This is a genomic window from Microbulbifer flavimaris (assembly GCF_001641755.2).
In the GTDB taxonomy this organism is placed as follows: domain Bacteria; phylum Pseudomonadota; class Gammaproteobacteria; order Pseudomonadales; family Cellvibrionaceae; genus Microbulbifer; species Microbulbifer flavimaris.
On sequence record NZ_LRFG02000002.1, the window covers coordinates 461,371 to 519,041 of the forward strand.

General features: G+C 61.2%; 47 protein-coding genes (1 of these 47 running past the window's edge). 16 read left to right on the top strand and 31 right to left on the bottom strand.

Annotated features, from left to right (window positions below):
* Positions 1-340 carry the end of a PhoX family protein gene (locus AWR36_RS06865; protein WP_067083032.1) on the top strand. The gene continues 1,583 nt to the left of window position 1, outside the view, so only the last 340 of its 1,923 coding nucleotides appear in the window; its start codon lies off the left edge, out of view; it ends in the stop codon at positions 338-340.
* 117 nt (positions 341-457) lie between these two features.
* Here the strand turns inward: AWR36_RS06865 and AWR36_RS06870 are convergent, their stop codons facing one another.
* On the bottom strand, positions 458-1,066 hold the full coding sequence (locus tag AWR36_RS06870) for a MarC family protein (protein WP_067083034.1): 609 nt from the start codon (positions 1,064-1,066) through the stop codon (positions 458-460).
* A 96-nt stretch (positions 1,067-1,162) separates the two neighbouring features.
* On the opposite strand from AWR36_RS06870, the gene aceK reads away from it, so the two are divergent.
* Together aceK and AWR36_RS06880 are read left to right on the top strand one after the other, a co-directional pair.
* Positions 1,163-2,914: a bifunctional isocitrate dehydrogenase kinase/phosphatase gene (gene aceK / locus AWR36_RS06875; protein WP_067083037.1), complete on the top strand. Its 1,752-nt coding sequence runs from the start codon at positions 1,163-1,165 to the stop codon at positions 2,912-2,914.
* 47 nt (positions 2,915-2,961) lie between these two features.
* Complete coding sequence (locus tag AWR36_RS06880; RefSeq protein ID WP_141398485.1) at positions 2,962-3,456, top strand: hypothetical protein; 495 nt, start codon at positions 2,962-2,964, stop codon at positions 3,454-3,456.
* Between the two features lie 117 nt (positions 3,457-3,573).
* Here AWR36_RS06880 and ppk1 read toward each other — a convergent pair whose 3' ends face one another.
* Positions 3,574-5,649, bottom strand: a complete 2,076-nt coding sequence (gene ppk1 / locus AWR36_RS06885; RefSeq protein ID WP_067083041.1) for a polyphosphate kinase 1 — start codon at positions 5,647-5,649, stop codon at positions 3,574-3,576.
* Between the two features lie 123 nt (positions 5,650-5,772).
* On the opposite strand from ppk1, the gene AWR36_RS06890 reads away from it, so the two are divergent.
* The 3 genes from AWR36_RS06890 (at position 5,773) to AWR36_RS06900 (ending at position 9,283) form a co-directional block, all read left to right on the top strand.
* Positions 5,773-7,239, top strand: coding sequence for a Ppx/GppA phosphatase family protein (locus AWR36_RS06890; protein ID WP_067083043.1), 1,467 nt, complete (start codon positions 5,773-5,775; stop codon positions 7,237-7,239).
* 53 nt (positions 7,240-7,292) lie between these two features.
* Positions 7,293-8,759 carry a protein adenylyltransferase SelO gene (locus tag AWR36_RS06895; protein ID WP_067083044.1) on the top strand — a complete coding sequence of 489 codons (1,467 nt, stop codon included), beginning with the start codon at positions 7,293-7,295 and terminating at the stop codon, positions 8,757-8,759.
* Between the two features lie 104 nt (positions 8,760-8,863).
* Positions 8,864-9,283, top strand: coding sequence for a DUF2147 domain-containing protein (locus tag AWR36_RS06900; protein ID WP_067083046.1), 420 nt, complete (start codon positions 8,864-8,866; stop codon positions 9,281-9,283).
* 34 nt (positions 9,284-9,317) lie between these two features.
* On the opposite strand, the gene AWR36_RS06905 is transcribed toward AWR36_RS06900, so the two are convergent.
* The 12 genes from AWR36_RS06905 to parC form a co-directional block, all read right to left on the bottom strand.
* A complete protein-coding gene (locus AWR36_RS06905) occupies positions 9,318-10,847 on the bottom strand; it encodes a DHA2 family efflux MFS transporter permease subunit (protein ID WP_067083048.1) in 1,530 nt (509 codons plus the stop codon).
* Positions 10,847-11,935: an HlyD family secretion protein gene (locus AWR36_RS06910; protein ID WP_082679453.1), complete on the bottom strand. Its 1,089-nt coding sequence runs from the start codon at positions 11,933-11,935 to the stop codon at positions 10,847-10,849. Before AWR36_RS06910 ends, AWR36_RS06905 begins: the two co-directional genes overlap by 1 nt.
* Before the next feature lie 20 nt (positions 11,936-11,955).
* A complete protein-coding gene (locus tag AWR36_RS06915) occupies positions 11,956-12,429 on the bottom strand; it encodes a MarR family winged helix-turn-helix transcriptional regulator (protein WP_067083052.1) in 474 nt (157 codons plus the stop codon).
* A gap of 212 nt (positions 12,430-12,641) precedes the next feature.
* Positions 12,642-13,067: a hypothetical protein gene (locus AWR36_RS06920; protein WP_141398486.1), complete on the bottom strand. Its 426-nt coding sequence runs from the start codon at positions 13,065-13,067 to the stop codon at positions 12,642-12,644.
* Between the two features lie 172 nt (positions 13,068-13,239).
* Positions 13,240-13,995, bottom strand: coding sequence for a class I SAM-dependent methyltransferase (locus AWR36_RS06925; protein WP_067083056.1), 756 nt, complete (start codon positions 13,993-13,995; stop codon positions 13,240-13,242).
* A 491-nt stretch (positions 13,996-14,486) separates the two neighbouring features.
* Complete coding sequence (locus AWR36_RS06930; RefSeq protein WP_176491108.1) at positions 14,487-14,876, bottom strand: c-type cytochrome; 390 nt, start codon at positions 14,874-14,876, stop codon at positions 14,487-14,489.
* Between the two features lie 519 nt (positions 14,877-15,395).
* Complete coding sequence (locus AWR36_RS06940) at positions 15,396-15,971, bottom strand: tetratricopeptide repeat protein (protein WP_141398488.1); 576 nt, start codon at positions 15,969-15,971, stop codon at positions 15,396-15,398.
* Between the two features lie 150 nt (positions 15,972-16,121).
* Entirely contained in the window at positions 16,122-16,400 is a 279-nt protein-coding gene (locus AWR36_RS06945; RefSeq protein WP_082679455.1) for a GNAT family N-acetyltransferase, read from the bottom strand.
* Between the two features lie 275 nt (positions 16,401-16,675).
* Positions 16,676-17,035: a hypothetical protein gene (locus tag AWR36_RS06950; protein WP_067083063.1), complete on the bottom strand. Its 360-nt coding sequence runs from the start codon at positions 17,033-17,035 to the stop codon at positions 16,676-16,678.
* A 194-nt stretch (positions 17,036-17,229) separates the two neighbouring features.
* Entirely contained in the window at positions 17,230-18,786 is a 1,557-nt protein-coding gene (locus AWR36_RS06955) for a transposase (protein WP_067083066.1), read from the bottom strand.
* Positions 18,787-18,969: 183 nt separating this feature from the next.
* Positions 18,970-19,515 (bottom strand): PIN domain-containing protein, encoded by a 546-nt coding sequence (locus tag AWR36_RS06960; protein WP_067083069.1) that lies wholly within the window; start codon positions 19,513-19,515, stop codon positions 18,970-18,972.
* 394 nt (positions 19,516-19,909) lie between these two features.
* The gene (gene parC, locus AWR36_RS06965; protein WP_067083071.1) at positions 19,910-22,159 is read right to left on the bottom strand and encodes a DNA topoisomerase IV subunit A; all 2,250 of its coding nucleotides are present in this window, start codon (positions 22,157-22,159) and stop codon (positions 19,910-19,912) included.
* Between the two features lie 140 nt (positions 22,160-22,299).
* Here parC and AWR36_RS06970 point away from each other — a divergent pair, with 140 nt between their 5' ends.
* Positions 22,300-22,929 carry an ABC transporter ATP-binding protein gene (locus tag AWR36_RS06970; RefSeq protein WP_067083073.1) on the top strand — a complete coding sequence of 210 codons (630 nt, stop codon included), beginning with the start codon at positions 22,300-22,302 and terminating at the stop codon, positions 22,927-22,929.
* Positions 22,929-23,726 (top strand): ABC transporter permease, encoded by a 798-nt coding sequence (locus AWR36_RS06975; RefSeq protein ID WP_067083076.1) that lies wholly within the window; start codon positions 22,929-22,931, stop codon positions 23,724-23,726. Before AWR36_RS06970 ends, AWR36_RS06975 begins: the two co-directional genes overlap by 1 nt.
* 17 nt (positions 23,727-23,743) lie before the next feature.
* On the opposite strand, the gene AWR36_RS06980 is transcribed toward AWR36_RS06975, so the two are convergent.
* On the bottom strand, positions 23,744-25,693 hold the full coding sequence (locus tag AWR36_RS06980; RefSeq protein ID WP_067083078.1) for an aconitate hydratase: 1,950 nt from the start codon (positions 25,691-25,693) through the stop codon (positions 23,744-23,746).
* Between the two features lie 40 nt (positions 25,694-25,733).
* Complete coding sequence (locus AWR36_RS06985) at positions 25,734-31,001, bottom strand: DUF748 domain-containing protein (protein ID WP_067083081.1); 5,268 nt, start codon at positions 30,999-31,001, stop codon at positions 25,734-25,736.
* 228 nt (positions 31,002-31,229) lie between these two features.
* Here AWR36_RS06985 and selD point away from each other — a divergent pair, with 228 nt between their 5' ends.
* From selD to cobB, 3 genes are all read left to right on the top strand, one after another.
* Positions 31,230-33,488, top strand: a complete 2,259-nt coding sequence (gene selD, locus AWR36_RS06990) for a selenide, water dikinase SelD (protein ID WP_067083085.1) — start codon at positions 31,230-31,232, stop codon at positions 33,486-33,488.
* Between the two features lie 192 nt (positions 33,489-33,680).
* Positions 33,681-34,988: an NAD(P)/FAD-dependent oxidoreductase gene (locus AWR36_RS06995; RefSeq protein ID WP_067083088.1), complete on the top strand. Its 1,308-nt coding sequence runs from the start codon at positions 33,681-33,683 to the stop codon at positions 34,986-34,988.
* A gap of 40 nt (positions 34,989-35,028) precedes the next feature.
* Positions 35,029-35,733, top strand: coding sequence for a Sir2 family NAD+-dependent deacetylase (gene cobB / locus AWR36_RS07000; protein WP_067083090.1), 705 nt, complete (start codon positions 35,029-35,031; stop codon positions 35,731-35,733).
* A gap of 22 nt (positions 35,734-35,755) precedes the next feature.
* Here cobB and AWR36_RS07005 read toward each other — a convergent pair whose 3' ends face one another.
* Positions 35,756-36,280, bottom strand: coding sequence for a SixA phosphatase family protein (locus tag AWR36_RS07005; RefSeq protein WP_231745272.1), 525 nt, complete (start codon positions 36,278-36,280; stop codon positions 35,756-35,758).
* A gap of 224 nt (positions 36,281-36,504) precedes the next feature.
* Entirely contained in the window at positions 36,505-36,975 is a 471-nt protein-coding gene (locus AWR36_RS07010) for a hypothetical protein (RefSeq protein WP_067083095.1), read from the bottom strand.
* Positions 36,976-37,462: 487 nt separating this feature from the next.
* Here AWR36_RS07010 and AWR36_RS07015 point away from each other — a divergent pair, with 487 nt between their 5' ends.
* Positions 37,463-37,909 carry a CBS domain-containing protein gene (locus AWR36_RS07015; RefSeq protein ID WP_231745273.1) on the top strand — a complete coding sequence of 149 codons (447 nt, stop codon included), beginning with the start codon at positions 37,463-37,465 and terminating at the stop codon, positions 37,907-37,909.
* An 81-nt stretch (positions 37,910-37,990) separates the two neighbouring features.
* On the opposite strand, the gene AWR36_RS07020 is transcribed toward AWR36_RS07015, so the two are convergent.
* Entirely contained in the window at positions 37,991-39,955 is a 1,965-nt protein-coding gene (locus AWR36_RS07020; RefSeq protein WP_067083098.1) for an SLC13 family permease, read from the bottom strand.
* 86 nt (positions 39,956-40,041) lie between these two features.
* Between AWR36_RS07020 and mnmH the strand changes: the two genes are divergently transcribed.
* Entirely contained in the window at positions 40,042-41,136 is a 1,095-nt protein-coding gene (mnmH, locus tag AWR36_RS07025) for a tRNA 2-selenouridine(34) synthase MnmH (RefSeq protein ID WP_197409244.1), read from the top strand.
* Positions 41,137-41,154: 18 nt separating this feature from the next.
* Here the strand turns inward: mnmH and AWR36_RS07030 are convergent, their stop codons facing one another.
* The 9 genes from AWR36_RS07030 to AWR36_RS07070 all read right to left on the bottom strand — a co-directional run bounded on the left by AWR36_RS07030 (position 41,155) and on the right by AWR36_RS07070 (position 48,013).
* Positions 41,155-42,084, bottom strand: a complete 930-nt coding sequence (locus tag AWR36_RS07030) for an SDR family oxidoreductase (protein WP_082679457.1) — start codon at positions 42,082-42,084, stop codon at positions 41,155-41,157.
* 18 nt (positions 42,085-42,102) lie between these two features.
* On the bottom strand, positions 42,103-42,474 hold the full coding sequence (locus AWR36_RS07035) for a VOC family protein (RefSeq protein WP_067083100.1): 372 nt from the start codon (positions 42,472-42,474) through the stop codon (positions 42,103-42,105).
* Between the two features lie 240 nt (positions 42,475-42,714).
* Positions 42,715-43,083: a DUF2750 domain-containing protein gene (locus tag AWR36_RS07040; protein WP_067083102.1), complete on the bottom strand. Its 369-nt coding sequence runs from the start codon at positions 43,081-43,083 to the stop codon at positions 42,715-42,717.
* Between the two features lie 106 nt (positions 43,084-43,189).
* Complete coding sequence (gene rlmD, locus AWR36_RS07045; protein WP_067083105.1) at positions 43,190-44,575, bottom strand: 23S rRNA (uracil(1939)-C(5))-methyltransferase RlmD; 1,386 nt, start codon at positions 44,573-44,575, stop codon at positions 43,190-43,192.
* Positions 44,576-44,643: 68 nt separating this feature from the next.
* Positions 44,644-45,351, bottom strand: coding sequence for a M48 family metallopeptidase (locus AWR36_RS07050; protein ID WP_067083107.1), 708 nt, complete (start codon positions 45,349-45,351; stop codon positions 44,644-44,646).
* Positions 45,351-45,776 carry a hotdog fold thioesterase gene (locus tag AWR36_RS07055; protein WP_067083110.1) on the bottom strand — a complete coding sequence of 142 codons (426 nt, stop codon included), beginning with the start codon at positions 45,774-45,776 and terminating at the stop codon, positions 45,351-45,353. Before AWR36_RS07055 ends, AWR36_RS07050 begins: the two co-directional genes overlap by 1 nt.
* A 38-nt stretch (positions 45,777-45,814) precedes the next feature.
* A complete protein-coding gene (locus AWR36_RS07060; RefSeq protein WP_067083112.1) occupies positions 45,815-46,402 on the bottom strand; it encodes a DUF2799 domain-containing protein in 588 nt (195 codons plus the stop codon).
* Between the two features lie 4 nt (positions 46,403-46,406).
* The gene (locus AWR36_RS07065) at positions 46,407-47,057 is read right to left on the bottom strand and encodes an MBL fold metallo-hydrolase (protein WP_067083115.1); all 651 of its coding nucleotides are present in this window, start codon (positions 47,055-47,057) and stop codon (positions 46,407-46,409) included.
* 32 nt (positions 47,058-47,089) lie between these two features.
* Entirely contained in the window at positions 47,090-48,013 is a 924-nt protein-coding gene (locus AWR36_RS07070) for a hypothetical protein (RefSeq protein ID WP_231745274.1), read from the bottom strand.
* Between the two features lie 224 nt (positions 48,014-48,237).
* Between AWR36_RS07070 and malT the strand changes: the two genes are divergently transcribed.
* Both malT and AWR36_RS07080 read left to right on the top strand, forming a co-directional pair.
* The gene (gene malT, locus AWR36_RS07075) at positions 48,238-50,964 is read left to right on the top strand and encodes an HTH-type transcriptional regulator MalT (protein ID WP_067083120.1); all 2,727 of its coding nucleotides are present in this window, start codon (positions 48,238-48,240) and stop codon (positions 50,962-50,964) included.
* 102 nt (positions 50,965-51,066) lie between these two features.
* Positions 51,067-52,719: an alpha-amylase family glycosyl hydrolase gene (locus AWR36_RS07080; RefSeq protein ID WP_067083122.1), complete on the top strand. Its 1,653-nt coding sequence runs from the start codon at positions 51,067-51,069 to the stop codon at positions 52,717-52,719.
* Positions 52,720-52,940: 221 nt separating this feature from the next.
* Here AWR36_RS07080 and AWR36_RS16195 read toward each other — a convergent pair whose 3' ends face one another.
* Complete coding sequence (locus AWR36_RS16195) at positions 52,941-53,111, bottom strand: hypothetical protein (protein WP_176491110.1); 171 nt, start codon at positions 53,109-53,111, stop codon at positions 52,941-52,943.
* A gap of 613 nt (positions 53,112-53,724) precedes the next feature.
* On the opposite strand from AWR36_RS16195, the gene AWR36_RS07085 reads away from it, so the two are divergent.
* Positions 53,725-54,381, top strand: coding sequence for a L,D-transpeptidase family protein (locus AWR36_RS07085; RefSeq protein ID WP_231745275.1), 657 nt, complete (start codon positions 53,725-53,727; stop codon positions 54,379-54,381).
* Between the two features lie 71 nt (positions 54,382-54,452).
* On the opposite strand, the gene AWR36_RS07090 is transcribed toward AWR36_RS07085, so the two are convergent.
* Both AWR36_RS07090 and AWR36_RS07095 read right to left on the bottom strand, forming a co-directional pair.
* Positions 54,453-55,856, bottom strand: a complete 1,404-nt coding sequence (locus AWR36_RS07090; RefSeq protein WP_067083124.1) for an alanine/glycine:cation symporter family protein — start codon at positions 55,854-55,856, stop codon at positions 54,453-54,455.
* A 189-nt stretch (positions 55,857-56,045) separates the two neighbouring features.
* A complete protein-coding gene (locus tag AWR36_RS07095; protein WP_067083126.1) occupies positions 56,046-57,566 on the bottom strand; it encodes an MFS transporter in 1,521 nt (506 codons plus the stop codon).
* Between the last annotated feature and the right edge of the window lie 105 nt (positions 57,567-57,671).

Consider the following 57,671-nt stretch of genomic DNA (forward strand, 5'->3'; position numbering starts at 1 on the left):
GGACAATGTCGCGTTCGATCCCCGCGGCAATATGTGGATCGCCACCGACGGCTGTGAAGATTTTGGATTCCACGACGGGCTCTGGGCCATGGCCACCGAAGGCGATTTGCGCGCCGCGCCCAGGCACTTTTTCGGCTGCCCCGAGGGGGCCGAAGTCTGCGGGCCGGAATTTACTCCGGATGGCTCGACGCTGTTCGTGGCCGTGCAGCATCCGGCGGATGGCGGCCGCTCCACCTTTGACAATCCCATGCACCGCTGGCCGGACAATGACCCGAAGCTGCCGCCACGCCCGTCCGTTCTGGCGATCCATCGTCCCGATGGCAAACCGGTGGGCAGTTGATGGGAAAGGTACTTGCAAGCGAGGGAGCCATATCCAGCGAGAGCCCCGGTTAAGCGGAGAGACCTCCCATAACGAAGCGGAAGGCATTCATTTAAAAAAGCTAAACGCTCAGGACTCTCAAATCGAGAAAAACTGCTGGATGCCCAGCAGCACATTGGTGGTCGCCACCGAGGCAAGAATCAGGCCCATCACCCGACTGACAATGCTGGCGCCGGCCTCGCCGATAAAGCGGAAAATCCACTGGGCAGTGAGCAGTATTGCCAGCACGATACCCAGCACGGCGAACATGGCCGTGGCGGTGCGGAACTGGTGAATCGGGTCGAAGCGGTAGTTATCGGTCAACACCACCGCCGCCAGCATGGCGCCGGGGGAGGCGATTGAGGGCACCGCCAGGGGAAAGATCGCCGTCTCATGACCACTTTTAACGATCCCCACCTCCTGCTCCGGCTTGCCCTCGCCAAAGATCATGGTCAGGGCAAACAGGAACAACACTACACCGCCGGCGACCTGGAATGCCGATAACGGCACGCCGATCGTCTCCAGCAGGTACTGCCCGGCCATCAGGAAAAACAGCAGGATCGCCGCCGCAACCAACACCGCCAGCAGCGCGATCTTGCGTTTCTGCCACTCCGCATGGCGGGCAGTGACGGCAATAAACACCGGCAGGGTACCCACCGGGTCGATCACAGCAAAGAAAAAGACAAAGCTGCTGATCCAATCGTTCAAGGGAGGCTCCGGCGCACCGTGCTACTATCGGCTTGATTCCTGCTCGCTTCGGGCTGCAGGAATTCCTACAAGGGACCTGAAACTGAAGTCTAGTGCATGACCAATCACTCACCGACCGCGCGCCGCATCGCCAAGACCATTCTCAACGGCTTCGATGCCTACTTTGCCGATTACCAGAACATCACCCTGGGGGCCAAGGCACGCTTCGAAACCGCCTCCTGGCAGGCGGTGCACCAGGCCAACAAGGAGCGTATCGACCTCTACAAGACCAAGGTGATGCAGGTCCTCAAGCTGGTGCACGCGGTGACCAGCAAGGACACCACAGACCTGGCGATCTGGCGTGAGGCCCGAGCCACTTTTGCCCAGCTCATTGCCAACCACAGTAACTACGAAATCGCCGAGACCTTTTTCAACTCGGTATTCTGCAACCAGTACAAGCACGCCCATATCCACGACAGCAACATTTTCGTCAAGCCGTCCCGGCCACCGGACGAGAAGCCGCTGCGGGATTACAGCATCTATATCAGCTACAGCGGCCGGGACGGCCTCGAATACATGATCGAGGACATCCTCAATGACTACGGCTTCTCCGTGCCGTGGGAAGACCTGCAGCGGGATGTGGACAATATCTGCCGCGCCCTGCGCGAGGGCCCACTGACGGGGCTGGAGAACGAGAAGCAGCTGCGGGTGGATATGCTGGAGTCAGTGTTTTACCGCAACAAGGCCGCCTACCTGGTCGGGCGCATGATGTTTGGCGGCCAGGTAATCCCCCTGCTGTTGCCCTGCCTGAACAACGGCCGCGGTGGTGTATTCGTTGACACCGTGCTCTACAGCAACGATTCCGCCAGCATCATCTTCAGTTTTACCCGTTCCTATTTCATGGTGGACGCGCCCATTCCGTCACGCTTCGTGCGCTTCCTCTCCACCATCATGCCGCTCAAGGAGCGCTCGGAGCTGTACAACTCCATCGGCTTCCACAAGCATGGCAAGACCGAGTTCTACCGCCATATCCTCGCCCATATGAAGGTGAGCAACGACAAGTTCATCATCGCCCCGGGCATCAAGGGCATGGTCATGAGCGTATTCACGCTGCCTTCCTACCCGGTGGTATTCAAGGTCATCAAGGACAAGTTCGACCGCCCCAAAACGGTGACCGAGGAGATCGTGCGGGAGAAGTACAAGTTCGTATCCCGCTCCGACCGGGTCGGCCGCATGGCGGATACCCAGGAGTACACCAACTTTATTTTCTACCGCAACCGCTTCAGCGAGGAGCTGCTGGCGGAGCTGCAGGAAGTCGCGCCCTCCAAGCTGGTGATGGACGACAAGTGGATCATCATCAAGCACCTGTACGTGGAGCGCCGCATGGAGCCGCTCAACCTCTATCTGCAGCACGCCAGTGACGAGGAGACCCGCGAGGCAATGGAGGAGTATGGCAATGCCATCAAACAGCTGGCGGCGGCGAATATCTTCCCCGGCGACATGCTGCTGAAGAACTTTGGCGTCACCCGCCATGGTCGCGTGGTATTTTACGACTACGACGAGCTATGCCCGCTGACGGACTGCCACTTCCGCAAGATCCCGGAGGCGCGCACCGCCGAGCAGGAACTGTCCGACCAGCCCTGGTATACGGTGGATGAAGCCGATGTCTTCCCGGAAGAGTTCCGGCTGTTCTTCTCCGGCAATCCCGTCGCCCGCAAGGCCTTCGAGGACCAGCACAGCGACCTGTATGACTACCGTTACTGGCAGCGCCTGCAGGAACGAATCCGCGCCGGCCATATTGAGAGCGCCTTCCCCTACCGTCGCAAGTGGCGCTTCAAGCGTCGCTCCCACCGCAAGCCCAAGGGCTAAGTTAGCGACTATAGTGAGATGAAGGGCCCTGAGGTAAGGAGATGGTGGTGCGGTTCAGCAGTCTTACAGCGATCGTCGGAATTCTGGCTCTGGCGCTAACCAGTGGCTGCGGCTACCTGCCCAGTGAAGACACGGTCCGCACCGCAGGCAAGCCCGGCGCTCATGCACGAGTCACAGTGAAAACACAAACCGTCAGTTGCGGTACCCCGGCCCGGGGTTTTCGCACGATGGGCTTCAAGGAAATCTTCACCTTCAACCGCAGCGACAACCCGGCCTTCAGCGAATCCGGCAAGTTACCGGCGCAGTTTGATGTCTACGCCTATGTCTGGGGTCATCAGGACTGTCGCAAGACAAACTCCTGCGGCAAGGGAGACTACTACTGGCTGATCGAGCGCGGCCCCGGGAATGACTTCAGCACCTGGGTGGTCACGCCCCAGCACCCCCATTTCACCATCCAGTCCAGTTGCCGCGGCCAGCTCAAAGTGGGCGAGCGCTATCGCTTCTCCTTCAGTCGCGGCAAGCTGGTCGGTTTCAGTCGCTAGCCCGGATATGTCACCGGCAGCTTCATATTCAACGTTACTCTATGTTTTCGTTGATGTTATAGCCCCCCTGGGGACAAACTTTCACCGGGCATCGCGGCCCAGGGCGACATATCCGGGCTAGGCCCGCTCGGTCTCTTCCGTCTCGACTGGCGCCAGCTCCGCTGCGCGTCGCTTGAGGTAGCGGTAGATCGCATCCTGGGCCCGGCAGTCCCGATCGCAGAAATCCGCGATGCGGGTATTGCTCTGGTCCGCGTCCAGTACCCGCGCTTTGTGGTTATCGCACCACTGCAGCTCCATGATCTTCCTCACCGTCTGCCGGTGCCGCTCGTCCATGATGGGGAAAGTCACCTCAACCCGGTGATCCAGGTTGCGCGTCATCAGGTCGGCCGAAGAGAGCCAGATCTGTTCATCGCCACCGTTGTGGAAAATATACACCCGCGCGTGCTCAAGGAATTTGTCCACCAGGCTGATCACCTGGATGTTCTCGCAGCAATCAGGGACCAGCGAACACATGCTGCGCACGATAATACGCACCTGCACACCGGCGGCGCCCGCGCGACAGAGCCGCTCGATCACCTCCTCGTCCACCAGGTTATTGCACTTGAAGAACAGCTCCGCCCGCTGCCCCGCCTGTGCGGCCTCAATCTCCCGGTCGATGGCCTGTAATAGGGCCGGCCGGGTGGTATAGGGGGAGACAGCGATATTCTGGTAATCCGGGCGCAGGTGGGGCTGCTGCAGAAATTCGAACACATGAAAGGCATCGCGGCCGAGCCCCTGGTCACTGGTCAGCAGGCTGAAGTCACAGTAAACCCGCGCGGTGCTCTCATTGAAGTTGCCGGTGCCAAAGTGGGTGTAGTAGCGCGGCTCGCCCTCCTCATCGCGCAGGATAGAAATCAGCTTGCAATGCACTTTCAGGCCCGGCACGCCGTAGATTACCTCGACACCGGCATCCTGCAGCTCGTTGGACCAGTGAATATTGGCCTGCTCATCGAAGCGCGCCTGCAGCTCCACTACCGCCACTACTTTCTTGTTGTTGCGCACGGCATTGACCAGCGCCGCTACCACACGGGAGTTCTTTGCCACCCGATAAAGGTTGATGCGGATCTCGCGCACCGCGGGGTCGATGGCGGCCGAAATCAGGAAGTTGGTGATCGCGCGGAAGTCGTGATAGGGGTAATAGAGCAGCTGGTCAGCGGCGCGCAACTGGTTGAAGATGCTCTCACTCTCCGGCAAGGTGGGGATCGGCTTCAGCGGCTTGTAGCGGTGCCTGGCCGAGTCCGCCGGAAAGGTCATGAAATCTTTGGAGTTATGATACCGGCCGCCGGGCGTATAGCTGTCATAGCGGCCCATTTTCAGCTTCTTTTTCACCAGGTTGAGCAGCACCTCCGGCATGGCGGCATCGTGGGCCATGCGTACCGGGTCGGCCTTCTTGCGCTTTTTCAGCGACTTCGCCACCCGGTCGACAATATTCTGCGTAATCCCCTCACCCAGCTCCAGTTCCGCATCGCGGCTGATCTTGAACATATAGGCTTCCGCCCGCCGGATCGGCAGCACATTGCGGAACACTTCGGCCAGGCAGGCCCGGATGATATTGTCGAGAACGATATAGACCTTTTCCTGCTTGCCTTCTCTCGGCGGAATCACCACGAAACGCGGCAGGGTCTCGGTGGGGATTTCCATGGCCGCAAAGCGCTCGCGGCCGTCGTCCAACTGCAAGTAGATCGCGAAGTAAATGCTCGCCTCGTTCAGCAGCGGCATGGTCTCACGGTCATCAATGAAAAAAGGTTCCAGCTCTGGCAGGACCTCATCGTGAAAATAATTCTCCACGAACTTGCGCTGGCGCGGCGTCAGCTGGGTTTCGTTCACCAGGTGGATATGGTGCTTGTCGAGGTCGGAAAGCACCTGGGTGTAGGCGGCAAAGGAGCGCCGCTGCAGCCTCAGAACCCGATCATTGATGCGATCCAGCAGCTCGCCAAAATAGGATTTTTTCTCTTCGGCCTTGGCAAAAGTGGCCACCCGCCGCACATCCGCCACACGCACGCGGAAAAACTCGTCGAGGTTGCTGGAAAAAATACCGAGGAAACGCACGCGCTCAATGATCGGGACCGAATCGTCCTCGACTTCCTGCAGCACACGCTCGTTGAAAGACAGCCAGCTTAGCTCTTTGGGGTACAGGTGCGTATTATCGGCCATTGGTATACTGCTTTGGCTTGGATCCTGCCCGGAAGCCAGCACTGTGCATCCGGGCACTTTTGGTCTAAATAGTAGGGCATTTTGCTACATTCAGATGAAACTTTAGTGACAGGGTGGAAACAGGTGCAAGACGCAGAGCGCTACGCGGCGCTGGATCTCGGTTCAAACAGTTTCCACCTGTTGCTGGCGGAATTCCGTAACCAGCGCATGGTGCGGCTGCACACCGACAAGGCTATGGTCCGCCTGGCCGCCGGCCTCGACGAGGAGCGCAACCTGGATCCGGCGGTCGCGGAGCGCGCCCTCGAAGCCCTGCACCGTTTTCGCCCGGTTCTGACCGACCTGCCGGCGGACCACGTGCGGGTGGTGGGCACCAACACCCTGCGCGCAGCCGCCAATGCGGACGGTTTTCTCGAGCAGGCAGAGTCCACTCTCGGCGTGCCCATTGAAATCATCAGTGGTATCGAGGAAGCGCGGCTGATTTTCAGTGGCGTGCTTGCCGCCGGCGACGGTCCGCCCCGGCCCCGCTGTGTCATCGATATCGGCGGCGGCTCCACGGAACTGGTGCGCGGCGAGGAGAAACCGACAAAGCTGGAAAGCCTCTACATGGGCTGCGTCTCTTTCTCGCGCCGATTCTTCCCTGAAGGTGAAATCCGCGACAAGAAGACCAATCATTTCGAGCGCGCCCGTCGTGCCGCCCGGGCGGAACTGCAGGGCCTGCAGCATATGGCCGCGGACGTGGATGTCGTGGGGGCCTCTGGGACGGTGAAATCCGTTGCCCGGGTGCTGAACGGTGGCGACCTGGGGACAATCGAAAGGGATGCCATCGACCGCCTGGCTGAGCAGGTGGCGTCGGCCAGGCGTGTAGCGGACCTCGACCTCCCCGGTCTGGAAGAGGAGCGGCGCCCGGTTTTCGCTGCCGGCCTCGCTGTTCTGCACGCCATTTTCTGCGAACTGGATATCCGCACAATGTCCGTCTCGCCCTACGCCATTCGCGAGGGCATCGTCCACGACCTGGCCGGCCGCCTGCACGGTGGGGACCGCCGCGCCGATACCGTGGCCGCACTGATGGAAAGCAGCCAGATCGACGCCGCCCAGGCTCGCCGCGTCGGCGATACCGCGGTGGCGCTGCTGTCGTCGCTGCGCGAGGATGCCCCGCGTGAGAAGACGCAGCGGCTGCGCTGGGCTGCCGACCTGCACGAAATCGGGCTCGCCCTCTCCCACAGCAACTTCCGCAAGCTGGGGGCCTATATGGTGGAAAACGCCGACCTGGCTGGCTTCAGCCGCAGCGAGCAGGAACATCTGGCACACCTGATCCAGAACCAGCGGGGCCGCATCAAATCCCCGCGGGAGCACTATGGCTTCCACCCGGACCCCAGCCTGCTGCTGAGCCTGCGCCTGGCCTGCATCGCGCACCGGGACCACACCGACCGGGACATCGGGGACTGGCAACTGAGCGCGAGGAAGAGCGGCTTCCGGCTCAGTATCCCCCAGGTGTGGCTGGATCGACACCCCGCCATCGAAGACCTGCTCTACCAGGAAGCGGAACACTGGCGCGACCAGCCCCAGGCCCTGAGGCTGCAAACCGACTAATCAGTGCGGGCCGGCTAGCTGGCCCCTGCCCCAGCCCCCTACAATAAAACATTATGAAGCTCAGTGACGTCTCGTTAAGCCACCGCTACGCCGATCTCGGTGAAGCCTTTGGCACGCCGGTGGCACCCTCGCCGTTTACCCACCCCAGGCTCATTCACGTCAACCCGGCGGTACTGGAACTGCTGGGCATCGACGTGACCGAGGCCGATAACCCCGCCTGGGCGGAGATCGGTTGCGGCGCCAGGCTGCTGCCTGGCAGCAAACCCTTTGCGATGAAGTACACCGGTCACCAGTTTGGCGTCTACAACCCGGACCTTGGAGATGGCCGCGCACTGTTACTGGGAGAGCTTGTAAACGGCGACCGCAGCTGGGAGCTGCACCTCAAGGGCGCCGGCAAGACACCCTACTCCCGCTTTGGCGACGGCCGCGCGGTGCTGCGCTCCACCATCCGCGAGTACCTGGCCGGAGAGGCGCTGCACGGCCTCGGCATCCGCACCACGCGGGCACTCTGCATCGTCGGCAGCGATGAGCCCGTTACCCGCGAGCGCATCGAATCCGGCGCCATGCTGATCCGCGTGGCAGAGAGCCATGTGCGCTTCGGTCACTTCGAATACTTCTTCTACACCCGCCAGCTGGAAGCGCTGCAGAAACTGATCGGCACTGTCTGCGACCGCTTTCTGCCCGAGGCGAAGGCGCTGCCGGTGGCGGAGCAGGCCGAGGCGCTGCTGCACTTCACCGTCGCCCGCACCGCCGAGCTGGTGGCAGCCTGGCAGGCAGTGGGTTTCGCCCACGGAGTGCTAAATACCGACAATATGTCGATCATCGGCGACACCTTCGACTTCGGCCCCTACGGCTTTCTCGACGACTACGAGCCGGAATTCATCTGCAACCATTCGGACCACACCGGCCGCTATGCCTTCGAGCAACAGCCGGGGGTGGCGCTGTGGAACCTCAATGCCCTGGCCCACTCGCTCTCGGCTTTTGTCAGCGCGGAAACCCTGAAGGACTGCCTGGAGGAGTTCCAGCCGCGTTTGGTGGACGCCTACGCAACGCAGATGCGCACCAAACTCGGCCTGGAGCAAAGGGAAGACGGCGACCAGCAGCTGTGCGCCGACCTGTTGCAGCTGCTGGCCGACGCCCGCGCCGATTACACCCTGTTTTTCCGCGCCCTGGCCCACTACCGCGGCGAGCGCCCCGCCGCAGCCTTGCAGGAGCTGCTGCCCGAGGCGCAACATGACGCCCTGGAAGCCTGGCTGCACCACTACGATCAGCGCCTGGCCCGCGACGGCGGCGATTCCCGCAGCCGCAACCGCGCCATGCTGGCGGCCAACCCTAAGTTCATCCTGCGCAACTACCTGGCCCAGCGGGTGATCGAGGCGGCAGAGGACGGCGACTACCGGCCGCTGCGTACACTGTTCACCCTGCTGCAAACGCCTTTTGACGAGCACCCGGAGCACGAGACCTGGGCCGCCGCCCCACCAGCGTCCGGCAAGCATATGCCCATCAGCTGCTCATCATGACAACGAGGCTTCTACCGCCAGCGGCTACACTGAAACAAGATTCCTTTTTTCATTGATGACTTCGTGTAAGATCCGGGTCACAAGCTTTTCAAGGGGCAAGCACAATGATGAGAAACCTGCTGCTGGCAGCCTGCTGCCTGCTATTCGCCGTACAGGCCAGCGCCGCCGACGTGCTGGGCAAGTGGCGCACCATCGACGACGAGACCGGGCAGCCCAAGTCGATCGTGGAGATCTACCAGAAGGGCGGTAAGTATTACGGGCGGGTGGTTGACCTGCTGATGAAGCCCGACGACACCGTGTGCGACAAGTGCCCGGGCCCGCGGAAGGGCCAGCGTGTGGTGGGTATGGACGTCATCACCGGCATGGTGAAAAACGGCGATGTGTACGAGGGAGGCCAGATCCTTGACCCCACCAAGGGCAAGATCTATGACTGCAAGTTCTGGCTGGAGGGCAAGGACCGCCTGATGGTGCGGGGCTACCTCGGCTTCTTCTACCGCACCCAGACCTGGTACCGGGTCAACTGAACCGCACTGATCACTACCCGCGGCGGCCACCATCTCAGGCCGCCGCTTTCTCTCCGTCTTCTTCCCCTAGCTCTTCCCCGGACCGCGGGTTCGCCAGCAGGAATACCAGCGGGATCGCCGCCAGGCTCACCCACATCAGCAGTTGGAAATCGTTCACATAGGCGATCTCCGCCGCCTGGCGCGCCACTTCCTGCATTACCGCCTCAGGCAGTGCCGCCAGTGCCTCACCGTCGACATGCCCGGTGAGCAGGTCATCGGGGACGGCGAGGCGCTCACCCAGCTGCTGCTGATTGATCCACAGGTTGCGGGTCAGCAGCGCTATCACGATCGACACACCGATACTGCTGCCCAGGTTGCGCGACAGGCTGAACAGCGCCGTGGCCTCACCGCGCAGCGCAGCGGGCAGGGTGGCATAGGCCAGGGTGGAGATGGGCACGAACACCAGCCCCAGGCCCAGCCCCTGCAGGGCGCCGGTCCAGACCAGGGTCGACTGGCTCACCTGCAGGTTGAAGCCGGCCATGACCTGTAAGGAAACACTCACCAACAGCATGCCGACAATGACCAGCGCGCGGCCGTCGACAAAGCGCAGCAACCGCCCCACCAGCATCATGCCGAGCATCACGCCGACGCCGCGCGGCATCAGGATCAGGCCGGTGGTCACCACCGGATAGCCCTTCCACTGTTGCAGGTAGGACGGCAGCAGGGCCATGGTGGCGAGCAGGATGATGCCCACCACAAAGATAAACAGCAGCCCGGAGACGTAATTGCGATCCCGGAACAGGGCCGGGGTCAGGAAGGGCTCGCGGCTGGTAAAGGAGTGCACCAGGAACAGCCACAGCCCCAGTGCGGAGGCGATGGCATACAGCTGAATCTCCAGGGACTCGAACCAGTGCACCTGCTCGCCCCGGTCCAGCAACATCTGCAACCCACCCACCGCCAGCGCAATCAGGCCAAAGCCGAGGGCATCGAAGCGGGTTTTGCTGGTCTTGTCGGCAGGCAGGTACAGGTAAATACCCACAAACGACAGGATGCCCAGCGGCAGGTTGATGTAGAACACCCAGCGCCAGGAATAATATTCGGTCAGCCAGCCCCCCAGGGTCGGCCCGAGAATGGGCCCCAGCATCACACCCATGCCCCAGATACTCATGGCCGAGGCGTGGCGCTCGCGGGGGTAGGTATCCAGCAATGTGGCCTGGGAGAGCGGCACCAGTGCGGCACCAAAGACGCCCTGCAGCAGGCGCCACAGGATCATCTCGTCCAGGCTGCCGGCCTGGCCGCAGAGCATGGAACTGACCGTGAAGCCGGCCACGGACCAGAGAAACAGCCGCCGGCGGCCGAAACGCTGGGACAGGTACCCCACCGGCAGGGTCATGATCGCAGCAGCGACGATATAGGAAGTGAGCACCCAGGTGATCTGGTCGCTGCCGGCACCGAGGCTGCCCTGCATATGGGGCAACGCCACATTGGCGATGGTGGTATCGAGCACCTGGATCACCGTGGCCAGCATGATACTGGCGGTGATCATCTGCCGGCGCGCGGGGCTCACCGGCTGCGCCGCATTCATTAAAACAGCACCACCCGACCATCCGCTGCGCCGGCGGCACGGGCGGAGACCAGCTTGGCGTCTTCACTGGTATCGATACGTACCCGGGCACTCATACCCGCACGCAGGGTGGGCGCTTCCTTGGCGGGCAGCAGGCGCAGGCGTACCGGCACCCGCTGTACCACCTTGACCCAGTTGCCGCTGGCATTCTGCGGCGGAATCAGGGCGAACTCGCTGCCGCTGGCCGGACTGACACTGTCCACCTGGGCCTGCCACTGGAAGTCCGGGTAGGCGTCCAGCACCACTTCGGCCTGCTGGCCGGCCTGAATACGGGCCAGCTCGGTTTCCTTCAGGTTGGCCTCCACCCACAGACCATCGGTGCCGAGCATACTGATCAGGCCGATGCCGGCGCGGGCCATCTCGCCCGGCTGCGGAATGTCGTTGGCGATGACGCCGTCCATCGGCGCCACGATACGGGCGCGGGACAGCTGGTAGCGGGCCTTGTCCAGTTGCGCCTGGGCCACCTGCAGGTCCGCCTGCTCTTCCAGGGGCAACTCGGGATTACCGCCCAGCTCGGCTCGGAGGCTGGCGAGCTTCTCGGTATTGATGGCGATCTGCGCCAGCGCACGGTCCAGCTGCTGGCGGGCTTCGTCGAGTTCCGCCTCGGAAAGGGCGACGCGGCCCAGCTTCTCACTGCGGTTCAGCTGGCGGCGATGATAGTCGGCATCTTTTCGCGCCTGCTCCAGCGCAGCGGCAGATTCGCTGAACTCGGCGCGCCGTGCCAGTAGCTGGTTGCGTACCTGCGCCATATGCGCCTCGGCTTCCGCCACCGCCAGCTGGAAAGGCGTCTCGTCCAGCTGCACCAGAAGCTCACCTTTCATTACCTGCTGGTTTGCGCGCACGGCCACCTGTGCCACTACGCCGCTGACCTCCGGTGACAGGGAGACCTTGTCCGCCTTCACGTAGGCATTCTCGGTCTCCACGCTGCTGCGACCCCCGAACAGGCTCCAGGCGAGCACTGCGATCGCCACCGCGATACCGGCCCCGATGCCGATCTTGCGCGCCGGCAGTTTTGCCAGTTGTTCCACCACTTGCCTACCCCTAATCATTCTTTCCAAGGTCCCCCGGCTCACACCAGGTTCTCCCGCAGCTTGCCCAGCAGGCGCTGCAACTGTTCCACTTCCACCAGGGAAAAGCCCTCCAGCGCCTGCGAACGGGTCTCCCGTGCCAGGCCGCGCAGGACCTCCAGCGCAGGCTTCGACGTCTCGGTCAGGAAAATACGGAAACAGCGCCGGTCTGCGGGATCCTGGCGTCTTTCCACCAGCCCCTCCTCCTGCAGCTTGTCCAGCTGCCGCGCCAAGCTGATGGGCGCCACATCCAGCCGCTCCGCCAGTTCCGCCTGCTTCTGCCCCTGCTCCCGGGCCAGGTGCCACAGCACCTGCCAGCGCGAACGGCTCAGCCCATGGGCCCTGGCCCGCCGGTCAAAGTTGCGCCGCAGCAGGTGCGCGGCGCTGTGGAGCTCGAAACTCATCTTCGCGGCGGTCTCGTTGACTGGCTGTTCAAGCTCTGAAGCCGCTGGCTCAGGCTGATTATCGGTACCCATAGGCTCCCCTTTTTATGAGGGCGCGCATTATAAGCATGCTTATGATGTATGCAAGCTGGCGGGCATCTGGCACAGGCCAGTTGAGTGGCTCACCATCACCGGACTGGACAGCACGCAGCTGGTGAGGAAACGGCGGGGTCTCTATTTTCTGCAGCAACCCGGGGAAGAAAGTTGGCTTGCCAATTTGGGCGCTGGTGAATCACATACGTTTGCTAGGCCCTCGAGGTATTTTGATTCAGGAGTCGGCGCAGCTCCTCTTCAAGCTTCAACAGATTCCCCAAGCCCCTCTTTTCAGTATTCTCTTGCGGTGTCCATATAGAAAGATTCACGGATTGATGCCGTGAAGACTCAAGTACATAGGTCACACCATCGAGCCCCAGTGTGTCGTCGAGAAGTGAAATTGCCCCCAGGGCCGCATCTATGGAATCCAGTATTTTTTTATACTGCCCCTCTGACAACGGGACAATCACCTTGGATGGAACTCCCCACTCATCGCCGCCCGCTCCGTAACAACTTGTGTATTCGATTCTGTAATCGGGAACATTGGCAACCTCAAACTTTTCAGGGAGGTCAAAGCTTGGGGAAATTTGGAGTTTAAAAAGCGGAGCGTTTGACATATCAACAAAAGGCTTAACCACCTGGCAATACATTCCGACACCCAAAGTTCGGCGCAGACTCCAGCAACAAGAGAATGCCAGAAATATTGGCTGACACATCCCTGTCACAGCACTCCATTCGCACACCTCTCGAGCAAAGGATAAAAAGTATCAGAGCGTGCTCCGCGGCGACTACAGGCGCTCGCTTTGACTTCTACTCACTGCGTTTTTTTGCAATATACATACCGTAGCTAAAGTACGCCTTGTATTTTTCATAAAGCTCAATTTCACGGCGCTCAGCCTCAACGATTGCCCGAGCCTCTTCACTATTTTCATTCCGAGTCAGGAAGGCATCAAAGCTTCTGCGCATTGGCTCATAATAATTATCGAGCCAGCACTGTTCTGGCAGCACAAAATATCCAATAGGTGTATAGCCGCTATCCTCCAAAACTTTGATCTTTGCCGATGCTGCACCTATCTCGGGATATTCATTGTTCCAGTGATGATGGAGCTTCGAAGGGCGCGAGTTCGTAAGCCATGTAATTTCTGAGGCAACAAGCAGCCCTCCTGGCTTCAGGTAGCGATTCCAGTCTGCTACACCCTTTGCAAACCCCATGTTGTAGATGGCGCCCTCAGACCAGATAACATCAAATTCCTCGTCCTCAAACGGAAGCTGCTCCATTGAAGCACAAATTGGCGTGATTTTTTCAGCAACGCCGCCACTCTGAGCCCTGCCCGCCAGAGCATCTAAAAAGTCCTGAAGAAAGTCGACAGCGAAAATTTTGGCATTCAACAGGCGGGCCAAAGTCAGTGTTGAGGCGCCAGTGCCACAACCGATATCGGCTATTTTCAAAGAGGCATCTCGATCAATCCCTGCAAGCCCGATCGCCTTTTCTACCTCAGAATCTCCCCCCGGACCTTGACGACTAGCGCCCCTGTGCAGGTCTAAAAGCAACTCTAATTCGTCCACTACCGTGCCCTCTCAGGCTTTTAGTCATAACGATATAGCCAACGATCGTAGCGCTTGCGCTGCACATCGTTCGGCGTCTTGTAAGATTTTGCCGCAGCGAACATTATTAGCTCGCCTCTGGCACCTAGCAAATTCCCTCTGCGTAAGCGAGGCCCGTCAAACTGTGTGGAGGAGAGGTTATTACTGGAAGGGATAGTAGATACGGCAAAACGCGCTCCCGTGGTGAGGCTTACACCCGCAACCACTCGCGCTTACGGGGGAAGCAACGTTTCACGGTAACATGAAAAATTTTTGACGGTAATCTTTCTATTAGAAGCAATTCCACTGTCCATTTCCATGATCACCGCCGGCGGTGGCGGCATGCACTGTATATGCGAGCCGCTGGCAAGAAAGCCCGCGTAACCCGCTGCATAAACGAAAAACGGTCGCCCCGGGCTGACCTTTTTCGTTGCAGAGCGCTCTTTCGTTCCGCACGTTTCCGTACAGCCAATTCAGCGCGCCGCCTTGATTTCCTCTTCACTCACCAACAACACCTCATCACCCCAGGTATTGGTAATAAACGCGATGATCGCCGAGATTTCGCGGTCCGTCAGAAACTCCAGCGCCGGCATCAGATCCTCCTCACCGCCATTGCGGCGGGGTGCCGAACGGCCGTGCAGCACCGTGTCAATGAGTAGTGGCTTGTTTGCCAGCAACCCGGGATCGCGCAGAGATGGGTACAGCGCTTCCTCACCATAGCCGTCTATCTTGTGACACTTCATACAATTGTCGGCAAAGGTAAGGGCACCCAACCCAATAAGGTGACGGGTCTCCTGCTCTGAAGCAACCGTCCCCAGCGAGAACGTTGCCAACAATGTTGCGATGGATAGTGTGTGTTTCATGCAGTGCATCCTGTTGCCAGTCAATTGAGCCAGATTATTTTCCCTGCGCGGGCAGCCAGCCTGAATCCGCGACACCACCTGCAGCACAAGCCAGAATGATAACCAGGGGTATCTGTGTCCCCAGTGCCAGCGCACCGACACCAAAGCCGCGCATCAGCAAAAGCACCAGCAACAAAATGCCGGCGGGTATCAGCGACAGCAGAAAACCACGGCTAATCCATTTCTTGCGCCACGGTAGCAGGAAGATTAGCCCACAGATTCCGTTCCATGCAACCCGCTGGACGATACAGCCATTTTAATTTTTATCTCGCAAGTGCATTTATATACAGTATTTTATTTCTACTAAAACCCAAGAGACAGTCACTCCGAGGCGGACAGAATCCAACGCCCGCGTCAGGCACACCAAGTGACGCGCCGCTTTTGTGTTAATTTGTGAGCGCAGCGAACAACACAAAAAGCGAAGCAAAGCTTAAGGTGCTACCCTTCACGTGCTTGTTACATGGCCAGCCCAAACTCCCGTTAGATCCGGCAATCATGGTACGCAATGGAATATGATTTCCCAATGCAAGCCATGAACGCTTTAACCACATCTAGATTTATTTTCTTTCCATACAAATGCGAGGGAAAGTTTGGATAGGCTCCTTCTGTAATTGTTACTTGCTGCTCTATTTTGCTTTTCGCACGCTCTAAATCTGAGATGTCCGAGTTTATAAACGCAATATTGGCATCAACAAAGGCGTCCCAGTTACTCCAGCTACTGACCCTGCCAGAATAGCTCTTACGGAAATAGGTTTCTGCAGCCTCATAATCGCCCGTAAATGCGCACATTTGGCCAGCATGGAAATTAAGCATAAAGTTTTTCTTTGCTACTCCCGGGTTACGTTCAATGTACATAGACAGCAGCTCTTGGGCAGCGCCAAAGCAACGTTTTTCATAAAAAGGGCGCCAGCCTTTTTCTGGGTCCTGATCAAACTCAGCGAAACTCAGCCGCATCAGTTCTGCCCGCTGCTCCAAACCTATAGAGCAGCCACCCTCACTTTCCTGAGCGCATACTGCAGCAGAGGCCATAAAGAATACAAAAATTATGCTTCTCAAACTGCCTCCTGTAGCTTTTGAAAGGGCGTGTAACGCCCTGCGCAGGCGCAGACAGCGTGGAGCGCGTTTTTTGTTAACTTTTGAGCGCCAGCGAATAACACAAAAGCTACAGGACGTTGGCACTCGCTCTGCCGCTGCTTCTTATGAGTTTTAACGTAGCTCATAAAGAATGTACGGACCTTCAGGACCGATACTTTCTTCTCTCGGCTGCCACCCTAACTTTTCATAGAAACGGCATGCTTGTGTATTTTCTTTAATACACTTTAAAGACATAGGCAAACCAAATTCACATACAATCGCAGAAATTAGCGCTTTACCAATACCTTTTCTCTGATGCTTGGGTGACACAAATAAGTGATGGAGAAAATTACTCTGCGCCCATACTGACACAAAGCCTGCCACTTCACCTCCTATGCGGGCAACCAGAATTTTCTCTCCCTATATAGCTTCTTGAAAAGCACCCATGCAATAACTGCGACTAGGAAAGCTTCCATTTGCCTCTCTCGATAGATTGAATATATCCAGAATTTCGGGCAAATCTTTTGGTGAACTTGGCTCAATCTTCATTTATGCGTAACACCTGGATAAGGCGCGCCAAGCGGAGCGCCACTTTTGTGTTAATTTGTGAGCCCGGCGAGCAACACAAAAGTGAAGCAAAGCTTTGGGCGTCGTGCTTCATTCATTTGTTATACGTATGCCCCGTGCTAGAACCCGATCATTATTGAGGCACCAATGGCGGCCATGATTCCGCATATTAAATATGCACTTCCGACGAGCAGAGCCGTTTTACCGCCACTAAATTCTCTAGACTCTAGCGCGGCAATTGAGTCTATACTTACCGAATCATCCGCACCGTATATATGGGTTGGAGTGACTTCCGCAACTTTAAAGGATTTCCGCTCCCCTGAATCAAGTACAACCTTGATTCTATCTCCGACAGCGACCAGATCTTCCTTTACTATTTTCTCTTGCAACTCAATAGAACCGAGCTCTACGGGCTGCAGCGATGTGCATCCGGACAGGAAAAACAAAACGGAAAAAACTACGACCACGCTGTATCTCATACTTCCTCCACTCTTGTTTTAAAATAAATAGGCATAACGAGCCTGTAGAAATACAGTTTTAGATCCTGATGATTCCACGGCCCTATTCTTGTTCATAGTGATGGTTACGATTTAAGCACATTCGTTTTACATAATCACTCATTCGACGAGATCGTAGTGATGTTTCGCAAAGCGAGTGTGGATATCTCTGTGAATCAGTGAATCGCCCCGTATCTCATCAATTTCTCGATGTTATGTATCAAACAGAACAGTCGCCATTGCCCCTGGACCTTCTCTTTTCCACGCAGGGAGAAGCGACTCAAGCGCTTATTAGTACCGATGTTCCCAAAGACGGGCTCGACCACCGACATACGATGACTATAAATTGTCTTGCCTTCGATACTGTCGACGCGCTTTTTCATCCAATCGGTCGCCGTCCGGCCATTAGTCCAGGTCGCCGACACCTGACGCCCATGTCCGTCACGGGTATCGGCTGAACTGGGATTGCGCATGCACTGGTGTTTCAGGTGGCAGTGACGGCAGTCCGTTAGCCGTCCTTCGAAGAAGAGCTTGCGCTTGCCTTGTCTCACTCGCTCCTCTCTATAAAGAAGCAACTCTTTGCCCGCGGGGCAGACACAGGTCTTGTGACGCTTGTCGAACTTGAACTCGCTGGCGGGGATCACCTGCTTCACGCCAACCAGCGTGTCGCGGTGGCGCTTGCCGTACTTGTCTTTTTGCTTGGCGAAGGCTTTGTCCCGAGAGCGGAACTGATTGTCAGGAATATAGGCATTGATACCTGCGACTTTTAAATACTCGTTGTTAGCGTCATTGGAGAAGCCGGTGTCCGCAGTGACAATGACCTGCTCGGTGAGTATGTTGTCGTGAATGCCGGCCTTGCGGTAGTGGGAGCTGAGCCCATCGAGTATGGGTTTTAAAGTATGGTGTTCCTGGCCCTCGCCAAAGGCCTGGGCCTCGATAATGATCTGGTGCTTCTTGTCCACCGCCGCGACACCGTTGTAGCCCTGGATGGTGCCCTTGCTGGTGGTCATCTTCGCCGACTCATTGTCGGTGATGTTACTTTTGACTTCTTTCGGTTGCTTGCCTTGCCCCATCCTTGGGGCTGCCGTCTTTAGAAACTGATCAATCTTGTCGAAGTGTTTCTGCAGGGTTTCGGCGGCTTGTGCCAAGCGCTGCTTACGCTCTCGCTCGGCGGGCTTGCGGCCGTCAAGCTTCTTGTGCTCCTTCAGGCAGTGGCGGATTTTCTTGCGGATCTTTGTCCTCTTCTGCTCCAGCTCCCTGAAAGTACCCGAATGCTCCTTACTGGCATTCGAAGACATCTTGCAGCCGTCGATAGCAAAAAGCTCATTACCAAGCAGGCCTTGCTGATCACAGACCATCAATACCTGCTCAAAGATCGCCTCGATCGCATCGGGGTAGCTGCTGACGAAACTGGCAATACTGGTGAAGTGCGGCACCGAGTCACAGGACAACGCCTTGAAGATGATGTTGTGTTCGCACTGCCACTGGATCTCTCGGCTGGAAGTGATGCCCTTCGAGTAGGCAAACAGGATGATCTTGAGCAAAATCGCCGGATCGTAGGCCGAGCGGCCGCCGGCATCATTCTGGTACTTATCGTAGAAGGCGCAGAGATCGATATGGTTGTCGATCAGGTGGTGGAGAGTGAATTCGAAGGTGCCAGGCTGCAGCTGTTCCTCGAAATTAATCACAACCATGGCATCCTGGTTGTAGTTATACCGCTTGAAATTGGGCATGGCGGATATCCCTTTTTATGATCCGCCAATCCTATCAAAAGAGACTGGTTTTACAGAGTTTTTCTACAGCCAGAACGCCCAGCGCAGGCGCAGCCAGCGCGGAGCGCCTTTTGTGTTAATGTTTGAGCGACAGCGAGTAACACAAAAGGTGCGTAGCGTTGGCTGTCGCTCTGCCGCTGTTTGTTAACACTGGTACTCTACGGACTCTCCGTTTAGCACCACTTTCTTCTCTTGGACCAGCTTATTTACCTGGCCTTGTACAGCAACTTCATTGCCTTGCAGTTTCAAATGCGCTGCAATGTGATTCTTCAATGACGATACGGTTTTCGGTCGCTTTTCCTTCGGCGATTTAGTTAGTGAACTCAATAGCTTTTGAGTGGAAGCCGCTACCGTAACATGTTTAATGTGCTTGCAGGTTCTGCCATTTGATTTAAGGTGGGATATCAACGGCGCAAAACCATTGTCATTAGTAATCACCTCAAATACGACCTCTTTAGCTGCTTCTCGATCGTACTTACCTAAATAATATGCCAAGTGGAAATCTAGATTATTTGCTTGAGTGGCTTTTATTTGAACGACAATGAGATTGATTGGGGAATCATACTTTGATGCACCAAAATCTAGCTTTGGTTGTTTCGCCCCAAGAAATACGATGACTCTCTCGTACTGCGAAAGATCGATTTTTTCCATACCACCGACATTTTCATAGTCGATAAATGCCCACTTCATTGTGGAACTCCTTGTTGTGTTAACAGTTTATTCAAAAGCCTGCGGCTTCATATCTCTTTCGCCGCTATTTCTATGCCCTACTGCCGGACCACATCAAAAACTTTCCTGATTTCAAGCAGTTAGGATTAGTCGATTTATTTTGCTAGAAATAACTAGACGCTGGCTTCATTTGGCTTGTTCATCACAGGTCCGCTGAGCATATTTCAACCACCTTATAAGTCAATAACTTAAGGCTTTACGTGATAAATAGCAGACTCGGCTGTATATTTCGGCCGCATGCAGGGTGGAAGGCATGAGAAATTCAATAAAAAAGCCCTGCCGACAAGGGCAGGGCTTTTCGTTTCCACTCGGGAAGGTGGAGTTTTTTACGCCAACAAATCAAGTCACGGTGTCGCTACTTTTCCACCACCTCGATGCGATCCACCTTCTGGAAGCCCCGCGGCAGTTTGTTGCCGCGTCGGCCGCGTTCGCCGATGTAGTGGTCGAGTTCAGAGATCTTGATCTTGGTGTGGCGCTTGCCGGCGTGAATGACCAGCTGGGCCTTGCCTTCCAGCACCGCGACACCGACGACGATCTCATCCCGGCTGGCGGCGCGGGCGGAGGGGATGTTGACGATCTTGTTGCCCTTGCCCTTGGACAGCTCCGGCAGTTCCGATACCGGGAACACCAGCATGCGGCCCTCGCTGGTGACGGCGGCCAGTAATGCTTCATCCGGGTTTTCGATCTCCTGCGGCGGCAGCACACGGGCGTTCTTGGGCAGGGTCAGCATGGCCTTGCCCGCCTTGTTGCGGGACTGCAGGTCGCCGAGCTTGGCGACAAAACCGTAACCGGCGTCAGAGGCCAGCAGTATGCGCTGGTCGTCCGCGCCCATCAGCAGCCCCTCGAAGGTGGCGCCGGAGGGCGGATTGATGCGGCCGCTCAGCGGGTCGCCCTGGCCGCGGGCCGAGGGCAGGGTGTGGGTGGCGATGGCGTAACTGCGGCCGGTGCTGTCCAGCAGCAGCGCCATCTGGTTACTCTTGCCGCGGGCGGCCAGCTTGAAGTGGTCGCCGGCCTTGTAGTTGAGTGAGGCGGGGTCGATCTCGTGGCCCTTGGCGGCGCGGATCCAGCCCTTGTCGGACAGCACCACGGTAATGGGGTCGGAAGACAGCAGGTCGGCGGCATCGAAGGCTTTGGCCTCGCCGCGCTCTACCAGCGGTGAGCGGCGCTCATCACCGAATTCGTCGGCGGCCGCCAGCAGCTCTTTCTTGATGAGGGTCTTCAGGCGGCGGGCGCTGTCCAGGGTCTTGGTGAGCATGTCGCGCTCTTTTTCCAGTTCCGCCTGCTCGCCGCGAATCTTCATTTCCTCGAGGCGCGCCAACTGGCGCAGCTTGGTGTCGAGGATGTATTCCGCCTGGGTGTCGGTGAGTTCGAAACGCTCCATCAATGCCGCTTTGGGCTCGTCGTGGGTGCGGATGATCTCGATCACCTCGTCGATATTGAGGAAGGCGATCAACAAACCGGCCAGCAGGTGCAGGCGCTTCTCCACTTTGTCGAGGCGGAACTGCAGGCGGCGTCTTGTGGTGACGGTACGGAAGCTGAGCCATTCGCCCAGGATCTTGTCCAGGGATTTGACCTGCGGGCGGCCGTCGATACCGATCATGTTGAGGTTGATGCGGTAGCTCTTTTCCAGGTCGGTGGTGGCGAACAGGTGGTTCATGACCTGCTCCAGGTCCACGCGGTTGGACTTGGGCACGATGACCAGGCGCGTCGGGTTCTCGTGGTCCGATTCGTCGCGCAGGTCGGTGACCATGGGCAGTTTCTTCGCCTGCATCTGCGCGGCGATCTGCTCCAGCACCTTGGCACCACTGGCCTGGTACGGCAGCGCGGTGATGACGATATCGCCATCTTCCTTGCCCCATACTGCGCGCATCTTCACTGAGCCGCGGCCGGTTTCGTAGACTTTCTGGATGTCGGCACGGGGCGTGATGATCTCCGCCTCGGTGGGCATGTCCGGGCCCTGGATGTACTCGCACAGCTCGGACACGGTGGCCTTGGGGTTTTCCAGCATATGCACGGTGGCATCGACCACTTCGCGCAGGTTATGCGGCGGAATGTCGGTGGCCATGCCTACCGCAATACCGGTGGTGCCGTTCAGCAGGATGTTGGGTACCCGCGCCGGCAGTACTGCCGGCTCGTCCATGGTGCCGTCGAAGTTGGGCTGCCAGTCGACGGTGCCCTGTCCCAGCTCGGACAGCAGCACTTCGGAGTATTTGCCCATGCGCGACTCGGTGTAACGCATGGCGGCGAAGGATTTGGGATCGTCCGGGGAGCCCCAGTTGCCCTGGCCATCCACCAGCGGGTAGCGGTAGGAGAAGGGCTGCGCCATCAGCACCATGGCCTCGTACACGGCGCTGTCGCCGTGCGGGTGGTACTTACCAATCACGTCGCCCACGGTGCGGGCGGACTTCTTGTACTTGGCGGTGTTCTTGAGGCCGAGCTCGCTCATGGCGTAGACGATGCGCCGCTGCACCGGTTTCAGGCCGTCGCCGATGTTCGGCAGGGCACGGTCGAGGATGACGTACATGGAGTAATCCAGGTAGGCCTTCTCGGTATATTCCTTCAGCGGCAGGCGCTCGGTCGCCTCATACACGGAGGGTTCGGTCATACTGCGTCCGTCTCGTTATTCTCTTCGGAAGAGGCGGATTATGGCGGCAAGCGGCGGGCGGTTCAAAGGGATCACCGCGACATAACCCTCTGACAGCCAATATGCATTGGCCGTACAATCCTCGCAAAGATGGCTCGCACATGGGAAAGAAAGCCTTGGCAGCAGGCAAACTGACACTCGACCGGATCAAGGCCGGCGACCTGGAACCGGTTTCCGAGACGATCGATCCGGGAGAGATTGTCTGTCTGTCCGGCCCCTCCGGCAGCGGCAAGAGCCGCCTGCTGCGCGCCGTCGCCGACCTGGATCCCCACGAGGGCAGTGTGAGTATTGCCGGCGAGTCCCAGCAGGATCTCCGCGGCCACCGCTGGCGGCGGGCGGTAACGATGGTGCCGGCGGAGAGCGCCTGGTGGTTCGATACGGTGGGCGAGCACCTGCCCGGCCCCATGACCGAGGCGCTGGATCAACTGGGTTTCAAGGCCGAGACTCTCGACTGGTCCATCGACCGCCTGTCATCCGGCGAGAAACAGCGCCTGGCCCTGGTGCGCGCCCTGGCCCATCAACCCCGTGCGCTGCTGCTGGACGAACCCACCGCTAACCTCGACCCCGATGCCACTCGCGAGACCGAACAGTGGTTGTGCAAGGTGATCCGCGAGCGCGCGCTGCCGACGCTTTGGGTCGCCCACGACCGCGAGCAGATCGCGCGGGTGGCCGACCGGCACCTGCATATCGAGGGCGATCGCCTTGTGAAAACCAGCGGGGATAAAGACTGATGGATGTGATCGAACTCAGCTGGTGGCAACTGGCGATGGCCGCGGCGCTGGTGCTGGCACTGGCCATTTGTGTTTACTGGGCACGACTCGGGGTTGGCAATTCCCTGCTCCTGGCCGCAACGCGCACCGCCGTGCAGCTGACGCTGGTAGGCTTTGTGCTGGAGGCGCTGTTTGCCGTGGGCAAACCCCTGTGGATCGCGCTGATGGGTCTGGCCATGCTGTTGCTGGCTGGCCGGGAGGTAATGGCGCGGCAGAATTATCGCCTGCGCGGGGGCTGGGGCTTCGCCATCGGCACCGTGGCCATGTTCGTGTCCGCCTTCAGTGTCACGGTGCTGACCCTGATTGTCGTTATCGGGCCGACGCCCTGGTATTCGCCGCAGTACGCCATCCCGCTGCTGGGAATGCTGCTGGGGAATACCATGACCGGCATCGCCCTGGCCCTGGACCGGCTCACCGAGAGCGTGCGGCGGGAGCGGCAGCAGGTGGAAGGGCGCCTGATGCTGGGACAGACCTGGCGCGAGGCCTGTGGCGAGCTGCGCCGGGATGCCATGCGCTCGGGGTTGATGCCCATCATCAACGCCATGGCAGCGGCGGGGATTGTGTCACTGCCGGGGATGATGACGGGCCAGATCCTCTCCGGCACCGCGCCGGCACTGGCAGTGAAGTACCAGATCCTGATCATGTTCACCATCGCCGCCGGCACCGGTTTCGGTACCTTCCTGGCAGTCAGTGTCGCTTCGCGCCGGCTGTTCGACGGCTGTGAACGGCTGCGGCTGGACCGGCTGACAGCATCGTAATCCCGCGCCGATCTGGATTATGACTCATCAATATCCGGGTGCTCTTTGCGTGTCTTGTTGATCAGGCCACCCAGGCGCAGGGTGTCGATCTCCTGTTCGGACAGATCGTGTTTGACCTTGAGCGAATCGCCGGACGCCTTGAGTTTGACCTCCACTGGCTTGCCCGGCTCCAGTTGCCCCACGGGATCGTCAATCTCCAGCTCCGCATCCTGCTCGATCTTGTCGTAATCCGCCGTATCGTCGAATAGCAGCGGCAGCACACCAAAATTAATCAGATTGCGGCGGTGGATGCGCGCCATGCTCTTGGCGATCACGCAACGCACGCCGAGAAAGCGCGGGGCGATGGCGGCGTGCTCGCGACTGGAACCCTGGCCGTAATTATCACCCCCCACCACAAAGCAGTCGCCGTCCAGGTCCATGGCGCGCTGATAAAACTTTTTGTCGACACGGGAAAAGGTGTAGCGGCTGATCTCGGGAATATTGGAGCGCAGCGGCAGGATTTCGGCACCGGCGGGCAGGATCTCATCGGTGGACACATTGTCGCCCGCTTTTAGCAGCACCGGGGCAACCAGCTTGTCGGGCAGGCCCTCGAAATCCGGCAGTGGCTGGATATTCGGCCCCTTGACCAGCTCCACTTCCGTGGGGATTTCCTGTGGCGCCAGCAACAGCGGCCGCATATCCGGCAATGCCTCCGGCTCATCAAAGGCCGGGTAGTCCATGTCCATATCGCGGGGGTCGGTGATCTCACCCGTCAGCGCACTGGCGGTGGCGGTCTCCGGACTGCACAGATAGACCTCATCCTCCTCGGTACCGGAGCGGCCGGGGAAATTGCGCGGCACCGTGCGCAGGCTGATACGCCCGCTGGCCGGCGCCTGCCCCATCCCGATACAGCCGCCGCAGCCGGTCTGGTGCAGGCGCGCGCCGGATTCCAGCAACTTTGCCAGATCGCCGCTGCGGCTGATCTCCTCCAGCATCTGTCGTGAGCTGGGATTGATATCAAAAGAAACCCGGTCGTCTATCTGTTTCCCCGCCACCATCCGGGCAGGCACGACGAAATCCCGCAAGCCCGGGTTGGCGGAGGAGCCGATGTAACTCTGGTAGATGGGCTTGCCGGCCACCTCGCTGACCTTCACCACCTTGTCCGGGCTGGAGGGGCAGGCAATCAACGGCTCCAGCGATGACAGGTCGATGGTGTCCTCTTCGTCGTAAGTGGCGCCCTCGTCTGCGGTCAGCTCGGTAAAATCTTCCTCGCGCTGCTGCTGGCGCAGGAACGCGCGTACCGCTTCATCCGCGGGAAACACACTGGAAGTGGCGCCCAGCTCCTGCCCCATGTTGGCAATCACGTGGCGATCCATGGCGGTGAGATTGGCGAGCCCCGGGCCGTGATACTCGACGATTTTATTGACGCAGCCTTTTACGGTCTGGCGACGCAGCATTTCCAGAATCACATCCTTGGCACTGACCCAGGGTGGCAGCTCGCCCTCGAGGCGCACGCCGAGCACTTTCGGCATGGTCAATGAGAAGGGCATGCCCGCCATGGCCAGCGCCACCTGCAGGCCGCCGGCGCCGATGGCCAGCATGCCCATGGAGCCCGCCGCGCACGTGTGGCTGTCGGACCCCAACAGCGTCTTGCCCGGCTTGCCAAAGCAGGACATATGCACCGCATGGCTGATGCCGTTGCCGGGGCGCGAATACCAGATATCCCACTTGCGACAGGCACTGCGCAGGAAAAGGTGATCGTCGGCGTTCTTGAAATCCGTCTGCAGCAGGTTGTGGTCCACATACTGGGCCGACAGCTCGGTCTTTACCCGTGGCAGGCCCAGTGCCTCGAACTCCAGCATCACCATGGTGCCGGTGGCATCCTGGGTCAGGGTCTGGTCGATCTTCAGCTCGATCGGGGAGCCTGGCTCGAGGGACCCGCTCTCCAGGTGCGACTCGATCAGCTTGTGGGCGAGATTCTTGGCCATGGAACTGGCTCCTTGAGTTGGAAAATTGTGAAAGGGCGGCTCACCGGGAAAACTCTACCCGGGGCAGCTCGAAATCACTGCCGTCGTAGTCCGGTGCGCACTGAATAAATTCATCTGCCGAAACACCGCGGTCCAGCAGGTAGCGCTCTACCTGCCGACTGCGCCTTTGCGCCAGCTTCTGTAGCTCGTCATGAATCTCTACGGGCGGTTCGCGGTAAAAGTTTTCCCGCACCCTGCGACTGCCATTCATGCCCGGCGTACTGTCCGGGTAGAGCGTCATCCAGTCGCGGGCATTGGCAATACCACAAATGCCCGGGCGCGCCTCCGGCTTTTCCTCCAGGGTCTCCACGACTTCGTCGAGGTGCTGGCGCGCGATGGCACTCAGCTCGACGCTACCCGGCGAAAATTCGACGGTGTCGAGAAACACCAGTGTCCTGAACCGGGTCCATGCCCGGCTCGCCAGTGTGTAGAAGCCAACCGGACTGAAGTAACTGAACAGCGCCTCCAGGATCGCCTGTTGCAGCAGGTCGCTGAAAATGTAGCTGAAAGAAAATTCCGGGTCGTACAGGTCACCGCTGACCGGCATTTTGAAGTTCACATTCCGCTTGGCATCCTCCATGACCAGCAGGGCAATATCGAGCGGGATCATCGGCTGTTCCACCGGCAGTTGATCGCTCTCTCGTACGCGGCGCAGGCGGATTTTGTTCAGGCGCATATGTGCCAGCGCATCCACGTCGTTGGCACGCACTTCAATATTCACGCGGGCGTCCAGCTGTCCCTGCAGGATCTTGTAACCGAGCAGGTTGGCGATATAAGGCTGTGCCGGAATCAGGTTGGCATTGGCTACGTAACCGAGAAGAGTCGCATCCCACTTCTCGATATCCAGGTAATCCAGCTCACCGGCCAGGTGCATTTCACCAAAACCGCCGGGGCGCGCGCCGAGGAGGATTTCTGCCGGAGGGTCCTCCGGATAATTACTGGCGCCGCGCAGCAAGACATTGACGTGCCGAATCGGCAGCTTTGCGCGCATGAGCCCCTGCCGGTCGAGCCAGGTAAAGCGGCCGCGATCCACATACATCTCGCCCAGCCGGTAGCGGAATGGCGTGCGCTCACTGGCTGCCCTGCCTGCTTCTTCAGCTGCCTCGGCCACGGGCTCGCCGATCAGGTCCGCAAGCCCTTGCTCCATGGAGATATTGCCCTGGTCGTCGCGGGCGAGAATGATGCGCGGCTTGGTGAAAAAAGCGCGCGGCACTTCGAGTTGCTGTTGCGCCAGGTCGAAGAAAACATCCTGTAACACCGCGTCACCGCTCTGTACCTGCCAGGCATGGAGCTTGTATTCCGGCGCATTTTCGGCGCGGCCCAGCAGGCCGAAATCCTGCATAAACAATTCCGTCAACGCGAAACGTCCGCCCTCCGCGGTGAACTGATGGAGCAGGGCCGAATCGGCACGCAGCAGGCGCTTGCCGTCTCCGCTCAGCAGCTGTAAGTCGGACAGTTGCAGCCGCGACAGCTCCAGCTGGTTGCGCCCCGTGTCGACCGTGCCGCTGGCATCGACGCTCTCCAGCATCAGGCAGTGATCGAGTCGCTGCACGTATCCCGCGGGCAGGCAGCCGGCAGCGCCCTCGACAGAAAAACCGCTGAAGGCAACGCGCCCGGCCCCGAAGGCGAGCCGCTCCACTGAGGCCTGCTTCAACTGCAACAGTTCCGCCGGCAGGCCGTCGGGGAAACCCTGCTGCCGCAGGCGCACCCCATCGATGGACAGCCCCACCAGTTCTGTCACCGTGCCGCTCTCGGTCTGGCGCCGCTCGATGCCCTGCAGTTCCACCCGACCGAACTCGTAACAGGGCGAGAGACGGTTACCCGCAAGCCAGGCCGCAGGCAGGCAACCACTGATCTCTGCCAGCTCGCCAACGGCGCGCTCCATGCCCGTCTGGGTGCCGGGCTGGCGATAGACGGGTTCGCGCAGGCTGACTGAAGCGGCGGCCGCACCAGTGCTGTCGGTGCCGAACCCGAGCCCGCTGAGACGAATGGCACCACTGACGGAGAAGGGGCGGCTAAATGAGAGCACCTCGGCACCCGGCAGCGCCAGCTCGCGCAGGAACAGGCAATTCTTCCCCCCTCCACTGCCAGGCCGGCAGGCGCGAATTCCGCGCAGGGCGAAGTCGGTCACCCCGACAGTGGTGCCGCCGTCCCAGCGCAGTTGCTGCCAGCCGAGACTGTCGAAAGACAGGACAGGATTTTCTGCACCGCCCAGTGACAGCGGTGCCGAATCCAGGGCCGCCAGCTGCACTTCGGGATCCCCTTCACCGAAGGTGACGCGACTGCCCGCTGCCAGCTGCAGCCAGCGCCAGGTGAGGCAACCCCCACCGGACTTGCCCGGCAGGACCTCTGCGAGACCGCAGGCCTCGATACCCTCCAGCCTCAGAGTGCCGAGCTGGACGGTATCCGAGGTGAAGGCGAGTGCATCCAGGGCCAGATCATCGATCTGCCACAGTGGATCCGTGCCAGGCGCAGGAAGAAAACGGATCGGCCCGGCGGCCAGGTTATTGGCACCTGCTGCGCTATTGAGGTCCCGCAGATCCAGGCAGCGGGGTATGGCAACGCCGCCCGCTTTGATCGACGCTTCCGGCGGCAGGCAGGCGCTCAGCTGCGCCAGCTCCAGTCCGCCCAGTTCCAGCACATCGGCGGCCGCAGGCGGACCGGGCCAGTCCACCTGCAGTCGATCTGAGGAAAATCCGCGCAGGTCCAGGGCCAGTCTGTCCCCGAGGCCTGTCAACTGCAGCCGCTGCAGGTCGGTGCCATCCAGGTTCGCCGCCAGGCGCCGCTCGGACAGGGTAAATCGCGCCTCGGCTCCGAGCTGCAGCGCCACCACGTCGATACACCGGACCGACATCGGTGACACCAGGGAGCCGCCCGGCAGGCAACCATCGAGGGTTTGCAGGGCGAAGTCCGGCAGCGAGAGTTGCAGGCGGCGCCCACCGCTCCCCACCCGCATTTGCCCATCCGGTAACGAGAGCTGCTCCACCAGCAACAGGGATTCGCCATCAGCGGTGGCAGCTTCGGCCCGCTCCAAGGCCAGGGCGCGCGCCCGTAAACCCAGCCCCCCCTGCCATGCCAGGCGCAGCGGCTCATCGATTGCCAGCCCGCGCAGATCGAAACAGGTGGGCAGGGACTCCGGCTGGCGGAAGAGCAGTTGCGCCCAGCTGTCCGGCAGACAGCCATCCAGTTGTTGCAGTGCGGCACTGGATAAGTGCAGATTCGGATCCGTGAGGTCGGGGAGCGCTGCGGTGCCTGTAGCAACAACGTCGCGATTTTTCTGCTGCTGTTCTCCCCGGCTCTCTCCATCCTTTCTAACCTCTCGACCATTTCCTTCGAGCAACCGACCTTTTTCCAGGCCCTCGTCATCCAGAAACTCCTCGCTGTTGTTGCCAGACGCGATCAAATCATTGCTCCCGGGATCAGTGGCGCTGGCGTCGGCAGAGGCCCAGGAAATACCGCCACCCACTTTCGGGCGCAGGAAACCATTGCCCACCGCCAGTTGCTGCAGTAGCAGTCCATCGCTGCCACCGCGGCGATCTCCCAACAGCAGGCGCTGCAGCTGTAGATCACCGAAAATCAGGTACCCGTCTTCGCCCCCCGCCCAGGCAAAAGTGCCCTGCCCGGTGAGGCTCTGCAGCTCTGTACACAGGGGGCGCAGCCGGTCCGGCAACAGGGTGTCCGGCACACAGCCCTGCAGGGAGAGAAGTTCCGGGTCCCGGACCAGCAGCGGCTCCGCCATGGAGCCGGATCCGCCGAGGGCCCGCAACTGTTGCCAGCGCAGCTGTCGCAATTGCAGCGGCTCCTGCCCCTCGCGCGCCAGGTGAAACTGGCCAACAGTCAGCGGACCACTGGCGACACCCCAGGGCAGCGACTGACGGCTGTCGGCAAATTGCACCTGCAATTCCTCCTCGCCGCGCAGGCCCGCCAGGCGCACACAGTGATCCGGTACCTGCCAGAGAGCACCCGGCACGCAACCGGAGCCGCTCTCCATCTGCAGGCGTGAGACGGTCAACCGGCGATCCCGATAACCCAGTGCCGCCAACCGGATATCGTGCAGGGTCAGCGGGTTGCGGATCTGCCCGGCCAAGTCCAGCAGTTGCGTCTGCTGCAGGCGACCGGAGCCCACCTCCACCGCCATGCCATCAGTCCACTCAAATGTCACTGGATCCGGCAGGCCCACACTGCCAGCGCGCAGGCATAGATGGTGTTCGGTATCGCGCAGACCCGGTGGGCACCAGTCGAACCCCGAGGCGCCGGCTTCCGCCCAGCGCAGGGATTTCTCCCGGCGGCTGAAGTGGGCTTCTTTCAAGGCAATGGTTTCCGCTCGCCAGTTCTGCCAGCGGCGGTTGGCATAGCGCAGCTGCACTGCCTGGCCCTGCCCCCGCTGCCAGCCGACCTCCGCCTCGGCACCAAAGGCGGCCACCACGTCGCCGGCCAGATTCAGTCGGCGGGCAGTGGCACAGTGGCCAACCACCCGCCCCAGAGCGGGAATCGCCTCACCCCAGCGTGCGGGCAGGCAACTGCCAAAGCGACGCACTACCAGCTCGTCGGTGGTGATGCGATTTCCCGGGCGGGCAAACAGCCCCTCTTCCAGGGCCAGTTTGACGATCACCGTGTGGTCCCGCTCGCCGCCCTCGGGCCGCACCAGCAGATTGCGAATATCCAGCTGCCCGGCGCCCACCTGCAGTTGCAGGGGCTCGTTGCCGGTACGCTCTAACGACAGAAACCAGTCGCGGGTGTGTAGTTCAGCAAAGCGCAGGCAGCTTGGCTTCTGCCACGCGGGTCGGGCCAGGTAACAGAGCCGACTGTCGCGAATATGCAGGCGGCCGATGCCGAGCCACAGGTCCCGGTCGCGGCGCTCGCCTCCGGCCCCCAGCGCCCAACCTGCCACCTCCCAGCGCCGCCCTGCGTCCGTGATGGTGGACGCCAGATCCATATCGACGCCAACCAGCTCCGCCTGTTGCAGCCGCAAGCGACCGCGGAGTAGGTCCAGCCAGCCGTAGTCCAGCACCAGCTCCTCCGCGTCCAGCCCGCGTCCCTCACTGTTCTGTACCCGCACATTTCGAAGCTCCAGCGCGAGGCGCGGGATCGAGAACCAGAGCCGGCCGATTTCTGCTTCAAGCCCGCGCTGCTGCAATTCCCGCTCTAGCCGGACGTGCAGCCACGCGGACAACACGAGAGAGAGCGCACCAACAGACAAGACGATGCCCAGCAACCACCACATCAGGCGGTTGGAGGAAGCGCTGGATCCGTCGGACAATTTGGGCATGGAGTCAGATTGTCGGCTTGCCGTGAATGGGCGCACCGTTTTTGCCGGCGGTCTTCAGGCACTCAGGGCAATGCTGGAAGCCTGACGCTGAAATTTACCGGGCAGCAGTCGGGTGCATTTATGCCCCGTAAGTAAAGACCAGCACCGGTGACTTTAGGTATGCTCTTCCGCCTCAGTTCACCCGCGGGTCGGCAGCGACGCGGGTCCAAGGAATCCGGCGCGAGAAGCATGCAGCAATACCCCCATTATCAGGATCTGGTCCTTGTCGGCGGCGGACACGCCCACGCCATCGTTCTGCAGATGTGGGCCATGCGCCCACTGCACGGCGTGCGGCTGACGCTGGTGTCGCCGCAATCCCAGACCGCTTACTCCGGCATGCTGCCGGGCATGGTGGCCGGCCATTATGATCACGACGACGCCCATATCGATCTGGCGCGCCTGTGCCGCGCCGCCGGCGCCCGCTTTATTCGCGCCCGGGTGGAGGCCATCGACCCGGAGCTGCGCACCATCACCATGCCCGGGCGTCCCGACCTGGAATTCGACCTGCTCTCCATCGATGTGGGCTCTGCACCCGCGCAGAAGATACCCGGGGCGGACAAGGCCACCCCCATCAAGCCGGTGGACGCTTTCTGGGGACAGTGGCAGCAATTGCAAAAAGAGATCGGCACGTCGAAAAAAACACTGGCAATTGGCGTGGTGGGCGGCGGCGCCGGCGGCTGCGAGCTATCCATGGCAGTGGCGCATGCGCTGCGTGAACCCATTGGCGACGGCAGGGTTTCGGTGCACCTGGTCACCCGCGGCGAGCAGGTGCCCGAACAGTTTCCGCCCATGGCACAGGCCCTGGTGGCAAAGGAGATGCAGCGGCTGCAGATCCAGGTGCACGAAAACTGGAGTGTGGCTGCCATCGAAACCGATGGCGTTCGCGCCAGCGATGACCGCTTCCTGCCACTGGACAGCGTGATGCTGTGCACCGGTACCGGCGCCCCCGGCTGGCTTGCCGACAGCGGCCTCGAGAGGGACCAGGCCGGCTTCCTGCGGGTAGACAATACACTGCGCGCCCCTGGCCACGGGCACATCTTCGCCGCCGGCGATGTGGCCAGCTTTGCCGACCGGCCCTTGCCGAAAGCCGGCGTCTACGCAGTGCGGCAGGGGCCGATCCTGTTTCACAACCTGCGCGCCACGCTGACCGGAAAACCCCTGCGCCCGTTCCGGCCGCAGCGGGACTTCCTGCGCCTGCTGTCCTGCGGCAGCCGCCGCGCCGTGGCAGTGCGCAACGGCCTGGCCCTGGCCGGCGGTGCCCTGTGGCAGTGGAAAGACCACATCGATCGCAAATTCATGGACCGATTCAGCGAGCTGCCACTGGAAATGGAGAGCAGCCGATCAGGTTCCGACGAAGTCATCAGCGAGCGGGACGGCCAACACCTGGCGCCCATGCGGTGCAACGGCTGCGGGGCCAAGGTCGGCGCCGACGCCCTCTCCCGCGCGCTGGCATCCCTGCCACCGCAGCAGTCGCCCCTGCTCCACCGCGGTATCGGCGACGACGCGGCAGTGATGCAAGTACCAGCGGGCGAGCTGCTGGTGCAGAGTACGGACCAGTTGCGCGCACCGGTGGACGACCCCTGGTTGTTCGGCCGCCTGGCGACTCTGCACGCCCTGTCGGACCTGTTCGCCATGCACGCCCGGCCGGCGACGGCGCAGACGCTGGTGACCCTGCCGCTGGCCGCGGAGGCACTGACCCGCCGCGACCTGCACCAGCTGCTGGCCGGCGCAGTGCTCGAACTCAACCGCCACGGCTGTGTGCTCGGTGGCGGACACACTTCCGAGGGCACAGAGTTTCAGCTGGGGCTGTCCGTCAATGGCTTCGCCCCCGAAGAGCAGCTGCTGGAGAAAACCGGCGCGCAACCCGGTGACTGCCTGATTCTGTGCAAGCCTCTCGGTATCGGCGCCATCCTTGCTGCCGAGGGCCAGGGTAAGGCGCACCCGAACTGGGTCGAGGCCGTGCACGCAACCATGCTGCAGAGCAATGCGAGCGCCGCCGAAATCCTGGCCCGGCACAGTGCCCGTACGCTGACGGATATCACCGGCTTTGGGCTGCTCGGGCACCTGCTGGAAACCCTCGGTGGAGAAACCCCACTGGGCTGCACCCTTTATGTGGATGCCCTGCCGCTGCTGCCGGGCGCGCAAACCTGTGCCCGCGAGGGCTGGCTGTCCAGCCTGCAGCCGCAAAACGCCCGCGCCCTCGCCCAGGTGGCCAACCCCGCCCCGTGGCAAGAGGGCCCCCGCTGGCCACTGCTGGTGGATCCGCAGACCTGCGGCGGCCTGCTGGGCTCGGTGCCCGTGGAGCGGGCCAGGGCGTGCGTTCAGGCATTGCACGAAGCCGGTTACTCTCAGGCCGCGGTGATCGGGGAAGTGGCGTCAGTGACACGGGAAGAGCGCGGCACACCAGTGCATCTCGCCGCCACAAATCCGCAGAAAAACTGCGGGTAAATTGCCATCGGGTGTCACAACGGGGATACTGTGGCGCGAAACGCCCGTATAAAAACCGTTACCAAGCGGTAGCGGCGTTATCCTTAAGGGCACCTCTGTTAATTCCGAGCTAGCTCTGGATTAACAGAGGTGCCCTATTGGTCTTCACAGAGTGGGGAGTCGAGTTTTCAGAAACCGACAGGAAGACCTCCTATGAAACATATCGTGATTGTTGGCGGTGGCGCCGGTGGCCTGCAGCTGGCCACGCGGCTCGGCCATTACTTCAGCTACACGCCCGTCGTGCATCGTCAGCGCAAGGCACCCGAGGTGCAGGTCACGCTCGTCGACCGCAACCGCACCCATATCTGGAAGCCGCTCCTGCATCAGGTGGCCACCGGCTCGCTGGATTCCGGACTCGATGCCCTCAACTATCAGGTGCACGCGCGCAAGAACGGTTTCCGCTTCGAGCTGGGCAGCCTGCAGAAGCTGGATCGCAAGCGACAGGTGATCGAACTCGCGCCGGTCGAAGACGCTGACGGTCGCCAACTGGTACCTGCCCGCGAACTACCCTACGACTACCTGGTGATCTCGCTGGGCAGCCAGAGCAACGACTTCAACACCCCCGGGGTGCGCGAACACTGCGTTTTTCTGGACAGCACGCTACAGGCGCAACGCTTTCATCAGCAGCTGCTGGACCGCTTCCTGCAACTGGAGACCCACACCGCCACGACCATCGAGATTGCGATTGTCGGCGGTGGCGCTACCGGCGTGGAACTGGCGGCGGAACTGGTGGAGGCCACCCAACAGATGGGACGCTACGGCCATATCCCCAAAAAGGCACTCAAGGTCACCATTATCGAAGCTGGCGCCCATTTGCTGCCGGCACTGCCGCCGCGGCTGGGCAACAATGCGCAGCGGGAACTGACCCGCATGGGCGTGCGCGTTCTGACCGGCTGTGCCGTCGCCGAGGCCAATGAGGATGGCTTTATCACCGCCGGCGGCGAAAAAATTCCCGCCGCTATCCGGCTCTGGGCAGCGGGGGTCAAAGCACCGGACTTCCTCACCCAGCTGGACGGCCTGGCCACCAACCGCATCAACCAGATCGAAGTCACCCCCGAACTGCAGACGGTGAGCGACAAGAAAATTTTTGCTCTCGGCGATTGCGCCGGCTGTGTCGATATCGCCGAACAGCGGGTGCCACCGCGGGCCCAGGCTGCACAGCAGATGGCGGGCGTGGCCGAGCGCAACCTGATCGCGCAAATCGAAGGGCGCCCAATGAAGCCATTCCGCTACCGTGACCGCGGCTCGCTGGTGTCCCTGAGCAAGCACACCGCCGTTGGCAACCTGATGGGCGCACTGGTCAAGGGCAGCCTGACGGTAGAGGGCCGCCTCGCCGGCGTTGCCTATCGCTCTCTGTACCGGATGCATCTGGCGGCGGTGCATGGCTGGTCCAAGGCGATGCTTATTTACATGGTGGGCCAGGCCAACCGCTTCGTGAAACCGCGGATGAAACTGCACTGATCGACTCTGCAGTGATTGGAGAGGGAGGAGCGTGACGGGCATGAACTACCAGCAAATCGTCGTCCTTACCGGCGCGGGCATTTCCGCCGAGTCAGGCATCCGCACCTTTCGCGGTGCCGACGGCCTGTGGGAAAACCACCGGCTGGAGGACGTTGCCACACCGGAAGCCTTCGAGCGGGACCCGGAACTGGTACAGCGCTTTTACAATGCCCGTCGCCGCCAGCTGCTCTCCGGCGCGGTGATGCCCAATGCCGCGCACCAGGCACTGGCAGAGCTGGAGGCACAATTCCCCGGTGAATTTCTGCTGGTGACACAGAATATCGACGACCTGCATGAGCGCGCCGGCAGTCAGAACCTGATCCATATGCACGGCGAATTACTGAAAGCCCGCTGTCGCATTACCGGTGACCTGTTCCCGGTCACAGACGACCTGACCACGGAAATGCCGTGCCCCTGCTGCAATGCGCCCGGCAACCTGCGCCCGCACGTGGTCTGGTTCGGGGAAATGCCGCTGCAGATGGAGCGCATTTACGACGCGCTGAGCGCCTGCGACCTGTTTATTAGCATCGGCACCTCCGGCAATGTCTATCCGGCAGCCGGTTTCGTCGAGTGCGCCAACCTGGCTGGCGCCCATACGGTGGAGCTGAATCTGGAACGCAGCAGTGTGGGGGATGCCTTTGCCGAGCACTGGCAGGGCAACGCATCGGAAATCGTGACGGACTATGTGCGCAAACTGATCTCATGATCGCCGCGCACATAGACACCGTTTAGCAACGCGAACAGCCCCCGTAGCGTTGCAATAAGGTGGTTACCTGCCGGGCGTCGATCACCAGCAAATACAGGCGGTCGTATTCATCCGCCTCCCGGATTTCTTCCCCCGCCTCACCACCGAGCGAAGCGACCAGCTCCGGCGTGGTGTTGCTGTGGCCGACCACCAGTATCCTGCTCGGCCCGCGCCGCAGCTCCGACGAGAAGGCATCGAGATCCCGGGGATCGTAAAGCTCCACCGGCAACCCCAGTCGCTCTGCCAGCGGCGCGGCTGTTTCACGGGTGCGTCGGTAATCCGTGCTGTAGATCTGTTCGATACCGACATCGCGCAATACCCGCGCCAGTTGCTGGGCGCGGGCCCTGCCAGCCTCTGTCAGCGCCGGGTCCCGTTCCGCCGGATCTGCGGTCTCTTTTTCCGCATGGCGAACCAGGTAGATGATCTGCGCCGCCTGGTCATGCCCGACCTGTTCGGCTGGGGTATAGGAGGCGGTGGCCGGATGGGCGATACCGAATAATATCGGCAATAGACAAGCAATTAGCCTGGAAAAAATCGTCATTATGATGCTGGTCCCGGTTTGCAGTGGTTGGACCAGAATATTGGAAACTGTCGTCTGTCACCAGATAAGTCAGTTACCGAAACAGCAAATACCAGGGGACGGTAGAGCAGGCAGGGAAAAGGCAAAAGCAAAGAAAATGGCGGTGCGCTTGACCCGCATGCCGCCATTTACTCAGATTAAATACTGCGAAATCAGATCTTCCAGGTTTTCACGGTTTCCAGACCGTGCTCTTCAATCCACTGATTCAGCTGCTTGGGGTTGCGCTTTTTCTTCTCGATGGTCGCGCCGGTATAGGGGTTGCGGTAATGGCCGGTCTCCAGCTTCGGCTCGCTACCTTTGGCCACAGCTCGGCGGCCACGGCGCGGGGTATCACCGCCTTTTTTCAGCGAGCGGGCAACGCGGGCCTTGAGAGTCTTGATGTAGTCCGGCGCATCCTCATCATTCAGCTGGCTTACCAGCCATTCAACGATTTGCTCGCCGCGGGCGACGTAGAGCTCTTCCTCTTCCATCTGGTGCTCGGCGGCGATATTTACCAGCGCCTTGTCGAATGCAATCACGCCGTCTTTTTTGCGCTCTGCACGGGCCTTCTGCTCCTGCAGCTCTTCGATTTTTGCCTGGTGCTCGGCAATTTGTTGTTCAATCTTTTCGTAATCCTGAAACATCTGTTTAACAGACCTCTATCAGTGTTGCTGTAATAAAATAATATTGGCGTTGACCAGATCTAATTGGCAACTGCGAGCGCTTCTTAATCGCCCTTCGATATTCTTTTTTCGAGGATACTGAATAGCGGCAGCGGGATATCCGCCTTATCAATATCTCACTGCCGGAAACGGCAATATCCAAACTACGCAATAACCAGACCGGCACGAAATACAGCATTTACGCAAGCCAGGCCAACAAACCCCGCATACTGGGTGCGGAAACGCTCTCGACGCACGGGCGCCGGCGGGTGGGGCGGCAAATGATAAGTGTTCGGCGCCAAATATCAACCTTGCCGCCAACTCCAGCAACATTTATATCGGTAAGTTACGGCACAGGGCTGATAAACAGCATATAAGCGCCAGCCGCAGCGTGCCCGGTTGGAGTCTTTGCGGGGCTGACCTAAGCTATACGGGCCGCGCTAACCCATAAATGGCCTGCACAAAGGTTATGAGCAAGATACACGATATCCACCATATGCCGACCCTGGCGACGCTGATGACCCCGTTTCCGTACCACGTTGATATCAACGCTACCGTTGAAGAAGCGCTGGAACTGATGGAGGAACACGAGGTTCATCACCTGCCCGTCACCCGCGACGGGGACCTGGAGACCGTGATTTCCCGCGGCGATATCGAGCGCGCCAATGCCCCCGGCCACCGGCTCGAAGAACAGCAGCTCTATGTGCACGACCTCTGCGCACGCCGGCCCTATATTGCCGATATCCACGATCCGCTGGACAAGATCCTGCTGGCCATGGCCGATACCGGCATCGGATCGGTGCTGGTCATGCGGGAGGGGGAGCTGGCCGGGATCGTGACCATTACCGATGTCCTGCGCTTCTGCGGGCGCTTTCTCGCCGAAGTAGCGCAGCCGGTGGACGATTCCATCGCCTGATACCGGCCACCACACCTCTCGTAACCCGCCGGGCGGCAATGCCCGAATTCCACAGCCGTGCAACAGGGCCGCTCCAGCCGCTCAGAGCGGCCACACCCATAACAGCATCGGCACACTGACGAGCACCACCATGATCTCCAGTGGCAGGCCCATGCGCCAGTAGTCACCAAAGTGAAAACCGCCGGGCCCCAGAATCAGGGTGTTGTTTTGATGGCCCACCGGAGTCAGGAAAGCACAGGACGCACCAATGGCTACCGCCATCAGGAAACTGTCAGGGTTCACCCCCAGCTGGCTCGCCGCACTGAGGGCGATGGAACACATGACCGCGGCAGTGGCGGCGTTGTTCATGAAATCCGACAGGGTCATGGTAACCACCAGCAGGATCACCAGCGTAATCACCGGGTCCCCCTGGGCGATGTTGTTAAGCATCCAGCGGGAGATCAGATCCGCCGCGCCGGTGCTTTCCATCACCTGAGCGACCGCAATCAGGGCACCCAGCAAGACGATCACCGAGCCATCGATGGATTCGTAGACATTGCGCAGTGAGACCACTTTCAAGGCCATATAGGCCAGCACACAGGTGGCAAAGGAGATGGCGGCGGGCAGGAGACCGAAAGCGGCACCGGCCACCGCCAGCGCCATGGCCACCAGGGCGACGGCCGCCTTCTCCTTGTTGGGAATGGCGATATCCCGCTGGGCCAGGGGCACACAGCCCTTCTCGTAGGCAAAGGTATTGAGGTTGTCGTCGGTGCCCATCATCAGCAGCGCATCGCCGGCCATCAGCGGTGTCGAGCGCAACCGCCGCACCGAGCGCCGGCCCTGCCGGGAGAGTGCCAACAGGTTGATCTCGTAATGCGCCGGCAGGCGCAGAAACTGGATAGTGCGGCCCACCAGGCTCGAGTCGGGCATGACAACCAGCTCCCGCAGCTGCAGGTCCTCGCCGCGCTCCTTTTCTTTGTCTTTCTCCTTGTCTTTGCCCTTTTCCCGCTCCTTGTCTCCCTCACCACTACCATGCTCTTCCTTGCCGCTCCCGACCTCGCTTTTATCGTTCCGCTGCTCCCGCCTGCGGGCTTCGGCCGCCTGTTGCTCCGCGCGCTTTTCCCTCAGCCCTGCCTGGCGCTCGGCGACGGGGCTGCCGTGTTCCTCTTCGTCTTCACTGGACTCCCCCTCGAGCTTTAGCCCCAGCTGGCTGATGGCTGCCGCCAGGGATTCGGGTTCCGCCTCGATCACCAGTATGTCACCGGTTCGCACCCGGTGGCGGGGCCTGGCGGGGGAGACACGGCCATCGTCGCGCACCACCCCAACCACCTGGGCGTCCTCGTCCTCCAGCATGCGCGCGATTTCCCAGATGGTCTTACCCGCCACCGGGCTCTTTTCCGGTACCTGTGCCTCGGTCAGGTAGGTGCCCGTATCGAAGGTGGCGGCACCCGCCTGGGTCCGCTCCGGCACCAGCCTCCAGCCGATCAGGCACACAAACAGGATCCCCACCACCGCCACCCCGAGCCCCACCGGGGTGAAATCGAACATGCCGTAACTGCCCGCACCGGCGCTGGCGCGGAAGCCGGACACGATCAGGTTGGGAGGCGTGCCGATCAACGTCGTCATGCCGCCGAGAATGGTGCCGAAGGACAGCGGCATCAGTACCTTGCCCGGTGGCAGGTGGTGTTTTTCCGCCACCCCCGATGCCACCGGCAGCAGCAAAGCCATGGCCCCCACATTGTTCATGAACCCGGACATCAGGGCGCCGACACCGGTGAGGGCGCCGATGGCCAGGGTGGCACTGCCGGTCTTGGGAATCATGCGCTGGGCGAAGGCGTCCATGGCCCCGGTGCTCTGCAGACCGCGACTCAGGATCAATACGCAGGCGACAGTGACCACTGCCGGGTGGCCAAAACCATCGAAAGCGTGTTCGGGGGGAATCAGGCCGACGAGGACACAGGCGAGCAGGGAGGCGAGCGCCACCATATCGTGTCGCCAGGATCCCCAGATAAACAGGACAATGGTGACAGCGAGGATGGAAAGGATTGTGATCTGGTCCAGCGTCATGCGGAGCACTATCCCGGCGGCAGCAAACGGTCGGAGGGATCCATCTATTCAGGTTACACTGCGCCCCGGAATTACGGAGACATGATTTGCGCCAGAACATTTCCCCCGATCAATACCGACAGCTGTTTCTCGACGATACGCCGCTGATGGATGTGCGCGCACCCGTCGAGTTCAGCAAGGGTGCCTTTCCGGCGGCCACCAACCTGCCGCTGCTGGACGACCGCCAGCGGGAGCTGGTGGGTACTGAATACAAGCGCGCGGGCCAGCAGGCGGCCATCGAGCTGGGCTGGCGCCTTGCCACCGACGAGGTGCGCAGCCAGCGAATCGCCGCGTGGCGAGAATTTGTCGAGCAGAACCCGCAGGGCTGCCTGTACTGCTTCCGCGGCGGACTCCGCTCGCAAACGACCCGGCAACTGCTGCGGGAGGCCGGGGTCGACTACCCGCTGGTGGAGGGCGGCTACAAGGGATTGCGCAACTACCTGCTGCAAGCCCTGGACGAGGGAGCCGGGCAACTGCCTCTGGTGGTGATTAGCGGACACACCGGCAGCGGCAAGACCGAGCTGATCCAGAGCGCGCCCAGGGCCATCGACCTGGAGGGTATCGCCCACCACCGGGGCTCCAGCTTTGGCGGCACCGGTCGCCCGCAGCCGGCGCAGATCGACTTCGAGAATCGCATCGCGGTGGACATGATCAAACTGTCAGAGGCCCCGGGGCGGGTCTTTGTGGAGGACGAGAGTCGCCTGGTGGGCCGCTGCGCGCTGCCGCCGGTGCTGCAGGAGGCCATGCAGGCCGCGCCGCGGGTGCTGGTGGAGGAGCCGGTGGAAGCCCGCGCCCGGCGGATCGTGCGCGACTATGTCAACGAGGCCCTGCCGCGCTTCGAGGGCGGCGAACAGCACCCTGCCGAGGCGCTGGGGAAATCCCTGCGCGAGAGCCTCTCCCGCCTGCAGAAGCGGCTCGGTGGGCTTCGCTACCAGCAGCTGGACGAGCAGCTGCAGGCTGCCAACCGGGCGCTTGCCGATAGCGGCAGCGCCGAGGCGTATATTCCGGTAGTGATGACATTGCTGACGGACTACTACGACGGCATGTACGACCACCTGATGTCCAAACGACAGACCGAGGTTTTATTCCGCGGCTCTCTGCAAGACGTCGAGCAGTGGATTCAGCACAACACCCGGGGCTGACTATCCGTCACGCCAGGATCAGGACTTGAGGGCGAGGCGGCGCAGGCGGAAGCGCCGGGACAGGATCCAGTCCCGCAGGCGCCGCGGCAGCCAGCGGGACATCCACGGCAACAGGCGACTGCGGTTGCCCACACGCAATACCGCAGGCGGCCGCTTGCGCAGCAGCTCCTTTACCACCTTGCGCGCCAGGGTACTGGCCAGGGTGGCATTCTGCTGCGACTCCAGTGCCCGCGAGCGCACTGCCTCCTCCTGGCGCTTGTACCAGGAGTCCGGCGCCAGCAGCCCGCGCAGGGAAACCTGTGCGTGTCGGCCGAATTCCGAGGCAATGGCCCCCGGCTGTACCGTCATCACACGAATTCCAAAGGGTTTCAGCTCCAGCCGCAGAACGTCGGACAGCGCGTGTAACGCAGCCTTGGAGGCGCTGTAAGCCCCGGAAAACGGCGTCGGCATAACGCCGGAAACAGAGCCGATATTGCACACGACCCCTCGCTTGGCAGAACGCATCAGCGGTGCGCAGGCCCGGATCAGCGCCATGGGCGCGAACACATTGGTGCGGAACTGCTCCTCCAGCACCCGGGTATCCAGCTCCAGCAGCGGGCCCATCTGGCCGTAGCCGGCATTGTTAATCAGGATATCCAGGCGGCCGTAAGCGGCCTTGAGGGCGTGCACCACCCGGTTGATATCCGCCTGGGAATTCACGTCCAGGGCCTCGGTGGCAATCCCCAGGTCGGCCAGCTCCTGCAGGCTCTCGGGGCGCCGCGCGGTAGCAATCACGATGGTGCCGCGGCGATGCAGCGCCAGGGCCAGCTCGCGACCGATACCACTGGAGCAACCGGTGATCAGCGCCACCCGGTCCGGCACCACATAGCCACGACCGATCTGCGCCAGGCTCTCGGCAGCGAAGGTGTGGTCTGACGGGCGGAACCTGGAAGCAGGTGGCTTGCTCACGAACGACTCTCCTGGCGGCTACTCGATACGAAAGTGGGGGTTCTGGATCAGGCCAAAGATGTTGCCGTCGCGGTCCAGAAAAGAGCTCATCAGCACACCCCCGCCTACATCGGTGATTTCACTGTGCTGACGGGCACCGAGGGCATTGATCCGCTCCACCTGGGCGGCCATGTCATTGACCCCCCAGTAGGCGACGACACCATCGGCGCGGCTGGTCGCACTGCGGGCGTCAGGATTGAGGCCCAGCTCGAAACCACCCACGTTGAATCCCACGTAAGTCTCCGAATTAAAATAGGGTTCTGTCTCCAGCAGCTGCTGGTACCACTCCCGGGCCCTGGCCAGGTCGCTGACACCATAAATCACGCTGCGCAGTCCGAGAAACTGTCCCATCCCTAGGCTCCTTTTCTTATCGTTTCTTACACTTCTTTTTTTGATGTGCACCGCGCTGGATACACCGCTGACAACCTCGCCCGGGCTATTCCATCGCCCAGTACTTGCGCAGCGCTTGACCGGCTACCTCCCGACTGAATCCGCACCCCGGCCGTGCTTTTTCGCCCCTGACAAAAAAGCCTGGCGGGAACTCTGTACTGCCTTTAAGCGCCGGCCTGTCACGGCCGGACGCCAGAAGAATTACTGCAGCTCCTGCTCCAGTTGCTCGAGCAGGTCCAGGGGCTCCAGCTCGATACCCTCCAGTTCGGCATTCCAGTTGATCCCGACCAGGATCACATCGTCATGCATGCCGGTAAGCCAGTCGTCCATAAACTCTTCCAGGTCGACGGGCACTACCCGGTAGTCCTGCCATTCGCCATCGACCTGCTGCTCCGCGAATTCTCGCTGGGACCAGAACGGCATCACCTCCGTCTGCGGGTATTTCTCCGACTCACACAGGGCAAAACCCTCGTCCCCCTCCAGGGCCCAGACGCAGCCCTGGGCTGCACTCTCCGGCAGAAAGCGCGCGCAGTTTTCCTCGAAATCATCGCTCAGGGGTTCGACTTGCATGGTTCCAGGGCCTCAGGGGTTTCACGGGAGTTTACGCCAGTTTATCGGTGGCACCAAAAAACCCACGGCGAATCCCGCACCCGGCAACAGCCCCTTTCCCCAGCGCTTATAAGACGGGCTCAAACACGGCAATGGATTCAACGTGCGCCGTATGGGGGAACATATCCATCACTCCCGCCCGCTGCAGGTGATACCCCAACCGCGCCAGTTCACCGGCATCCCGCGCCAACGTGGAGGGATTACACGACACATAGACGATGCGCTGCGGCTGCAGGCGGGCCAGCTGGGGCAGTACCTCCACAGCCCCGGCACGGGGCGGATCCAGCAGCACCTTGTGAAATCCACCGCTCGCCCAACCGTGGCCGCGCATATCCGCGGTCAGGTCAGCGGTGACGAACTGCGCGTTGTCGATATCATTGGCGGCGGCATTTTCCTCTGCTCGCGCAGTGAGGGCTCCCTCCCCCTCCACGCCGATGACCTGCCCGGCGTGCCGGGCCAGGGGCAGGGTGAAATTGCCAAGCCCACAAAACAAGTCCAGCACTCTCTCCCCGGGCCGGGGATCCAGCAGCGCCACCGCACGCGCCACCATCTGCCGGTTGATTTCAAAATTGACCTGGACGAAGTCCAGCGGGTGGAAACCCAGCGTCAAATCGAACTCGGGCAGGCTGTAACTGAGTCGCTCGGCACCCCCCTCGGGCCAGACCCGGTGCGCACTGGCAGCCTCTCCGGGCTGCAGGTAGAGGTGCAATCCGCTATCGACGGCGAACTGACACCAGCGCCGGCGGTCGGCTTCCGATAGCGGCCGTGTATGGCGCAAAACCAGTGCTGCGGCATCCTCGCCCACCGCCACTTCCAGATGGGTAAAGTGCGCACGGCCCTCGCTGCCGGCAACCAGCTGGCGGAGTTCCGGTATGCGCTCAGCCACTGTCGGATGCAGCACATGGCACTCGCGAATATCCACCAGCTCGTTGGAGCGCTTGGCACGGAAACCAAAGACCGGACTCGACTTGCTCTCGCCGCGCCCTTTCGCTGGTCGCTGCACGCGAAGGCCGATTCGCGCCTTGCGGCGATAGCCAAAACTTGCCCCGGTCAGCGGCGGCAGCAACTCCGGTACCGCTACCTCGCCGATGCGGGACAACTGGTCGAGCAATATGCGCTCTTTCTCGGCAATCTGCGCCGCGGGCTGCAGGTGTTGCAGGGAGCAGCCGCCACAGGCGTCAATATGCGCGCAGCGCGGCGCACAGCGATTGTCGGCCGGCTCGAGCACCTCGAGCAGTTGACCCTCGTCGAAGCGTGCGCGGCGATCAGTGTAGCGAAAGCGCACCCGCTCACCGGGCAGTGCATTATCGATAAAGACGGGCTTGCCCTCGATCCGGGCGACACCGCGCAGGTCGTGGCTGAAGTTGAGGATTTCCGCCTCGACAGGCTTCGCCGGCAGCTGCCGTTTCGCCGTTTGCCGGGACGGTTTGAAGAATCTGGGTTTATTGGCCATCGATGTTTTCGATCATAGCGGGCCAGGGGTGGGCCCGGTTGTGGGAGAGAGCGGATTCACGGGAGGCGTCAGAGCACCAACTGGTGCCCGTTCTCCCGCAACCAGCGGCGCAGCGTTTTGTAGTCGGGGCAGAACTCCTCCACCAGCTGCCAGAAGGCGCGGCTGTGATTGTGATGGCGCATATGACAGACCTCGTGTGCCACCAGGTAATCCACCACCTGCTCCGGCGCCAGGCACACCAGCCAGTTGTACTGCAGCTCACCGCGCACAGTGCAGTGCCCCCACTTGCTGCGGGTGCGCCGTACCCGCACGGCCGCCGGCCGCAATCCGAGGTGGGCGGCCAGGTTCTCCGACTTCCGCGTCAACAGGGCCAGCGCCTCGCGCTGGTAGAGTCGCTGCACTGCCGCCTGCAGTCGCGCGGGCTCCGGTGCTTTTTCACGAGTGAAGACGCGGATACGATCCCCGTCGATCACAGCCTCAGCGGATCGCTCGGCCCGTCGCAGCGGCAGCTGCCGCCCCAGCCACGGAAATTCCTCCCCCCAACGATAGCTGTACTCCGGCACCTCGGCGGCCCGCTGTCGGGATCGCAACATCTGTGCCCGCACCCACTGCGCGTTCTCCTGCAGAAAACGGTGCCCGTATACCTCGGCGCAGCGCTGGGGAATGCGCACCTCGACACCATTGCGCGCCATGACCAGCCCCACACGTTTGCGCCGGGGCGAGCGTACCAGGGTGTAGGGAATATCCTCGTAGACGAAATCGGTCGCGCTCCCCATCAGCCGTGAGCAACCACCGCCATGGTGAGCCGGGAGATGCAGCTGAGCTTGCCGTTCGGTGCAGTGATGCGAATCTCCCACACCTGGCTGGTGCGGCCCAGGTGCACCGCGCGCGCAACGCCGGTCACCTCCCCGTCCGCCACCGGGCGCAGGTGGTTGGCGTTGATCTCCTGGCCAACGCAGTAATATCTGGAACCATCGACCACCAGGTTGGCGGCAATGGAACCCAGAGTCTCCGCCAGCACGACGCTGGCACCGCCGTGGAGGATACCGAATGGCTGACGGGTGCGGGCGTCCACCGGCAGGGTACCCGCCAGGTAGTCGTCCCCCACGTCGGTGAGTCGCATATCCAGATGACCGGGCATACAGCCGGTAATACTTTCATTCAGCTGTTCCAGCGTGGGCTGGACGTGCCAGATACTCATGGGATGCTCCCCTCAATATGTGTGCGGCAGAGCCGCACTCAGAAAAACAGACCGAAGCCGGTGCCGCCGAAGCGGAGCAGTTCCAGGTCGAGCAAGCGCAGCTCACGGGCGACGGCGCGTCGCTGCAGGCGTAGCTCCTGCAGGCGGGACTCGTTTTCTTCTGCGCGAATTGCCGCCTGCAAAGCCCCCAGCTCGTATTCCAGGTAATCCTGGCGTTCCTGCAGTTGCCGGTATCGTTCTTCGACCTGGAAATGGGCGAGCCCTCGCTGGTACTCGCCCATAAACAGGTCGGCGGTCGGACCGGTGCAGACGCCCTCGTAGTTGTGGCCGCGACGACCGAGGTAGTAGCCATTTTCCGGCGTACAGAACTGCTCGACCCCTATTTCGTGTCCGCGCAGCCAGGCCTCGCTGTCTGCGCGCACGCCATGCTGCTGGCATTCCTGGGCGATTTCGTAGATGAGCGCCTGGCTGCGACCACGGGCGCCGTCCTGCAGTCCCCGCTCGTACCAGAGACCCGCATGGCACTGGTCCTCGGAAATTACCGCGCAGCCGCCGTTGAACAGCAGCGCCATCGCCGCCAGGAGCCACGGCAGCCTGCGTTCGAGCGACTTCAGCGCGGCGCTCACGGCTTCACCCGAAGCGCTTGTCGGCCACAAACGGATTGGTCTGCCGCTCCTGTCCGAAAGTGGACATGGGGCCGTGGCCGGGAATGAAACGCACTTCATCCCCCAGCGGCCAGAGCCTTTCAGTAATGGAACGGATCAGGGTGTCGTGATCGCCCCTGGGGAAATCGGTGCGACCAATGGAGCCGGCAAACAGCACATCCCCTACCAGGGCCAGATTGCTCGGGCGGTGGAAAAAGATTACGTGACCGGGCGTGTGGCCGGGGCAGTGATGGACCTCCAGGGTCTCATCGCCCACGGTGACGGAATCGCCCTGCTCCAGCCAGCGATCCGGGGTGAAGGTTTCGACCGCCGGGAAACCGAACATCTGCGCCTGCATGGGCAGCTGCTCGATCCAGAAGGCGTCTTCCCGGTGCGGCCCCTCCACCGGCAACTGCTGCCGGGCTACCAGTGCCGCGGTGCCGCCGACGTGATCCAGGTGGCCGTGGGTCAGCAGGATTTTCTCCAGCTTCAGGCCCCGCTCTTCCACCGCGGCCAGGATGCGCTCCAGGTCACCGCCGGGATCCACCACCGCCGCCCGCTTGCTCTGGTCGCACCACAGGAGCGTGCAGTTCTGCTGAAAGGGAGTGACCGGTACGGTGTGAAATTGCAGTGCCATGAAAAATCCGCTGCCAGAAAGTTTGGGCGGGATTATACCGTGGCAGCGGCCCGAGTTCGCGTCGGCACCCTGACCCGGCGTCGCGCCTGCTTTTCCAGCACTTCGCGCACATCCGCCAGCAGCTTCTCGTGCACTCGCGGCGAACTCCAGTACTCGCCGTGCGCGCCCAGCTGCGGCCCCCAGTTGGCCGAGCGCCAGTCCGTCAGCGGGACCGTTTCATAATCGCGGTAGACTGCCTGGTTGTAGGACGGGCTGAGGGGCTTCAGTGGCCAGCCGAACAGGTCATCGGGATGGTAAAAGTTCTTCCACTGGAATCGATAGCCGCGGGTCTCGGTGATCACTGCCTGGATCTGGTCCCGGGGCAGGTCAGCGCACCAGAGCGGGTTGGTGGGACCGAGGGTATACCAGTAACTGAGGGTTTTCAGGCGCAGGAACAAATCTTTCGCCGAGCCCTTGTGAACACCGCGAGGCCCGCCATCGCGCCAGATACCGTGGTTGACCGATGGGCGCTGGGCATCCCAGAGGTAGTTCGACAGGCTCACGCAGCTGACCGAATGGCTGATCAGGACCACCGGGGTGTTTTCCCCGGCAGACTTGGCCGCCTGCTCCAGGGTGCGGTAGATCGCCTCCTGGCTCTTCTCGTAGTTACCGCCATGCTGCTGGATATCGGTGAGCTGTGCTGAAGTCTCGGCCATGCCGTACAGCATGAACTTGCGAGCGCGCAGGAATTCCATATCGCGCTTCTGCATGCCCTCAAAGACCCGCTCGATATTGGGCTGCAGGTGCTCCTGGCTAACCAGTGTGTCGCAATAGACCCGCGACCAGTCTTCGCCGAGCCCGTCGCGAAGCGCACTGAAAACCGGCTCGGCAAAGTCGCTGTCCACCGCGCCCATGCCCGGCGCCGCCAGAATGATGATGTCCGCCATGATCCGCCCCTGATTCTTGTTCTGTTGCAACGCTCCGCTCCACCTTAGGAAAAATCCGGGGGCACTGCGTCATCTTATATTTAGTGGGCACCGCTGATTCGGTCAAAAGTACCATTTGCCCCGCGCTTTGCAAAGAAAGGTACTTCTACGCCGGCCAGCAGGGGGAGGCCGAAGTTCTGTCACCGTGGCAGAGTTATGGTGCATAATCACGTCTGTACAAAAATCAATCATCAAAGACGGCCCTGCACTCAGCGATGCTATTGACCTCTAAATACAGCCTGCCGGACTGCCCCGAACACACGCTCGCGCGGCCGCGACTGCTCAGCCTGCTGGAGGAGAGCTCCAGCGAGCAGCTGCTGCTGGTCACCGCCCCCGCCGGATACGGCAAAACGACCCTGGTCTCCTCCTGGGCAGCGGCACAGGACACGCCAGTGGCCTGGTATTCGCTCGACAGCAGCGACAATGAGCCGACGCAATTCTGTCGCTACCTGGTGGAGTGTGTACACCGCGCCACTGGTAACGGCACCCCCGAGACCCACGCCCTGCTGGCAGCCCAGCAGCGCCCGGACCCGGCGCTGGTCATCAGCCAGATGCTGTCGGAGTTGCGCGGGCTGCCCAGCGAACTGCGCATTGTCCTCGACGACTACCACCAGATCGACAACGAGGCGGTGCACCACGCGACCCGCTTCCTGCTGCGCCATGCACCGGCCGGCATTGGTATCGTACTCACCAGCCGCAGCCAGCCACCTCTGGGTCTGGCTTCCCTGCGGGTACAGGGCCGCCTGCTGGAACTGGGCAGCGAGCAACTGGCATTGAACAGCGACGAGATCGCCCAACTCCTCAACCAGCGACTGCCCTTCGCCCTCGACAGCGACCGCGTGCAGCAACTGCACCAGCTGAGTGAGGGCTGGCCGCCGGCCGTGCAACTGTTCGCCCTGTCCGTGCGCGACCGCGAGGAAGTAGATCGCTATCTGGGAGAACTGGAACAGGGGCACAGCCACATTCTCGACTACCTGGCGGAAGAGGTGCTTGAGCGCCTGGAGCCGGACCTGCGCGAGCTGCTGGCCTGCACGTCGATCCTGACCCGCGTGAACGCGCGCCTGGCGGAGCAGCTGACCGGCCTGGAGGACGGCCAGCAACTGCTGGAACAGGTGGCCCGGCGCGGCCTGTTCCTGCAGGCACAGGATTCCAGCCGCCAGTGGTTCCGCTACCACCCGGTTTTCGCCCGCTTCCTGCAGCGCCAGCTGACCGACAAACAGCGCCGCTATGCGCTGCACCGCATCGCCAGTGACACCTGGCAGAGCCTCGACCAGCCGCTGGAAGCCCTGCGGCATATCCTCGCTGCCGAGGATGGCGAAGGCCTGCAAAAACTGCTGACCACCCACGGCGAGCAGCTGCTGCGCGAGGGCCAGACCCGGGTACTCAACGACTGCCTGGACTGGCTCGGCCGCGAGACCCTGAAGCGCAATGCCCGCTTTACCCTGCTGGCCGCCAAGATGGCCCGGGACAGCTTCGATTACGACCGCTGCAAGAAATACCTGTCCGCCGCGGAGAGCTGGCTGCAGCGGGAGGACCCGGCACAGTGGAGCGAATTCGAGGGGGCGTTTGCCACCATGCGCGCCCAGACCGCCGTCGCCCGCGGTCGCACCCTGGTCGCCAAGGAATATGCCGAGGAGGCCCTGGAGCTGCTGGGCCCGGACCAGCAGGGCGAACGCATCGCTGCCCTGCTGGTGACCGGCGAAACCAGTTTCTGCCTCGGCGAGCTGGAGGAAGGCTGCAACTATATGCGCGAGGTGGAAGCGCTGGCTATGTCCGAGCAGGATTTCCCCAGCGCTGCCTGGGCCATCTGCCAGCAGACGGAAATTTCTATCGCCCAGGGGCTGCTGAAGAAAGCGGCCGGCCTGCGCGAGCGCGCCGCCAAGCTGGTGGAAGAGCAACACCTCACCGGCCTGCCCATCTCCGAATTTATCTGCCGCCTGCGCGGCCAGCTGGCCTGGGAGCAGGGCGACCTGGACGAAGCGGCCGCCGCCGCCCGCCATGGCATGCAGATCAATCGCAAGGTGGGTGAGCGCTGGCTGCTGCCGGAGTACACCCTGCTGCTCAAGGTGGCGCAGGCCCGCGGCGAGCGTGAGGAGTCCCTGGAGTGGCTGGCCCGTATCGACAATCTGCTGAGCGGTGAGCAGTACCACCGCGACTGGGTCGCCAACGCTGACTCGGCACGTATTCGCGTATGGCGCGCCCTGGGCGACCAGAAATCCATCGCCGCCTGGCAGGAACAGGCACAGCCGGTGGCAGATCGCCCCAGCAACCATTTCGAGCAGTGCCACGGCCGCAACCACGTGCGTGCACTGATCGAGCTGACCCGCTGGTCCGACGCCAACCGCCTGATTACCCGCCTGCAGCAGGTGGCCCGCGAATGCGGCCTGGTGACCGACTGCCTGCGCAACCTGGTACTGGAGGCCCACCTGCTGTGGTTGCGCCAGCAGCGCGAGAGTGCCGTGCAGGCCATTCGGGAGGCGCTGAGCATCGCCGTCGAGCGCGACTTCACTGCCAGCTTCCTGCAGTTGGGCAAGCCCCTGATCGTGATTCTGAAGGCGGTCCTGGAGGAGGAGCTCACCGATGCCGAACGGGACAAGGCCCAGGAACTGATCCGGCTGGCCCAGTCACAACCGGAGCTGGACGGCGGCATCCGCATCGAACTGGACGAGACCATCATTCGCGAGATCCTCGACAGTGACGCGGTGCCGGACTTCCTGCGCCACTCCCCCCTGACGCCGCGGGAATGGCAGGTGCTGAATGCGATCCATTCCGGGCTCTCCAACGAGCGCATCGCCCGGCACTTCAAGGTGGCCCCCAGCACCATCAAGACCCACATCCGCAGCCTGTACCAGAAGCTGGATGTGAAGGACCGCCAGGAGGCCATCGCCCTGGCGGAGCAGATGCTGCGCTCGGTGCAGGATCAGCCCACAGACCAATCCTGACTTTCGGCGACCCTCCCCCCCTGTCAGGGATGAGGCGCCGGGTCGCCGGCGCCTGCATACTCCACCCTATCCTAATGAACGACAATCCTACGGGCTGTAGTTATGAGCGGTAACAACACAAGCGCCACCAACGGGGAGTGGTGGCGTAACAGCGTTATCTACCAGGTCTATCCACGCAGCTTCTGCGACGCCAACGGCGACGGTATCGGCGACCTGCCCGGTATCACACAGAAACTCGACTATGTGAAATCTCTCGGTGTGGATGCCATCTGGATTTCGCCGTTCTTCAAGTCGCCCATGGCAGACTTCGGCTACGACGTATCGGATTACCGCGACGTCGACCCGCTGTTCGGCAACCTGGAAGACTTCGACCGCCTGATCGAGGCGGCCCACCAGCGCGGCCTCAAGATCATCATCGACCAGATCCTCAGCCACTCATCCGACCAGCACCCCTGGTTCGAGGAGAGTCGCTCCAGCCGCGACAACGCGAAAGCCGACTGGTACGTCTGGGCCGACCCCAAGCCGGACGGCAGCGCGCCCAACAACTGGATGTCCAACTTCGGCGGCAGCGCCTGGCGCTGGTGCACCCGCCGGCGCCAGTACTACCTGACCAACTTCCTGAAAGAGCAGCCGGACCTGAACCTGCACAACCCGGAAGTCCAGGAGCAACTGCTGGCCGACCTGAAGTTCTGGCTGGATCGCGGTGTGGATGGTTTCCGCCTGGACGCCATCAATCACGCTTTCCATAACCAGTCCCTGCAGGACAATCCCGCGCGGCCACTGGAGCTGGACGAGAAGGGACTGCCACCGGTAAATACCTACCACTACCAGTGGCATGTTCACGACAAATCGCAGCCGGAAAACCTGGTATTCCTGCAGCGGGTGCGCCAGCTGCTGGACCAGTACCCCGAGACCGTCACCGTCGGCGAAGTGGGCGATGACAACACCCACAAGATCATGGCCGATTACACTACCGACAACCGGTTGCATATGGCCTACTCCTTCGACCTGCTGTCGGAGGACTGCAGTGCCGAGTTCCTGCGCGATACCCTGCGCAAGAACCAGCGCGTGATCGAAGAGGGCTGGCCCTGCTGGTCCATCAGCAACCACGATGTGCCGCGCCCCATGAGCCGCTGGAATAAAGGCTTCGACAGCGAGCAGGCGTTCGCCCGCGTGCCCCTGTTCCTGCTCATGCAGCTGACGCTGCGCGGCAGTGTCTGCCTGTACCAGGGTGAAGAGCTGGGCCTCGAGGAAGCGGAGATCGCCTTCGAGGACCTGCAGGACCCCTACGGCATCAACCTGTGGCCGGAGTTCAAGGGCCGCGACGGCTGCCGTACTCCCATGCCGTGGGTCAATCACGGCGAGGTGAACGCCGGCTTCTCCAAGGTGAAGCCCTGGCTGCCGGTACCCGAGGAGCACCACCACAAAGCCGTGAGCGTGCAGGAGGACGACCAGGATTCCATGCTCAACCGCTTCCGCAGCCTGCTGGACTGGCACCGCCAGTGGCCCGGCCTGGCCAAGGCCGAACAGGAAGTTGTGGAGACTGGCAACGACCTGCTGGTGTTCTACCGCCGCACCGGCACCGAGGAATTCTTTGTGGCGCTGAATCTGGGCAAGACTGGAGAGAACCTGGAAGTGCCCGCGGACTTCGCCGGTGCCGAGGACATCACGCCAGCCAGGTTTGGCGGCGCGGTGGAAGACGGCCAGCTGGCCCTGCCGTTGGCCGGCGCCCGCGTACTGCGCCGCAGCGTTTAAGTTATTCGAAGTGCCCCGGCGCCGCACCGCCATTCGTCAGCCGGGGCATTTCACCTTTTTTCCTTGCTCGAACTCTTCCCCGAGTTGTTTACGCAAGCTTTAGCTCTCTTTCCGAGCTTTTTATACGCCGGCCCCGTGCCGGCTTTTTTGTGCCGCAATTTCCCTGTTAATGCCCATCTACCCGGCTCACCCGGGTCACTTGAAAGCCACGTAGCCGCAACTTACTCAGCACCTTTGCGTCTGCGACGGCGAAGCCCGATCCAGAAGCCCGCCTCAAACACCATGCCCAGCGCCAGAAACACCGCACTACCCTGCGGCAGGCCGTAGATGTAGCAGGAGATGGCGCCGAGAAGGCACATCAGCACCAACAGCCACCGTTTGTGTGTACTCATCGTTGTTATCCCATTTGTTGAGCATCTGAACCCGGGAAACGGTACCCCAGGAGACTCCGGGATGAAATATAAAATCACGCTTGCCGGAAAGCCTGTTACAAAACTGCCGCACATTAACGGTTGCCCACAGGGGCCCCGACCTGTCTCTGCGGGCCTCACCCGGGACACTGACACCCGCCAGCCCGCAGTGCCCCAGCCAGGGCTACCTGCCTCCACCAGCCTGTTCCAATCGGCCCCAGGCACCTGTCGTCCCCCGGCTTGCCCATCAGAAGCTTCCCTATCACCTATCCACCAACGGCATGCAGGGCTGACACCGTGCGTGAGAGCACAATCATGCGGACTTGATCGATTCATTTGCTCTATCAAGAAAAGCAAAAAGATCGAAACGATGTAAGACGGCGCATTTTTCCACTTTAGCCTTGAGGCCACTCGCTGCGGCAATCGCCGCTGCGTGCCCACTCTGCAGCCAAGCCGGGAAACATCGGACCGCTGCGCTGGGGAACATCCGAAGAGCCGTGAACCGCTGCCCGCGGTGCGCACTGCTGCGCCCCGCTGCCGGAAACGGCCACTCGGATTGGCAACTCGCTGGTGCTTGCAAAAAGAGAGGTGCGCAATGCAAAGCTACTTTTCACTGCTGATACGATCTTCGTTGGTCGCGCTGCTGTTTCTCGGCGGCATACCCCTTACCACGCCGATGACAGAGGCCAGGGATTACAGGGATCCCAACAATCCACCGCCTTGGGTGCGCGACTATTACCGCAATAATCGCCAGGCTGCCTCGCCACAGATGCACAGGGACGCCATGAGGTTCACCAACAAGTCCTGGTGGCGGCACGATGTGGCAGGGGGAACACCGCATATCAAGATCGACCTGAGTGAGCAGATGGCCTACTTCTACAAGGGCGGGCGCCTGGCTGGCATGTCTCCGGTCTCCACCGGTAAAGCCGGCCACCGTACTCCCCCCGGCACATTCCGTATCTCGGAGAAAAAGGTCAACCACCGCTCCAACCTGTACGGTCACTACGTGAGCCGCAGCGGCTACGTGCTGCGCAGCAACGTGGACGTGCGTCGCGACCGTCGCCCGCCGGGCTCCGTATTCCGCGGGGCGTCCATGGACTACATGATGCGGGTTAACGGCCCAATCTCCATGCACGCGGGTTATGTGCCCGGCTACCCGGCCTCCCATGGCTGTATTCGCCTGCCCTGGCATATGGCAAAAATCTTCTTCGCTCATGCGAGCGTGGGCACCAAAGTGAGCATCGTTCCATAACTTCAATGCCCTGGAAACGAGAAAGGCCGCAGGAGACTGCGGCCTTTTTCGTTTCTGCTGAGGTTAAGGGGTCAAGCCCGTTTGGCCTCGGCCTTTTCCTGCAGCTCCTGCGCTGTAAAGTAGTCATGTGCGGCGCGATTGACGCGCTTCGCCAGTAGTAGCGTCGATGTCATGGTGGGAATCGCCATGATCGCGTACATACCGATAATGATGCTGTTGACCGCATTCAGTGAGGCCACTGCTCCGATCACAATCAGGGCAATATACGCCGCCGTGTAGAGTCCCTGCCAGCGCGTGCCAAACAGGAAGACAAAACACTTCACGCCGTAGTACCAGAAAGTGACGATGGTACTGAACGCCAGCGGCAGCACCATCAGCAACAGCAGCAAGGGCCCCCAGCCACCAAACACCTGGGAAAACGCCTCGGCGGTCAGGGATACCCCCTCGATGCCGGCGCCGTGCTCCCACACACCGGTGAGCAGAATGACCAGCGCGGTACAGGTGCAGATCACCAGGGTATCAATGATCGGCCCCACCATTGCCACTACGCCCTCGCGAATGGGCTCGCGGGTTTTGGCCGCGCCGTGGGCCAGGGACTCGGTACCGATACCGGCCTCATTGGAGAATGCCCCGCGGCTGATGCCCGTGGCGATGACCGCCCCCAGTGCGCCACCCGCCACTGCCTGACCGCTGAAGGCATCGGTAAAAATCAGCGCAAATGCCGCCGGCACTTCCTGCCAGAAATAGCCGATCACAATCAGCGTCAGGGCCAGATAGAAAACCACCATGCCAGGCACGATACGCACGGCAAACTTGCCGATACGCTGAATACGGCCGGCGATTACCACCAGCGCCGCGATGGCCAGTACGACCCCGACAACAAAGTCGAACAGCAGTGAGCCCTCACCGCCAACCATGCCGAGCGGGATCGCAAAGGACTCACGCAACAGCTGTACCGTCTGGTTCGACTGGAAGACCGGCAGCATGCCGCACAGACCCGCGATAGCAAACAGAAAAGCCAGTGGCATCCATCGCCGTCCCAGCCCCTCGCGAATGACATACATGGGGCCGCCCTGCAGCTCGCCATCGGCATCACGCCCCCGGTACATCACCGAAAGAGTCGCGGTATAGAACTTGGTGGCCACCCCCACCAGCGCCGTCACCCACATCCAGAAGATGGCCCCGGGACCACCGGTGCTGATGGCGATGGCAACACCGGCAATGTTACCCAGACCCAGGGTTCCCGACAGGGCCGTGGACAGCGCCTGCCGGTGCGGCACCTGACCGGGATCATTGGGGTCGTCGTACCGCCCCATCAGCAGGTCGACACTATGCCCAAGGTGTCGATAGGGGCGTGCACGGGAAACAATCAGCAGATAGAGCCCCCCGCCCACCAACAGTACCAGCAGCGGAGTTCCCCAGACGAAGGAGGCAAACGCGGCCAGCGCCGCATCAATGGATTGTAAAAATGACATGCAGATTCTGGTCAGTAATTATTGATTCGCCAGTCTATGAAGCCGGCATTGTCGTTGTCAAAGCAACGCCACATCGCCCAGAGGGAAAACCATCCACTGCCAAGCGAATGACTGACTTGATTTACACATACAAAAAAGCCCCTCGGGGAGGGGCTTCTGTGCAGACATTGCCTGGCCTTCTCAGTCCGGTCAGGCAACTACCGGCTCGGGCTCCAGTGTGTCAACTTCCACTTCCGGCTCGCGGACGAAGAACACGGACATCGCGCCGAAAATCATGAACACACCTGCCAGCACGATGATGTAGATCGCCTGGTTGTCGAATACGCTGTGCAGGATCGGGCCGGCCACCAGGGCGGACAAAATCTGCGGCGCTGCAATGGTGAAGTTGAAGATCCCCATGTAGACACCGGTCTTACTGGCCGGCAGCGAGTCGGACAGGATCGCGTAGGGCATGGCAAGGATCGCCGCCCAGGCGATGCCCACGCCGATCATCGGCAGCAACAGCCCCAGGGCCCCACTGGGCACAGTGACCTCGGTAATCAGCAGATTGACCTGGGTCAGCTCGCCGCCCTGGAACATCAGGAAGCTGATATAGCCGAGCCCGCCCAGCAACAGGGACAGCGCATAGGTGGGCTTGCGGCCCAGGGTCATGGCGATCTTGGTCAGGGCGATGGAGAAGATGGCGGCGAAAAGGGAGTAGGCCGCGAAGATGATCCCCACCCAGTCACCGGCAGCACCCTTGGCGGCGGCGATGTGATCAGGGATCTGGCCGACGGTAGCCAGGTAATCGTGGTCGAACCACTTGGCATCCACGCCCCAGACATGCTGGGTAATGGCCGGGGTGGTGTAGACCCACATAATGAACAGCGCGAACCAGGAGAAGAACTGCACCACCGCCAGCTGGCGCATGGTCTTCGGCATATTGAACAGCAGCCTGGTGAAGCCCTGCAGGCGCTGCAACAGGGTTTTGCGCTCCGCCAGCTCACTGGCCAGTTCCGCCTCATCGATTCCTTTGTAAGCGTTGTACTCCTTCGGCGCGTACTCCTTGGTGCGGAACACGGTCCAGAGCACCGAACCCAGCAGCACAGTGGCACCAATGTAGAACGCCCAGATGACCGACGGAGCCACACCACCTGCCTTGGAGGCATTATCCAGGCCGATCACGTTGGTCAGGATGAACGGGAGCATGGAGCCCATCACTGCGCCGATATTGATCAGCAGTGACTGGATGGAATAACCCAGCGTGCGCTGCTCCGACGGCACCATATCAGATACCAGAGCGCGGAACGGCTGCATGGTCACATTGAAGGCCGCATCCATCAGCGCCAGCATCACGCCACCGAACAAAATCGGTGCCACAAAGGCGACAACAATCGCCGAATTGGGCATAAAGGCCATACCCAGCGCGGCGGCGATAGCGCCGAACAGGATGTAGGGGTTGCGCCGGCCGAAACGGTTCCAGGTGCGATCTGAGGCGGAGCCGACAATCGGCTGCACAATCAGCCCCATCAGCGGCGCCACGATCCAGAACAGCGACAACGAATGCAGGTCCGCGCCCAGGTCGGAGAGAATCCGGCTGGCGTTGGCGTTCTGCAGGGCGAAGCCAAACTGCACACCGAGAAAGCCGAGGCTGACGTTCCATACCTGCCAGAACGGCAACTTGGGCTGTTTCACTGACTGCGCTGGGGCGCCGGACGCTGTTTGGGTCATAAGATCACCGCTGTTCTTCCGAGGTTTGCTCCGCAGTCAGCGCCGAACCAGGGGTTGGGCTCGCAACGGGCGTGTGATTATGGTTATGCGGCGATTCTGACAGAG

Coding starts and splice junctions, on each gene's coding strand:
- aceK (WP_067083037.1), top strand. CDS start 1,163: ATGACCAATCACTCACCGACCGCGCGCCGCATCGCCAAGACCATTCTC.
- ppk1 (WP_067083041.1), bottom strand. CDS start 5,649: ATGGCCGATAATACGCACCTGTACCCCAAAGAGCTAAGCTGGCTGTCT.
- AWR36_RS06895 (WP_067083044.1), top strand. CDS start 7,293: ATGAAGCTCAGTGACGTCTCGTTAAGCCACCGCTACGCCGATCTCGGT.
- AWR36_RS06900 (WP_067083046.1), top strand. CDS start 8,864: ATGATGAGAAACCTGCTGCTGGCAGCCTGCTGCCTGCTATTCGCCGTA.
- AWR36_RS06905 (WP_067083048.1), bottom strand. CDS start 10,847: ATGAATGCGGCGCAGCCGGTGAGCCCCGCGCGCCGGCAGATGATCACC.
- AWR36_RS06910 (WP_082679453.1), bottom strand. CDS start 11,935: ATGATTAGGGGTAGGCAAGTGGTGGAACAACTGGCAAAACTGCCGGCG.
- AWR36_RS06915 (WP_067083052.1), bottom strand. CDS start 12,429: ATGGGTACCGATAATCAGCCTGAGCCAGCGGCTTCAGAGCTTGAACAG.
- AWR36_RS06930 (WP_176491108.1), bottom strand. CDS start 14,876: ATGAAACACACACTATCCATCGCAACATTGTTGGCAACGTTCTCGCTG.
- AWR36_RS06950 (WP_067083063.1), bottom strand. CDS start 17,035: ATGAGATACAGCGTGGTCGTAGTTTTTTCCGTTTTGTTTTTCCTGTCC.
- AWR36_RS06955 (WP_067083066.1), bottom strand. CDS start 18,786: ATGCCCAATTTCAAGCGGTATAACTACAACCAGGATGCCATGGTTGTG.
- AWR36_RS06960 (WP_067083069.1), bottom strand. CDS start 19,515: ATGAAGTGGGCATTTATCGACTATGAAAATGTCGGTGGTATGGAAAAA.
- parC (WP_067083071.1), bottom strand. CDS start 22,159: ATGACCGAACCCTCCGTGTATGAGGCGACCGAGCGCCTGCCGCTGAAG.
- AWR36_RS06970 (WP_067083073.1), top strand. CDS start 22,300: ATGGGAAAGAAAGCCTTGGCAGCAGGCAAACTGACACTCGACCGGATC.
- AWR36_RS06975 (WP_067083076.1), top strand. CDS start 22,929: ATGGATGTGATCGAACTCAGCTGGTGGCAACTGGCGATGGCCGCGGCG.
- AWR36_RS06980 (WP_067083078.1), bottom strand. CDS start 25,693: ATGGCCAAGAATCTCGCCCACAAGCTGATCGAGTCGCACCTGGAGAGC.
- AWR36_RS06985 (WP_067083081.1), bottom strand. CDS start 31,001: ATGCCCAAATTGTCCGACGGATCCAGCGCTTCCTCCAACCGCCTGATG.
- selD (WP_067083085.1), top strand. CDS start 31,230: ATGCAGCAATACCCCCATTATCAGGATCTGGTCCTTGTCGGCGGCGGA.
- AWR36_RS06995 (WP_067083088.1), top strand. CDS start 33,681: ATGAAACATATCGTGATTGTTGGCGGTGGCGCCGGTGGCCTGCAGCTG.
- cobB (WP_067083090.1), top strand. CDS start 35,029: ATGAACTACCAGCAAATCGTCGTCCTTACCGGCGCGGGCATTTCCGCC.
- AWR36_RS07010 (WP_067083095.1), bottom strand. CDS start 36,975: ATGTTTCAGGATTACGAAAAGATTGAACAACAAATTGCCGAGCACCAG.
- AWR36_RS07015 (WP_231745273.1), top strand. CDS start 37,463: ATGAGCAAGATACACGATATCCACCATATGCCGACCCTGGCGACGCTG.
- AWR36_RS07020 (WP_067083098.1), bottom strand. CDS start 39,955: ATGACGCTGGACCAGATCACAATCCTTTCCATCCTCGCTGTCACCATT.
- AWR36_RS07035 (WP_067083100.1), bottom strand. CDS start 42,474: ATGGGACAGTTTCTCGGACTGCGCAGCGTGATTTATGGTGTCAGCGAC.
- AWR36_RS07040 (WP_067083102.1), bottom strand. CDS start 43,083: ATGCAAGTCGAACCCCTGAGCGATGATTTCGAGGAAAACTGCGCGCGC.
- rlmD (WP_067083105.1), bottom strand. CDS start 44,575: ATGGCCAATAAACCCAGATTCTTCAAACCGTCCCGGCAAACGGCGAAA.
- AWR36_RS07050 (WP_067083107.1), bottom strand. CDS start 45,351: ATGGGGAGCGCGACCGATTTCGTCTACGAGGATATTCCCTACACCCTG.
- AWR36_RS07055 (WP_067083110.1), bottom strand. CDS start 45,776: ATGAGTATCTGGCACGTCCAGCCCACGCTGGAACAGCTGAATGAAAGT.
- AWR36_RS07065 (WP_067083115.1), bottom strand. CDS start 47,057: ATGGCACTGCAATTTCACACCGTACCGGTCACTCCCTTTCAGCAGAAC.
- malT (WP_067083120.1), top strand. CDS start 48,238: ATGCTATTGACCTCTAAATACAGCCTGCCGGACTGCCCCGAACACACG.
- AWR36_RS07080 (WP_067083122.1), top strand. CDS start 51,067: ATGAGCGGTAACAACACAAGCGCCACCAACGGGGAGTGGTGGCGTAAC.
- AWR36_RS16195 (WP_176491110.1), bottom strand. CDS start 53,111: ATGAGTACACACAAACGGTGGCTGTTGGTGCTGATGTGCCTTCTCGGC.
- AWR36_RS07085 (WP_231745275.1), top strand. CDS start 53,725: ATGCAAAGCTACTTTTCACTGCTGATACGATCTTCGTTGGTCGCGCTG.
- AWR36_RS07090 (WP_067083124.1), bottom strand. CDS start 55,856: ATGTCATTTTTACAATCCATTGATGCGGCGCTGGCCGCGTTTGCCTCC.
- AWR36_RS07095 (WP_067083126.1), bottom strand. CDS start 57,566: ATGACCCAAACAGCGTCCGGCGCCCCAGCGCAGTCAGTGAAACAGCCC.